This window comes from Micromonospora sp. FIMYZ51 (assembly GCF_038246755.1).
In the GTDB taxonomy this organism is placed as follows: domain Bacteria; phylum Actinomycetota; class Actinomycetes; order Mycobacteriales; family Micromonosporaceae; genus Micromonospora.
The window spans coordinates 6,048,253-6,104,662 of the sequence record NZ_CP134706.1; the positions used below are offsets into that span (position 1 = coordinate 6,048,253).

49 protein-coding genes and 6 pseudogenes (2 of these 55 running past the window's edge) are annotated in these 56,410 nt (G+C 71.3%); 26 read left to right on the forward strand and 29 right to left on the reverse strand.

Annotation, left to right across the window (positions count from 1 at the left end; translation table 11 throughout):
• From QQG74_RS27065 to QQG74_RS27075, 3 genes are all read right to left on the reverse strand, one after another.
• Window positions 1–1,347: the 5' portion of an ATP-dependent DNA helicase gene (locus QQG74_RS27065; RefSeq protein WP_341717504.1), read on the reverse strand. The gene continues 2,148 nt to the left of window position 1, outside the view; 1,347 of the gene's 3,495 nt are visible here — the first part of the coding sequence; it begins with the start codon at window positions 1,345–1,347; the stop codon falls past the left edge of the window.
• A 229-nt stretch (window positions 1,348–1,576) separates the two neighbouring features.
• Entirely contained in the window at window positions 1,577–2,122 is a 546-nt protein-coding gene (locus QQG74_RS27070) for a TIGR00730 family Rossman fold protein (protein ID WP_341717505.1), read from the reverse strand.
• A 2-nt stretch (window positions 2,123–2,124) separates the two neighbouring features.
• A complete protein-coding gene (locus QQG74_RS27075) occupies window positions 2,125–2,961 on the reverse strand; it encodes a TIGR00730 family Rossman fold protein (protein ID WP_341717506.1) in 837 nt (278 codons plus the stop codon).
• A gap of 138 nt (window positions 2,962–3,099) precedes the next feature.
• Here QQG74_RS27075 and QQG74_RS27080 point away from each other — a divergent pair, with 138 nt between their 5' ends.
• Window positions 3,100–3,255: a hypothetical protein gene (locus tag QQG74_RS27080; protein ID WP_341717507.1), complete on the forward strand. Its 156-nt coding sequence runs from the start codon at window positions 3,100–3,102 to the stop codon at window positions 3,253–3,255.
• A gap of 42 nt (window positions 3,256–3,297) precedes the next feature.
• Here the strand turns inward: QQG74_RS27080 and dapE are convergent, their stop codons facing one another.
• Window positions 3,298–4,371: a succinyl-diaminopimelate desuccinylase gene (gene dapE / locus QQG74_RS27085; protein ID WP_341717508.1), complete on the reverse strand. Its 1,074-nt coding sequence runs from the start codon at window positions 4,369–4,371 to the stop codon at window positions 3,298–3,300.
• Between the two features lie 137 nt (window positions 4,372–4,508).
• Here dapE and dapD point away from each other — a divergent pair, with 137 nt between their 5' ends.
• On the forward strand, window positions 4,509–5,468 hold the full coding sequence (gene dapD / locus QQG74_RS27090; RefSeq protein WP_341717509.1) for a 2,3,4,5-tetrahydropyridine-2,6-dicarboxylate N-succinyltransferase: 960 nt from the start codon (window positions 4,509–4,511) through the stop codon (window positions 5,466–5,468).
• 62 nt (window positions 5,469–5,530) lie between these two features.
• Here dapD and QQG74_RS27095 read toward each other — a convergent pair whose 3' ends face one another.
• Window positions 5,531–8,884, reverse strand: coding sequence for a S8 family serine peptidase (locus QQG74_RS27095; RefSeq protein ID WP_341717510.1), 3,354 nt, complete (start codon window positions 8,882–8,884; stop codon window positions 5,531–5,533).
• 141 nt (window positions 8,885–9,025) lie between these two features.
• Between QQG74_RS27095 and QQG74_RS27100 the strand changes: the two genes are divergently transcribed.
• Together QQG74_RS27100 and QQG74_RS27105 are read left to right on the forward strand one after the other, a co-directional pair.
• Window positions 9,026–9,583, forward strand: coding sequence for a sugar O-acetyltransferase (locus tag QQG74_RS27100; protein ID WP_341717511.1), 558 nt, complete (start codon window positions 9,026–9,028; stop codon window positions 9,581–9,583).
• Between the two features lie 102 nt (window positions 9,584–9,685).
• Complete coding sequence (locus QQG74_RS27105; protein ID WP_341717512.1) at window positions 9,686–12,346, forward strand: hypothetical protein; 2,661 nt, start codon at window positions 9,686–9,688, stop codon at window positions 12,344–12,346.
• Between the two features lie 64 nt (window positions 12,347–12,410).
• Here the strand turns inward: QQG74_RS27105 and QQG74_RS27110 are convergent, their stop codons facing one another.
• The 5 genes from QQG74_RS27110 to fdxA all read right to left on the reverse strand — a co-directional run bounded on the left by QQG74_RS27110 (window position 12,411) and on the right by fdxA (window position 16,281).
• Window positions 12,411–13,058 (reverse strand): nucleoside/nucleotide kinase family protein, encoded by a 648-nt coding sequence (locus QQG74_RS27110; RefSeq protein WP_341717513.1) that lies wholly within the window; start codon window positions 13,056–13,058, stop codon window positions 12,411–12,413.
• A complete protein-coding gene (locus QQG74_RS27115; protein ID WP_341717514.1) occupies window positions 13,058–13,705 on the reverse strand; it encodes an SIMPL domain-containing protein in 648 nt (215 codons plus the stop codon). Before QQG74_RS27115 ends, QQG74_RS27110 begins: the two co-directional genes overlap by 1 nt.
• Before the next feature lie 109 nt (window positions 13,706–13,814).
• A complete protein-coding gene (locus QQG74_RS27120) occupies window positions 13,815–14,834 on the reverse strand; it encodes a prephenate dehydrogenase/arogenate dehydrogenase family protein (protein ID WP_341717515.1) in 1,020 nt (339 codons plus the stop codon).
• A gap of 14 nt (window positions 14,835–14,848) precedes the next feature.
• Window positions 14,849–15,958, reverse strand: a complete 1,110-nt coding sequence (gene dapC, locus QQG74_RS27125; protein ID WP_341721403.1) for a succinyldiaminopimelate transaminase — start codon at window positions 15,956–15,958, stop codon at window positions 14,849–14,851.
• The gene (fdxA, locus tag QQG74_RS27130; protein ID WP_089005361.1) at window positions 15,955–16,281 is read right to left on the reverse strand and encodes a ferredoxin; all 327 of its coding nucleotides are present in this window, start codon (window positions 16,279–16,281) and stop codon (window positions 15,955–15,957) included. Before fdxA ends, dapC begins: the two co-directional genes overlap by 4 nt.
• 79 nt (window positions 16,282–16,360) lie before the next feature.
• On the opposite strand from fdxA, the pseudogene QQG74_RS27135 reads away from it, so the two are divergent.
• Window positions 16,361–17,433 (forward strand): annotated as a pseudogene (locus QQG74_RS27135) (GNAT family N-acetyltransferase).
• 45 nt (window positions 17,434–17,478) lie between these two features.
• On the opposite strand, the gene QQG74_RS27140 reads toward QQG74_RS27135, so the two are convergent.
• From QQG74_RS27140 to mshB, 3 genes are all read right to left on the reverse strand, one after another.
• Window positions 17,479–17,943, reverse strand: a complete 465-nt coding sequence (locus QQG74_RS27140) for a hypothetical protein (protein WP_341717516.1) — start codon at window positions 17,941–17,943, stop codon at window positions 17,479–17,481.
• 78 nt (window positions 17,944–18,021) lie between these two features.
• Complete coding sequence (locus QQG74_RS27145; protein WP_341721404.1) at window positions 18,022–18,462, reverse strand: hypothetical protein; 441 nt, start codon at window positions 18,460–18,462, stop codon at window positions 18,022–18,024.
• Window positions 18,463–18,476: 14 nt separating this feature from the next.
• Window positions 18,477–19,436, reverse strand: coding sequence for an N-acetyl-1-D-myo-inositol-2-amino-2-deoxy-alpha-D-glucopyranoside deacetylase (gene mshB / locus QQG74_RS27150; RefSeq protein WP_341717517.1), 960 nt, complete (start codon window positions 19,434–19,436; stop codon window positions 18,477–18,479).
• Between the two features lie 86 nt (window positions 19,437–19,522).
• Here mshB and QQG74_RS27155 point away from each other — a divergent pair, with 86 nt between their 5' ends.
• The 7 genes from QQG74_RS27155 (at window position 19,523) to QQG74_RS27185 (ending at window position 29,359) form a co-directional block, all read left to right on the forward strand.
• Window positions 19,523–21,667, forward strand: coding sequence for a prolyl oligopeptidase family serine peptidase (locus QQG74_RS27155; protein ID WP_341717518.1), 2,145 nt, complete (start codon window positions 19,523–19,525; stop codon window positions 21,665–21,667).
• Window positions 21,668–21,740: 73 nt separating this feature from the next.
• Window positions 21,741–22,289, forward strand: coding sequence for a Uma2 family endonuclease (locus QQG74_RS27160; protein ID WP_341717519.1), 549 nt, complete (start codon window positions 21,741–21,743; stop codon window positions 22,287–22,289).
• 32 nt (window positions 22,290–22,321) lie between these two features.
• Entirely contained in the window at window positions 22,322–23,758 is a 1,437-nt protein-coding gene (locus QQG74_RS27165) for a TldD/PmbA family protein (RefSeq protein ID WP_341717520.1), read from the forward strand.
• A gap of 20 nt (window positions 23,759–23,778) precedes the next feature.
• Window positions 23,779–25,191 carry a metallopeptidase TldD-related protein gene (locus tag QQG74_RS27170; RefSeq protein ID WP_341721405.1) on the forward strand — a complete coding sequence of 471 codons (1,413 nt, stop codon included), beginning with the start codon at window positions 23,779–23,781 and terminating at the stop codon, window positions 25,189–25,191.
• 283 nt (window positions 25,192–25,474) lie between these two features.
• Complete coding sequence (locus QQG74_RS27175) at window positions 25,475–26,281, forward strand: hypothetical protein (RefSeq protein WP_341717521.1); 807 nt, start codon at window positions 25,475–25,477, stop codon at window positions 26,279–26,281.
• A gap of 13 nt (window positions 26,282–26,294) precedes the next feature.
• On the forward strand, window positions 26,295–28,292 hold the full coding sequence (locus QQG74_RS27180) for a fumarate reductase/succinate dehydrogenase flavoprotein subunit (protein ID WP_341717522.1): 1,998 nt from the start codon (window positions 26,295–26,297) through the stop codon (window positions 28,290–28,292).
• On the forward strand, window positions 28,292–29,359 hold the full coding sequence (locus QQG74_RS27185) for a succinate dehydrogenase/fumarate reductase iron-sulfur subunit (protein WP_341717523.1): 1,068 nt from the start codon (window positions 28,292–28,294) through the stop codon (window positions 29,357–29,359). The genes QQG74_RS27180 and QQG74_RS27185 overlap by 1 nt, the downstream gene beginning before the upstream one ends.
• Before the next feature lie 1,279 nt (window positions 29,360–30,638).
• On the opposite strand, the pseudogene QQG74_RS27190 reads toward QQG74_RS27185, so the two are convergent.
• A pseudogene (locus tag QQG74_RS27190) lies at window positions 30,639–31,061 on the reverse strand ((deoxy)nucleoside triphosphate pyrophosphohydrolase); the annotation flags it as partial.
• A 182-nt stretch (window positions 31,062–31,243) separates the two neighbouring features.
• On the opposite strand from QQG74_RS27190, the gene QQG74_RS27195 reads away from it, so the two are divergent.
• A complete protein-coding gene (locus QQG74_RS27195) occupies window positions 31,244–31,549 on the forward strand; it encodes a 4a-hydroxytetrahydrobiopterin dehydratase (RefSeq protein ID WP_341717524.1) in 306 nt (101 codons plus the stop codon).
• On the opposite strand, the gene QQG74_RS27200 is transcribed toward QQG74_RS27195, so the two are convergent.
• Both QQG74_RS27200 and QQG74_RS27205 read right to left on the reverse strand, forming a co-directional pair.
• Window positions 31,525–32,115, reverse strand: a complete 591-nt coding sequence (locus QQG74_RS27200; RefSeq protein WP_341717525.1) for a VOC family protein — start codon at window positions 32,113–32,115, stop codon at window positions 31,525–31,527. The genes QQG74_RS27195 and QQG74_RS27200 overlap by 25 nt on opposite strands.
• The gene (locus QQG74_RS27205; protein ID WP_341717526.1) at window positions 32,112–32,465 is read right to left on the reverse strand and encodes a DUF1801 domain-containing protein; all 354 of its coding nucleotides are present in this window, start codon (window positions 32,463–32,465) and stop codon (window positions 32,112–32,114) included. The genes QQG74_RS27200 and QQG74_RS27205 overlap by 4 nt, the downstream gene beginning before the upstream one ends.
• 114 nt (window positions 32,466–32,579) lie before the next feature.
• On the opposite strand from QQG74_RS27205, the gene QQG74_RS27210 reads away from it, so the two are divergent.
• The 3 genes from QQG74_RS27210 to QQG74_RS27220 all read left to right on the forward strand — a co-directional run bounded on the left by QQG74_RS27210 (window position 32,580) and on the right by QQG74_RS27220 (window position 35,115).
• The gene (locus QQG74_RS27210) at window positions 32,580–33,473 is read left to right on the forward strand and encodes a LysR substrate-binding domain-containing protein (protein ID WP_341721406.1); all 894 of its coding nucleotides are present in this window, start codon (window positions 32,580–32,582) and stop codon (window positions 33,471–33,473) included.
• Window positions 33,474–33,509: 36 nt separating this feature from the next.
• A complete protein-coding gene (locus QQG74_RS27215) occupies window positions 33,510–33,872 on the forward strand; it encodes a PH domain-containing protein (protein WP_111219789.1) in 363 nt (120 codons plus the stop codon).
• A 103-nt stretch (window positions 33,873–33,975) separates the two neighbouring features.
• Complete coding sequence (locus QQG74_RS27220; protein ID WP_341717527.1) at window positions 33,976–35,115, forward strand: cellulose binding domain-containing protein; 1,140 nt, start codon at window positions 33,976–33,978, stop codon at window positions 35,113–35,115.
• On the opposite strand, the gene QQG74_RS27225 is transcribed toward QQG74_RS27220, so the two are convergent.
• Entirely contained in the window at window positions 35,108–35,290 is a 183-nt protein-coding gene (locus tag QQG74_RS27225; RefSeq protein WP_341717528.1) for a hypothetical protein, read from the reverse strand. The genes QQG74_RS27220 and QQG74_RS27225 overlap by 8 nt on opposite strands.
• A 42-nt stretch (window positions 35,291–35,332) precedes the next feature.
• The gene (locus QQG74_RS27230) at window positions 35,333–35,584 is read right to left on the reverse strand and encodes a hypothetical protein (RefSeq protein WP_341717529.1); all 252 of its coding nucleotides are present in this window, start codon (window positions 35,582–35,584) and stop codon (window positions 35,333–35,335) included.
• 435 nt (window positions 35,585–36,019) lie between these two features.
• Between QQG74_RS27230 and QQG74_RS27235 the strand changes: the two genes are divergently transcribed.
• Window positions 36,020–36,433, forward strand: coding sequence for a GntR family transcriptional regulator (locus tag QQG74_RS27235; protein ID WP_341717530.1), 414 nt, complete (start codon window positions 36,020–36,022; stop codon window positions 36,431–36,433).
• A 5-nt stretch (window positions 36,434–36,438) separates the two neighbouring features.
• Here the strand turns inward: QQG74_RS27235 and QQG74_RS27240 are convergent, their stop codons facing one another.
• The 3 genes from QQG74_RS27240 to QQG74_RS27250 form a co-directional block, all read right to left on the reverse strand.
• The gene (locus QQG74_RS27240; RefSeq protein WP_341717531.1) at window positions 36,439–36,837 is read right to left on the reverse strand and encodes a type II toxin-antitoxin system VapC family toxin; all 399 of its coding nucleotides are present in this window, start codon (window positions 36,835–36,837) and stop codon (window positions 36,439–36,441) included.
• Window positions 36,834–37,718 carry a hypothetical protein gene (locus QQG74_RS27245; RefSeq protein ID WP_341717532.1) on the reverse strand — a complete coding sequence of 295 codons (885 nt, stop codon included), beginning with the start codon at window positions 37,716–37,718 and terminating at the stop codon, window positions 36,834–36,836. The genes QQG74_RS27240 and QQG74_RS27245 overlap by 4 nt, the downstream gene beginning before the upstream one ends.
• Window positions 37,719–37,899: 181 nt before the next feature.
• Window positions 37,900–38,832, reverse strand: a complete 933-nt coding sequence (locus tag QQG74_RS27250; RefSeq protein WP_341717533.1) for an HNH endonuclease — start codon at window positions 38,830–38,832, stop codon at window positions 37,900–37,902.
• A 371-nt stretch (window positions 38,833–39,203) separates the two neighbouring features.
• On the opposite strand from QQG74_RS27250, the gene QQG74_RS27255 reads away from it, so the two are divergent.
• Complete coding sequence (locus QQG74_RS27255) at window positions 39,204–39,941, forward strand: class I SAM-dependent methyltransferase (protein ID WP_341717534.1); 738 nt, start codon at window positions 39,204–39,206, stop codon at window positions 39,939–39,941.
• A gap of 75 nt (window positions 39,942–40,016) precedes the next feature.
• Entirely contained in the window at window positions 40,017–40,745 is a 729-nt protein-coding gene (locus QQG74_RS27260; protein WP_341721407.1) for an ElyC/SanA/YdcF family protein, read from the forward strand.
• A gap of 118 nt (window positions 40,746–40,863) precedes the next feature.
• On the opposite strand, the gene QQG74_RS27265 is transcribed toward QQG74_RS27260, so the two are convergent.
• From QQG74_RS27265 to QQG74_RS27280, 4 genes are all read right to left on the reverse strand, one after another.
• Window positions 40,864–41,379: a hypothetical protein gene (locus QQG74_RS27265; RefSeq protein WP_341717535.1), complete on the reverse strand. Its 516-nt coding sequence runs from the start codon at window positions 41,377–41,379 to the stop codon at window positions 40,864–40,866.
• Window positions 41,380–41,729: 350 nt separating this feature from the next.
• Complete coding sequence (locus QQG74_RS27270; RefSeq protein WP_341721408.1) at window positions 41,730–42,236, reverse strand: GNAT family N-acetyltransferase; 507 nt, start codon at window positions 42,234–42,236, stop codon at window positions 41,730–41,732.
• Window positions 42,237–42,350: 114 nt separating this feature from the next.
• Window positions 42,351–43,436 (reverse strand): redox-regulated ATPase YchF, encoded by a 1,086-nt coding sequence (ychF, locus tag QQG74_RS27275; protein WP_341717536.1) that lies wholly within the window; start codon window positions 43,434–43,436, stop codon window positions 42,351–42,353.
• A gap of 234 nt (window positions 43,437–43,670) precedes the next feature.
• On the reverse strand, window positions 43,671–44,156 hold the full coding sequence (locus QQG74_RS27280; protein ID WP_341717537.1) for a hypothetical protein: 486 nt from the start codon (window positions 44,154–44,156) through the stop codon (window positions 43,671–43,673).
• A 233-nt stretch (window positions 44,157–44,389) separates the two neighbouring features.
• Here QQG74_RS27280 and QQG74_RS27285 point away from each other — a divergent pair.
• The 7 genes and pseudogenes from QQG74_RS27285 to valS all read left to right on the forward strand — a co-directional run.
• Window positions 44,390–45,406, forward strand: a pseudogene (locus tag QQG74_RS27285) (DNA-3-methyladenine glycosylase 2 family protein); the annotation flags it as partial.
• Window positions 45,407–45,539: 133 nt separating this feature from the next.
• A pseudogene (locus QQG74_RS27290) lies at window positions 45,540–45,908 on the forward strand (DNA-3-methyladenine glycosylase 2); the annotation flags it as partial.
• 31 nt (window positions 45,909–45,939) lie between these two features.
• Window positions 45,940–46,449, forward strand: a complete 510-nt coding sequence (locus tag QQG74_RS27295; protein WP_341717538.1) for a methylated-DNA--[protein]-cysteine S-methyltransferase — start codon at window positions 45,940–45,942, stop codon at window positions 46,447–46,449.
• 279 nt (window positions 46,450–46,728) lie between these two features.
• Window positions 46,729–48,573, forward strand: a complete 1,845-nt coding sequence (locus QQG74_RS27300; protein ID WP_341717539.1) for an ABC transporter ATP-binding protein — start codon at window positions 46,729–46,731, stop codon at window positions 48,571–48,573.
• Window positions 48,570–49,661 (forward strand): annotated as a pseudogene (locus QQG74_RS27305) (ABC transporter ATP-binding protein); the annotation flags it as partial. The gene QQG74_RS27300 and the pseudogene QQG74_RS27305, both read left to right, overlap by 4 nt.
• A gap of 178 nt (window positions 49,662–49,839) precedes the next feature.
• Window positions 49,840–50,607 (forward strand): annotated as a pseudogene (locus QQG74_RS27310) (ATP-binding cassette domain-containing protein); the annotation flags it as partial.
• Entirely contained in the window at window positions 50,604–53,219 is a 2,616-nt protein-coding gene (gene valS, locus QQG74_RS27315) for a valine--tRNA ligase (protein WP_341721409.1), read from the forward strand. The pseudogene QQG74_RS27310 and the gene valS, both read left to right, overlap by 4 nt.
• Before the next feature lie 38 nt (window positions 53,220–53,257).
• On the opposite strand, the gene QQG74_RS27320 is transcribed toward valS, so the two are convergent.
• The 4 genes in view from QQG74_RS27320 to QQG74_RS27335 are tightly spaced (each overlapping or abutting the next) and all read right to left on the reverse strand, a layout consistent with a single transcriptional unit that may run on beyond the window.
• Window positions 53,258–53,968, reverse strand: a complete 711-nt coding sequence (locus QQG74_RS27320) for an ABC transporter permease subunit (RefSeq protein WP_341717540.1) — start codon at window positions 53,966–53,968, stop codon at window positions 53,258–53,260.
• Window positions 53,968–54,918, reverse strand: coding sequence for an ABC transporter ATP-binding protein (locus tag QQG74_RS27325; RefSeq protein ID WP_341717541.1), 951 nt, complete (start codon window positions 54,916–54,918; stop codon window positions 53,968–53,970). Before QQG74_RS27325 ends, QQG74_RS27320 begins: the two co-directional genes overlap by 1 nt.
• Window positions 54,915–55,796, reverse strand: coding sequence for an ABC transporter permease (locus QQG74_RS27330; RefSeq protein WP_341717542.1), 882 nt, complete (start codon window positions 55,794–55,796; stop codon window positions 54,915–54,917). The genes QQG74_RS27325 and QQG74_RS27330 overlap by 4 nt, the downstream gene beginning before the upstream one ends.
• Window positions 55,789–56,410 carry the 3' portion of an ABC transporter ATP-binding protein gene (locus tag QQG74_RS27335; RefSeq protein ID WP_341717543.1) on the reverse strand. It continues 293 nt past the right edge of the window, so the window shows 622 of its 915 coding nt (coding positions 294–915); its start codon lies off the right edge, out of view; it ends in the stop codon at window positions 55,789–55,791. Before QQG74_RS27335 ends, QQG74_RS27330 begins: the two co-directional genes overlap by 8 nt.

Sequence of the window (56,410 nt, forward strand, 5' to 3'; positions counted from 1 at the left end):
GTGCAACGGCAGGTCCTCGCCGTGCACCACGGTCGGCACGCCGGCCGCGTGCAGCGCCCGACGCAGCGTGGGCAACTGGCGGCCGGTGGAGCGGACCAGCACCGCCATCCGTCCCCAGGGCATGCCGCCGAGCAGGTGCGCCTCACGTAGGGCGTGTGCCAGCCAGGCCGCCTCACTCGTGGCCGAACGGAACGTGCGTACCTCCACCTCGCCGGGCGGCGCGTCCGGTAGCGGGGAGAGCCGGCGATGCGCCGCCGGGCCGCGCAGCCGACGCGCCAGTCGGGCGGCGGCGGCCAACAGTCGCGGACCGGCGCGGTAACTGGTGGTCAGCAGCAGCTGCGCGGCCGGTGCACCGGAGGCGGTACGGAACCGGTGCGCAAACGTGGTGACCCCGGTCGGATCCGCACCCCGGAACGCGTACGTGGACGAGTCGGGATCGGCGAAGGCGACAAGTGGTGGACCACCACCGGCCACCGTCTCCAACAGCGCGAGCTGGGCGGGATCGGTGTCGGCCAACTCGTCGACGTAGACGTACGCCAGCCGGCGCCGCTCGGCGGCCAGCAGCTCCGGGTCGTCGCGCAGCATCCCGGTGGCGGCCCGGACCAGCTCGGCCGGGTCGTACGCGACCGAGCCCCGGTTGGCCACGTCACGCAACGCCAGCACCGAGACGTACTCCCGGAGGAACCGCGCGGCGGCCGGCCAGTCGGCGCGGCCGAGCTGCTCGCCGAGCCGGGAAAGCTCGACCGGGCCGATCCCGCGTTCGGCCGCGCGCATCAGCAGGTCGCGCAGCTGGGCCGCGAACGCCCGGGTGCGCAGTGCCGGGCGCAGGTCCTCGGGCCAGCCGACCGGGTCGTCACCCGGTTCCGCACCGACGACATCCAGCAGCTCGCGGATGATCAGATCCTGTTCGGGGCCGGTGAGCAGCCGCGGTGACGGCTCGCCCCGCTCGGCGGCGGCCCGCCGCAACAGCCCGAAGGCGTACGCGGGAAAGGTGCGTACCAACGGTTCGCGCAACACCCGCTGCCCACCGGCGGCGATCCGGGCCTCGATCCGCTGCCGCAGCTCGGCGGCACCCCGCCGGCTGAAGGTGAGCACCAGGATCCGCTCCGGATCGACCCCCTCGGCGACCCGGGCGGCGACCGCCTCGACAAGCGTCCGGGTCTTGCCGGTGCCCGGTCCACCGAGAACCAGCATCGGCCCGTCGGTGTGCGCGACCACCTCGGCCTGCCCGGGATCGTCCCGACCGGCCACAGTCTCCGGGCGACCCTGGTCCGTGACCGAGCCGCCGGACGGGCCACTCCCCTCGGTCGGCCCGCCGGGCCGACGCACCAGCCGGTACGCCTGCATCCCGCCATCCCATCACGGGCCTGCGACAGTCCCCCACCCGCCACACCACCCCTCGCCCCGCCCCACCCTCGCCCCCGCCCTCGCCCTCGCCCTCGCCCTCGCCCTCGCCCTCGCCCTCGCCCTCGCCCCGTCGATCATGCACATTGCGTCGGGATAAATCGCCGCGAAAGGGAGAAGCCGGCGACCAAAAGTGCAAGATCGGCGAGCTGGGGTGGCGAGGGGTGAGGGGTCAGGTCAGGTGGGATTCGAGGAGGTCGAGGGCGGCGGGGACGGTGTCGGTGGTCTGGAGCAGGCCGAAGCCGGCGGGCTTGAGGAAGGTCTGGTCGGCCAGATTTCGCAGCCAGTCCAGCAACGGGCGGTAGAAGCCGTCGGTGTCCACAAGCACCATCGGCTTGTCGTGCAGGGCCAGGGTGGCGGTGGTCCAGACCTCGAAGAGCTCGTCGAGGGTGCCCAGCCCGCCGGGCAGGGTGAGGAAGGCGTCCGACTTCTCGACCATGACGATCTTCCGGCTGGCCATCGAGTCGGTCACCAGCAGCTCGTCGGAGGCGAGATCGGCCACCTCAAGGTCCACAAGCGCCTGCGGGATCACCCCGATGGTCCGCCCGCCCGCCGACCGCGCACCCTCGGTGAGCGCGCCCATCATGCCGACGCTGCCACCGCCGCTGACCAGGGTGTGCCCGCGCCGGGCCAGCTCCGCGCCGGTGGCCGTGGCAAGGTCGAGCCAGCGCTGGTCCAGGGTTCGGGAGGAGGCGCAGAACACGCAGATCGCCGCCATCCTCAGCGCTCCGGCTCGTCGGCCGCGGCCTGCTGGTCGGCGGCGGTACGGGCGACCGCCTCCTCGCGTACCGCCTCCTGCTCCGAGCTGAGCGCGGCCTCGGCCTCCACGATGTGCCGCACCGCCGTGGCCACGTCGTCGGTGACGCAGATCAGCTCCAGGTCGACCGGCCCGATCTTGCCCTCCGCGGCCATGGTGTCGCGCAGCCAGTCGAGCAGCCCCTGCCAGTAGGCGGCACCCATCAGCACCACCGGGAACCGGGTGACCTTGCCGGTCTGCACCAGGGTGAGCGCCTCGAACAGCTCGTCCAGGGTGCCGAAGCCGCCGGGCAGCACGACGAAGGCCTGGGCGTACTTGACGAACATCGTCTTGCGCACGAAGAAGTAGCGGAAGTCGATCGCCAGGTCGACCCACTCGTTGATGCCCTGCTCGAAGGGGAGTTCGATGCCGAGCCCGACGGAGAGTCCGCCGGCCTCGCTGACGCCCCGGTTGGCCGCCTCCATCACCCCGGGGCCGCCGCCGGTGATCACCGCGTATCCGGCACGGGCCAGGGCCGCGCCCACCGCCTCGGCAAGCTGACACTCGGGGCTGTCCGGCTTGCTCCGGGCGGATCCGAAGACGCTCACCGCGGGCGGCAGGTCGGCGAGGGTGTCGAACCCCTCCACGAACTCGGAGAGGATGCGCAGCGCACGCCAGGCGTCCTTGGTCTTCCAGTCGGACCGCGTCCGCGAGTCGAGCAGCCCCTGGTCGGCAGTGCTGGTGGTGGCGGCCTGACGACGCAGCGTGACGGGGCCACGATGCCGCTCCCGCCCCGGTTCACGATGGTTGCTCTGGCTCATGAGAGCAACCGTAGTGGAGCCGCGACGAAGAACTCGACAAACACTTTGTGATCTTGTGCAACCAAATCGCTTTGCCGTACGTCTTACTATTCACATACCGGGTATGCCCCGGCACGCAGGCTTCGGGGGAGGGACAGCGTGATCACCAGCAACGAACGGATCCGGATCCGACGACAGATGCAGCAGCGAATCCGCGACGTGGTGGCCGAGCGTCGCCGCGCCCGCCTGCTCGACAACTCGCCGGAACCACCGACCGAGACCACCGCCGCCGACTCGCACCTGACCAGCGTCTGACCTCAGCACCCGCCCGGCCGGACGGGAACCGAGCCGCGCGGCTCAGTCGCGGGAGAGCCAGCGGTGCAGGGTGGCGGCGCCGTCCCGGATCTTGCCGATCTCCACGTGTTCGTCCGGGTGGTGGGCCAGGTTGGGGTCACCCGGGCCGAAGTTCAACGCCGGAACGCCCATCGCCGCGAACCGGGCCACATCGGTCCAGCCCAGCTTCCCGATCGGCGCGGCACCCACCGCCGCCAGGAACTCCCGCGCGGCCGGTGCCTCCAGCCCGGGCAGCGCTCCGGCGGCGCTGTCGGTGACCGTCAACTCGTAGCCCGCGAAGATCTCGCGCAGGTGCGCCTCGGCCTCAGCCGGCGTACGGTCCGGCGCGAAGCGGTAGTTGACCCCGATCTCGCACCGGTCCGGCACCACGTTCCCGGCCACCCCGCCGGAGATCCGCACCGCGTTCATCCCCTCGCGGTACTCGCAGCCGTCGATGGTGACCCGCCGCGCCTGGTATTCGGAGAGCCGCCGGAGCACCTCACCCGCCCCGTGCACCGCGTTGACCCCGTGCCACGAGCGGGCCGAGTGGGCCCGGACCCCGGTGGTGACCACGGTGGCCCGCATGGTGCCCTGGCAACCCGCCTCCACGACGCCGTACGTCGGTTCGAGCAGCAACGCGAAGTCCGCCGTCAGCCACTCGGGGTGCGTCTCGGCCACCAGGTGCAGCCCGTTGTACCTGGACTCGATCTCCTCCGCCTCGTAGAAGAAGTACGTGACGTCGTAGCGAGGGTCGGGCAGGGTCGCCGCCAGGTGCAGCGCGAAGGCCACCCCGGACTTCATGTCCGAGGTGCCGCAGCCGTACATCAGGTCGCCGCGCACGGTCGACGGGAAGTTGTTGTTGAGCGGGACGGTGTCCAGGTGCCCCGCCAGCACCACCCGGGACGACCGGCCAAGGTCGGTCCGGGCCATCACCGTGTTGCCGTGCCGGTAGGTGGTCAGGTGCGGCACCTTCCGCAGGACCTCCTCAACGCAGTCGGCGATGGCCTTCTCGTTGAGGGACACGGACTCGATGTCGACAAGCGCGCGGGTCAACGCCACCGGATCGGCGAGGACATCGGGGGTAAGCGGGTTCTCCATGGTCCGCACGGTACCGTCACAACCGGCGACCGTCAGACGCGAGCCCGCCGGCCCTTCGGCGAAGCGCGCGGAGTGAGCTTGCGAGCCCCGCAGTCGCGAGCAGCAGTCGGCACGAGATGAAAACGAGAGGTGAGTAAGTGACGTCCACACACTCCGCGTGGGGTATCGGCCTGGCCACCGTCACCGCCGATGACCAGGTGTTGGACACCTGGTACCCGACCGGCAAGCTGGGCCTGGGCGAGCTGCCGTTGGTGCCCGGCGAGGACGAGGCCGACGTGCTGGACCTGCCGCCGGGCGCGATCGGCGAGCGGTCGCTGCCGGGTCTGCGTACCGTCCAGGTGGTCGCCGTGATCAGCTCGCTGGACGGCCCGATCTCCGACGCCGCCGACGCGTACCTGCGGCTGCACCTGCTCTCCCACCGCCTGGTGCGACCCAACGAGCTCAACCTCGACGGCATCTTCGGCAAGCTGGCGAACGTGGCCTGGACCTCCGCCGGCCCGTGTCCCCCCGAGCGGGTGGACGAGTTGCGCGTGATCGAGCGGGCCGCCGGCCGCCACCTGGCCGTGTACGGGGTGGACAAGTTCCCCCGGATGACCGACTACGTGGTGCCCTCCGGGGTACGCATCGCCGACGCCGACCGGGTCCGCCTCGGTGCGCACCTCGCCGCCGGCACCACCGTGATGCACGAGGGCTTCGTCAACTTCAACGCCGGCACCCTCGGCACCTCGATGGTCGAGGGGCGGATCGTGCAGGGCGTGGTGGTCGGCGACGGCTCGGACATCGGCGGCGGCGCCTCCATCATGGGCACCCTCTCCGGCGGCGGCACCGACAAGATCCGCGTGGGTGAACGCAGCCTGATCGGGGCGAACGCGGGCGTGGGCATCTCGCTCGGCGACGACTGTGTGGTCGAGGCGGGCTGCTACATCACGGCCGCCTCGAAGATCACCCTGCCGGACGGTCGGGTGGTCAAGGCCCGCGAACTCTCCGGCGTCGACGGCCTGCTGTTCTGGCGCAACTCGGTAAGCGGCGCGCTGGAGGCCCGGCCGCGTACCGGCCGTGGCATCGAGCTGAACGCCGCCCTGCACGCCAACGACTGAGGTGTAAGGAGGGGCCCCTTCCTAACGCCTCGCGCATAGGAAGGGGCCCCGCTTAACACCGCTCAGCGCAGGCGGTACGCCTGGATGATCCGCTGGGTCACCGTGTTGCCGGCGGTGTCCCGGGCACTTGCCCGCAGCGACACGTGGCCGGTGCCGCGCGGATGCTGGACGGTGGCCTGCCAGCCGTCGCCACTCTTCTGCACCTTCGCCCGCTGCCAGTTCCGCCCGCCGTCGTAGGAGACCTCCACGGTCAGCGACGCGGTCCTCGCCGCCGGAGCACCGGGCTGGCGCTGCACCGCGACCGGGATCACGAAGGACCGGCCGGCCGGCGCGGAGTGCCGCGCGTCCAACGTGGGCGTGAACCTGATCACCGAGGCCGGCAGCGGCAGCCACTCGTCACCCTGGACGTGTCGGGAGCGGAACGTCCAGGCGGCGGCGACCTCCGTGCTGAGGTCGGTGAAGCTGCGCTTCGCCGACGTCTCCAACCGGTAGTTGGCCGCCCGGGCGGGCACCTCGAAGAACCCATCGCCCGGGTACGCCGTCTCGTCGACAAGCTTGCCGTCGCGGTACAGGGCGGTACGCGCCGCGTCGACGATCGACGCGCCGGCATGCTCCTGGGCGTCACCGTGCATCGGCAGGCTGAGCACGATCAGGTCACCCTGACGGGTGAGCCCCTGACCGGGCCACTGGCGAGCGGGGAAGGACGGCCCGTAGGGCGCGCCGTTCCAGGTGTCCTGGTACTGGCGACCGGCGCGGTACGCGGTCGGGTTCGACCACAGCAGGGTCACCGGGTCGAGCCACGGCTGCTCGGTCGGCGTACCGAACCACAGTTCGCTGGCGTAGCGCACCGTCCCGGTGTTGTAGTACTCGACCCGCTGCGCCGGTGCCGTGCCGAGCACCACCACCGCCCAGCCGCCCAGGTCGGGTTCGAAGACCGGAAAGACCAGCCGCTCGGTGAGCGTGCCCGGGGGCCCGCTCTGGAACGTCTGCCTGACGGTGGCCAGGTCGCGGCTGCGGTAGTGCTTGTTCAGGCCGTTCGGCATCCGCCCCTCGATGCGCTCGGCCAGCGCGTAGAAGTACGGACTGTGCGCCACGTCCCGATCGGCGAACTGGGTGTTCACCGTGACGAAGAAGTGTTCCGCCGCCGCCGGCCGACCGAGCTGCCCGGTGCGGACGCTGTCGGCATCGGGGCCCACCACCCCGAAGATCGAGGCGCCTGCGTCGATCATGAAGGCCGCGTCGACGGCCACCATCGCCCGCTGGGCCGACCGGTCCGGCACCGTCATCCGCACCGGCCCCGCATTGCGCGCGTCAGCCGTGACCGCGGTGTCCCGGGTCACCTCCAGCTCCGGCTGGACCACAAGCGTCTGAACCTCGCCATCCGCCTCGATCACGTAGCTGGCCAGGCCGTACCGCCCCTTGGGTACGCGCACCTCGGCGGTGCCGTCCGGGTCGTACGCCAGGTAGTCGCTCAGGTCCGTCAGCCCGACCAGGAAGGTGGTGTGGTCGGACGTCACGGCACCGGCACGGTCCAGATGGCGCACGCTCACCGTGTAACTCTCCACCTCCTTGTGCACGGCCAACGGGGTGTTCACCACGGCGTCGCCGGCACGGGCGACGATCCGGCCGGTGTAGTGACCGTCCGGGGCGTCGATCGTGGTGTCGGCGGTGACGGTGGCCGACGCGGTGCCACCGGCCGGGACCACCACCTGCGCGGTGCTCAGCGAGAACATCTCCGCCGGCGCCGCTACCCCATCGGGACCAGCGGCCTGCACCGAGAGGTCCAGGGTGAGCGGTGCCGACCCGCTGTTGTGCCAGGTCAACTCGCGGACGACCGGCTCGTCGTCATCGTGCGGCCAGAGGGTACGCCCGAAGGAGACGCTGGCCGGCTCGCTGAACAGCGACTGGGTGACGGCCCGGGCCAGGTCGACCCGACCGGCCCCCTGCTGGTACGCGGACAGTTCGGGATGGGGCCGGGCCGAGGCCATCAGGAGCGCCTTGAGTTGCGCTGCTGTGGCGTCGCCGCGCTGCTGGGCGAGCAACGCCGCCGAGCCGGCGACGTGTGGCGCGGACATCGAGGTGCCGGAGAGCGCGACGTACTGCTCTCCCACCGGCTCGCCGAGTTCGGTGCCCTGCCCTCGGGCGGCGACGATGTCCACGCCGGGCGCGGTGATGTCGGGCTTCAACCCGTCATCGCCGGTACGCGGGCCCTGGCTGGAGAAGTCGGCAAGCTCGTCGTCCCGGTCGACCGCGCCGACGGCGAGCGCCGCGTCCGCGCTGGCCGGCGAGCCGACCGTGCCGGCCCGGCCGCTGTTGCCGGCCGAGATCACGAAGAGTGCCCCGGTCTGCGCGGTGAGCGTGTTCACCGCCTCTTCCAGCGGGTCGAGCTGCGGAGTGTCGTATCCGCCGAGGCTCAGGTTGATCACGTCGGCCTGCTTGTCGACGGCGGCCCACTGCATCCCGGCCAGGATGGCCGACTCGGTGCAGCCGTACTCCTCGCAGACCTTGCCGGAGAGCAGTGTCGCGTCCGGCGCCACGCCGCGGTACCGGCCGCCGGAGGCGGCGCCGCTGCCGGCGATTATCGACGCCACGTGGGTGCCGTGCCCGACGAGGTCGCCCGGTGCCTCCTCCTCGGTGAAGTTCTGTGCCTCGGCGACGCGCCCGGTCAGGTCCGGATGCGCGGCGTCGACGCCGGTGTCCAGCACCGCGACCCGTACCCCCTGACCGGTGAAGCCGGCCTGGTGGGCGGCGGGGGCACCGATCTGCGGCACGCTGTGCTCCAACGTCAGTTCGCGCCTGCCGTCGAGCCAGATCCGCTCGACACCCCCCGCCGCGTCGACGCGGGCGCCGGTTGCGGCGACGGCGGCCCAGACCTGGCCGGCCTGCCGCTTGTCGGCGCTGGCCGCGACACCACCGACGGCCGCCAGGTCGCGGGTGACGGTAAGCCCCTCGGGTGCGGCGGTACGCCGGGCCGCATCGGCGCGGTACGTCATGATCAGGGGCAGGTCGGCGCGGCGGGCGTCGTCGTAACCGGCGGCGATCAGGCCGGTCACGTCGAAGAGTCGGCGGTCGACCCGTCCGTCACGAATGAGCGGCAGGGCGTCCTGCGGCACCACCCAGAGGTGGTCCCGCTCTCGCCGGGTGAGGAAGGTGACGTCGGCACGTCCGGGCGCGGGGCGGACGCTCGTCGCACCGGAGGCGCTCACGGTGACCCGGTCACCGGTGAGCAGCGTGACGGTGGTCGGCTTGTTGCTTCCGGCTGGGCGGTCGGCGTCCGTTCCCGCCGGGCCAGCCGCAGTGAGCTGGGCGGACGGTGGCGTGGTGGGTCGGTGCGGCGCGGCTGCGGCGACGGCCGGCGTGCCGAGCAGCAGTCCCACCACGAGTCCACCGGCGGTCAGTTTGCTCTTCCGTGGCAACTGATCCTCCTTCGTGGAGCGTCTCTGTCGACGAGGACTTCATCGACAGCTATCACTCATGCATACTGAGTATGCAATGGAGAGTCAAGAGAAAAGTGTGGAAAGTCCGGATGTCGACCCGCGTGCGGCATGATCGGACGGATGACATCCATGAAGGAACGCATGCTCGCCGGGGAGCCGTACCTGGCCGACGATCCGGAACTGGTCGCCGAGCACCTCCACGCGCTGCGACTGATGGAGCGGTTCAACACCAGCCGCGTCGACGACCCGGACGGCCGCCGGGCCGCACTTGTCGAGCTGCTCGGCGAGCTGGGCGAGGAGGCCGAAATCCGCCCACCGTTCTACTGCGACTACGGCTACCACATCCGGATCGGGCCGCGCAGCTTCGTGAACTACCACGCGGTCTTCCTCGACGTCGCGCCGATCACCATCGGCGCCGACGTCCAGGTCGGACCGAACGTCCAGCTGCTCACCCCGACCCATCCGGTGGAGCCGGCGGCGCGGCGGGCGAAGTGGGAGGCGGGCAAGCCGATCACCATCGGCGACAACGTCTGGCTGGGTGGTGGCGCGATCGTGCTCGCCGGAGTCACCGTCGGCGAGAACACCGTGGTCGGCGCGGGCGCCGTGGTGACCCGCGACCTGCCGGCCAACGTGGTAGCTGTCGGCAATCCGGCGCGACCGGTACGCGAGATCAACTAACCTCGACAACTCCTCCACCTGCGAAAATACCTCTTTTGGGGGTGGCACTCCGGGCCAAAAACGAGCACTCTGGGTAATGGAGTCGTCACCAGGAGGCTTGTCATGGGCGGCCGGATCCTCGAACTACGCGTACATGGAGTGTCCAACACGCCGCCCGCCGAAGCCCTCGGGCTGACCGCCGAGCCGGGCGGCGAGAGCCCTCAGCCACGGCTGGTCGCCGGCGGCCCGGTCACCGGCTTCTACCGCTCCCCGACCGCCTCGCCGCTCGACCCGATCGCCGTCGAGGCGTACAGCTGGGGGCAGTTGACCTCCGGAGCGCGGACCGCGCGGGACGTGGAGCGCGCCCTCTGGACGCTGCTGTTGCCCTTCACCCTGGCCAACGTGGCGCTGCACGCGCGCCCCGGGATACCACCGGACCCGGCCAGCGAACGACTGGCCAGCCGATCCGGGCTCACCGCCTGGTTGATCCGGCTGTTCTGCCTGAGCCTGACCGGCACGCTGGTGCTGGCGCTGACCGGTGTCGGGGTCGACCTGATCGGCTGGCAGTGCGTGGACGAGACCTGCCTGAGCCGCATCCCGGGGCCGTGGGAGTTCCTCGCCGGCACCTGGTGGCAGCAGGGCGGGCGGACCCTCGCCGTCGGCCTGGCCGTGCCACTCACCCTGATCGCGGTGCTCGGCCTGGTCGCCTGGCGGACCTACCAGTACGAGGCGGTGATGCCCGCCGACCCGGCGAACACCCCGGTACGCCGACCGCCGGCCCCCGTCGACGCCGACCTGCCCGCCGGCCAGCCGGCCCCCGTCGACGCCGACCTGCCCACCGACCAGCCGGCCCCGGAGCAGCCACCGGCACCGGAGCCGCCCGACCGGCCACTCGCCAATCCGCTCGAAGATCCCACGTTCTGGTGCGGTGAGGGGCAGCTGCGACGCGCCGCCGTGCTGCACCTCTGCACCGGCACGGCGGTGGCCGCGGCGGTGCCGCTCGGCACCGTACTGGTGCTGGACCCACCGCACGGGGCACGCGCGGCGGTCGCCTGGACCAGCTCCGCGATGTTCCTCGCGGTGCTGATGATCACGCTGGTCGCGCTCGGTCGCCCGTTCCTCACCCGTCGCGAGGGAGCCACCCCGCTCGGCCCGTGGAGCATCACGGTCATCGTGCTCACCGGGCTCGGGCTGGCCGGCACCATCGTGGTGCTGATGCTTCCCGACGGCCCCGCCGGCACCCCGCTCGCGGCACTGCGACCACCGGCGGGATGCAGCGGCCAACCGAACCTGCCCGAATGCCTTGCGGACCGGTCACTGCCGGGCTTCGACCGGATCCTCGCCTGGCTGGTCACCGGCCAGCTGCTGCTGCTGACCACCATCGGCGCGGCGGCCCGCTCGGGGCGGCGCGGCGGCGCGGTGCCCGGGGCCGCCGCCGTGCTTATCGTTCTCGGCACCGCCTGGTGCCACGGCTGGCTGCCCGGTCTCCCGCCCGCCCCGTTCCAGGTGTGGCAGCTCGTCCTGGTGCTGCTGGCCCTCGCCGGGATGGGTCTGCTGCTGCCCCGGACCCGGCCCGACGCCGGAGCCCAGTCGCTCGGGCCGCACACCGACCTGGCCTGGCGCGGCCAGGCCCCGGCCGTGATCGCCGGCTTCGGGTGGCTGCTCTGCCTCGCCTACTGCGCGGGGGCGCTCTACTGGATCACCGACCGGCTCAACGGGGGCGCCACGCCCGGCGGTCGCACGGTCGTCGTCCCGCCGACGCCGGTCACCTGGGCCGCGCTCTGCTTCGGCGGCGCGCTGCTGGTACTCGCCCTGGTCGCGCTCCGCGCTCTCGTGCTCTTCCAGCAACTGCGCCGCGAGGAGTACGCCGAACTGTGCGCCAGCGGACCGCTCACCGCGCACGACCTGCGCCGGGGGCGGGACGTCAGCAACCACCGGGCGCTGCACCGGCTGGTCGGCGAACATGCGATCCGCCTGATCGGCTGGTACGCCGCCGCGATGGCCGCGCTGGCCGCCCTCGCCTGCGTCGCCGTCCTCTCCCCCGCCCACCCGTACCCGGCGTCGGCGACCGGCACCGGCGCTCTGCTCAAGGCCGTGACCGACCTGGGCGACTCGCTGCTCGGCTGGCTGCCGGTGGCGATCGCCGCCCTCGGCCTGCTCGTCTTCCGCAACAACGCGGTGCGGCGCTCGGTCGGGGTGGTCTGGGACGTGGGCACGTTCTGGCCGCGCGCCGCGCACCCGCTCGCCCCGCCGAGCTACGCCGAACGGGCCGTGCCGGAACTGCTCACCCGCACCGCCGGCCTGCTCGCGCTGACCGAGCATGATCCGCGTCGGATGGACGGCATCATCCTCTCCGGGCACAGCCAGGGCACGGTGATCTGCACCGCGGTCATCATGCAACTGCCGGACCGCTGGCGGCAGCGGATCTGGTTCTTCTCCTACGGTTGCCAGCTGACCCGGCTGTACGGCCGGATCTTCCCCGCGTACTTCGGGCCGGACCGGTTGCCGGCGCTGAGCCGCGCGCTGACCCGGCCCTCCGGCGGCACCGGATGGACGAACTTCTGGCGCGACACCGACCCGCTCGGCTGGCCGGTCACCGCGGGCGAACGCAGTGTGGCCGTCACCGACCCCGAGGCGCTGCACCCCAGCGACGGCGAGGTCGCCGATCCACCGATCCGCAGCCACAGTGGCTACCCGGAGGCCGCCGAGTTCCAGCGGGAACGATCCCGGGTCGCCTGGCTGCTCCGGCGTACGGTGCCGGCACCCCGGCGTGGATCCGGCTAGCCGGTGTGCCGACCCTGCTCTGCAAGCTGCTCGCCGAGATCTCCCTGTCACTCCGGCGAGGGCGTCACGGCGGCGGTGGTTCGGCCAGGCGTACCACCAGGTCGGCGCGATCGGCGGTGTCGGAGACCAGCACCGCGTTCACCTCGTCGCTGCCCAACGCCCAGCGCTGTGCCTCGGCCGGTGACCGCCCGTAGGCCACGTGCCGGGCGACCAGCCGGCGGCGGCGCAGGTCCGCGTCGATGTCCAGGAACCACGCCTCGTGCAGCAGGGCCCGCACCTCCTCCCAGGGCCAGTGCCGGACCAGCAGGTAGTTGCCCTCGGTCACCACCAGCCGGACCTCCGGCGACACCTCGATCGCACCGGCGATCGGCTCCTCCAGGTCCCGGCGGAACTCCGGCGCCCAGACCGAGGTCGGCTCCTTACGCCGCAGGCGGCGCAGCAACGAGACGTACCCGTTGGCGTCGAAGGTGTCGATGGCGCCCTTACGCGCGGACCGGTCCAGCCGGCGCAGTTCGGCCTGGGCGAAGTGGAAGCCGTCCATCGGCACCAGCCGGGCGGCCGGGCCGACCGCCGCCACCACCTGCTCGGCCAGGGTCGACTTGCCCGCACCGGGGGCACCGGTGATGCCGAGCAACTGCCGGGGGCCGGCGTCGGCGAGCGCGCGGGCGCGAGCCACCAACTCCTCGACGGGCAGCACCCGGGCGGTGGACATCAGGACAGGTCCGGGCGGCTGATCGCGAACCGGGCCCGGACCGCCGCGTGCACGCCCTGGGGTTGCGGGTCGAGTTCCAGCTCCGGCGGGCCACCGGCTTCGGCGCCACCGGCGTCGAACGCCATCCGGGCCATCATCGGCTGCGCCGTACCGCCCTCGTCGGCCAGCTCGATCAGGTCGGTGACCTGCGCGCCGAGCGCCGCAGCGTACTCCCGGGCCCGGTGCAGTGCGTCGGTGATCGCGGCCTGCCGGGCCTCCCGGTAGGCCGGGCTGTCCGGGCGCAGCGACCACCACGGCCCGGCCACCTCGACCTGGTCCTGGTCGGCCAGGCGCAGCATCAGCTCGCCGAGCGCGGTGAAGTCGCTGACCGTGACCGTGGTGACCACCGAGCCGTGCCAGGCCACCACCCGCTCACCGGAGCGCCGCGTCTCGGGGCGCACCCGCAGGTCGCCGGTTTCCCGGCGGTCGATTGCCGGTTCGGCGGCGTCGAGCAGCACCCGGACCGCCGCGGCCCGCTCGGCCAGCCGGGTCAACGCGGCCTCCCGGTCGCGGTCCCGGGCGAGCGCGGTCACCGTGAACCGGGCGACCTCCGGCTCGACGTCCCGGTACGCCTCGCCGCGCACCGTCACCACCGGTCCGTCCACCATGCCCTCACCCTATCGGCGCTGCCCACCTCGCGCCCACCGACGCTGCGTCCCGACACCAGCGCTGTTGATCATGAGATTGGCGCCGCTCCCCAGCGCTTCCACTTCATGATCAACGCGGATCGGACCCGGGGTGGTGCACGGTGTAGGTGACGGTGCCGGAGGTGAGCTGGCAGCCGGTCAGCCGGGCACCTCCGGAACCGACCCCGTGCAGCCAGGTGATCTCGTCGGCAGGCGGGCCGTCGGTAGCGAAGGAGCGGACCTGCTCGTGGCACGGCCGGTCGGCGAGCGCGCGGCGCGTCCGGCCGGCCTCGGCGTACCGGGCGCGCAGGGTGGGCGCGTCGCCGGCCCGCAGCGCGGCGGCCAGTTCGTCGAGGAACGCGGTGACCTCGGCCAACGCGGCAAGCACCGGCTCGCGGTTGCCGGCCAGCATGTTCGCCGTACGCTCCGGCGGCGTGCCGGCCACCCGGGTGCCGTCGCGGAAGCTGCCGGCGGCCAGGGTACGGATCGCCTCGCGCAGCGGTGACCGCTCGACCGCGCCGGCAAGCGCCCCGGCGAGCAGGTGCGGCACGTGCGAGGCGAGGGCGACCACGGCGTCGTGCCGATCCGCCGCCATCGGCACCACCCGGGCGGCGAAGACCTCGGTGATCAGGACGGCGAGCCGGCGGAACGCGGCCAACCCCTCCGGCGCGGGGCAGAGCACCCACGCGGCACCGGCGAACAGCTCCGGCTGCGCCGCGACCAGGCCGGCCCGGTCGGTGCCGGCCATCGGATGACCGGGCACGAATCGGTCGGTCAGCCCGCGCGCTCCGGCGAACGCCGCCAGTTCGGCCTTGGTGCTGCCGACATCGGTGAGCACGCAGTCCGCACCGGTCGCCGCGGCCGCCTCGACGAGCGTCGCCGGCAGGGTGGGCAGCGGCCCGCCGAGGAAGACCACCTCCCGCCCGGCCACCGCGTCGAGAAGTCGCTGCGCCATCGGTACGCCGACCGACCGGGCCTGCCGGCGGGTCGCCTCGTCCGGGTCCCAGCCGACCACGTCCAACCCGGCGGCGTGCAGCCGGAGCAGTATCGACCCGCCGATCAGGCCGGTGCCGAGCACCGCCACCCGGGGTAGTGCGTCGGCCTCGGCCATCGTCACCGTCCCGGTCAGGGTTTGGCGAGGCGGGCGGCCACGGCGGCGACCCGCTCGTCGGACTCGGTGAGCGCCGCCCGGACATGCTGCCGGCCGCCCGGGCCGTAGAAGACCCCCGCCGCGACCAGGATGCCCCGCCGGGCCAGCCAGTCGACCGTCTCCCAACAGTCCTCGCCCCGGGTCAGCCAGAGGTAGAGCCCCGCCTCGGAGTGCTCCACGGTGAAGCCGGCCCCGGTGAAGGCGGCCCGCAGGGTCTCCCGCCGCGCCCGGTACCGTTCCCGCTGCTCGGCGGCGTGCTGCTCGTCGCGCAGGGCCGCCACCATGGCCGCCTGCACCGGCTTGGGCACGATCATCCCCGCGTGCTTGCGGATCTTGAGCAGCTCGGCGACAAGCGTCGGATCGCCGGCCACGAACCCGGCCCGGTAGCCGGCCAGGTTGGAGCGCTTGGAGAGCGAGTGCACGGCGAGCACCGAGTCGTACGAGCCGCCGCAGACCTCCGGCGCGAGCACCGACACCGGCTCGGCGTCCCAGCCCAGCGGCAGGTAACACTCGTCGCTGGCGACCACCGCACCGCGCTCCCGGGCCCAGTCCACCACCTTGCGCAGGTGGGTCGCAGGCAGCACCCGGCCGGTCGGGTTGCCCGGCGAGTTGATCCAGACCAGGCGTACCCGGGAGGTCGGGCCGACGGCGGTCAGCGAGTCGGCGCGTACGGTGGTGGCACCGGCCAGCCGGACCCCGTCCGCGTAGGTCGGGTAGGCGACCGACGGCACCACCACGACGTCGCCCGGCCCCAATCCGAGCAGGGTGGGTAGCCAGGCCACCAGTTCCTTGGAGCCGATCGTCGGCAGTACGCCGAGCCCGTCGAGGCCGGCACCGCAGGCCCGGGCCACCCAGGCCGCGATCGCGTCACGCAGCGCCGGGGTGCCGGCGGTCAGCGGGTAGCCCGGTGCGTCGGACGCCTCGGCCAGGGCCCGCCGGATCACCTCCGGCACCGGGTCGACCGGCGTACCCATGGAGAGGTTGATCAGACCGTCCGGGTGCGCCGCGGCCAGCGCAGCCGCGGCGTCCAGGGTGTCCCAGGTGAACTCGGGCAGCCGCGACGAGACCGGCGCGGGCCGGTTCAGTGGCCTTCGCCGCGCGGCGGCTGCGCGGCGACGAAGGAAGCGTCCTTCTCCACCTTGCCGATCTTCGAGGCACCGCCGGGCGAACCCAGGTCCTCGAAGAACTCGTAGTTGGCGCCGGTGTAGTCCTTCCACTGCTCGGGAACGTCGTCCTCGTAGAAGATCGCCTCCACCGGGCAGACAGGCTCACAGGCACCACAGTCGACGCACTCGTCGGGGTGGATGTAGAGCATCCGGTTGCCCTCGTAAATGCAGTCGACCGGGCACTCCTCGATGCATGCCTTGTCGAGCACATCCACGCACGGCTCGGCGATGATGTAGGTCACCGGTCTTCTCCTCCGCAAGACTCGCCGCGATCACCCGCGACGCTAAGAGCCTAGTATCTCGCCGGGGAGGAGGTCGATCGTGCTTCGAGAGCAGGACGTGGGACACCGAATCGTGGTCCGCCGGGTGGTGGGTCGCCGCGCTGGTCGCCCCGTCTACTCCGACTCCCTGGGCGAGTTGGTCGAGCTGACCGAGACTCATCTCACGTTGACCACCCGTCAGGGGCGGCTACGCGTACCGCTGCACGAGGTGCATCGGGCGAAGCGGGTCCCGGCCGACCGGCGGCCGACCGCCGCCGCCGTGACCGAGCTGGAACTGGCCGCCGACGAGGCGTGGCCGGCCCCGTCCGCGCCCGGCTCGGCGACTGGTTGCTGCGCGCCGCCGACGGCTGGACCGGCCGGGCCAACTCCGCCCTGCCCGTCGGCGACCCGGACCGGCCGCTGCCGGCCGCGCTGGACGCGGTCGAGCGCTGGTACGCCGATCTCGGTCAGCCGGCCCTGGTCAACACGCCGCTGCCGCTGGCCGCGCCGGTCGGCGCCGAACTCGACCGACGGGGCTGGGACAGCCGCCCGCCGGTGCTGGTGCAGACCGCGTCGCTGGCGGCCATCGCCGCATCGGCACCACCCGACCCGGCGGCAGCACCCGACCCGGCCGCGGCACCCGACCCGGCGGCAGCAGGCGGCGCGACGGCGGCCTCGCCCGGCCTGACGGTGGCGCGGCCGGCCGGGCCGGTGGTCGAGCTGGCCGCCGAGCCGTCGGACGACTGGCTCGCGGTGGCCGCCGGCCGCAAGGGCGACCTTCCGGACGCCGCCCGGCACGTACTCACCGCCGTCGACCAGGTCCGCTTCGCCCACGCGTACGCCGACGGCGCGCTCGTCGGGATCGCCCGCGGGACGGTCACCGGTTCCGGACGCTGGCTCGGGTTGTGCCTGATCGAGGTGCTGCCCGCCGCCCGTCGACAGGGACTCGCGACCCGGCTGATCCGGGCGCTCGTCGACTGGGCCGCCGAAGTCGGCGCGACCGACGCGTTCCTCCAGGTGGAGCAGCGCAACGCCGCGGCCGTCCGCCTCTACCGCAACCTGGGCTTTGGCACCCACCACACCTACCGAACCCGACTCTCCCACCCCGTCGATCGTGCGGTCAGCGGCTGCTGAGAGATCAGCATCACCGTCAACTTCATGATCAACGAGACGGAGGCCCTAGCGGCGGACGATCCGGCGAGGCTTGGCCACCGTGCTCTCGGCGTACCGCTTGAGGCTCTGGGAACGGTGGTCCCGGCCGAGCGTGGTGAGCAGCAGATAACCCAGGGCCGTGCCGGCGGTGGCCGCCACCAGGTAGAGCACCACCTGCCAGAAGAAGGTGGCACTGCCGACGGCGAACGGGCTCTGGCCGACCAGCAGCGGCCCAACCAGCATGGTCAGCGCGAGCGCGATGCCGATCGCGCCGGCCGCCTCGGCACCCCACTGGGCCAGCGGACGTCGCTGTCCCCAGCCGAAGGCCACCCCGGCCAGGATCAACGCGATCACCGCGAACATCCCGAGAGTCACCCGATCGGCGGCCATCTCGTCACCGTCGAAGCCGAACCGGATCACCAGCCGGGCGATCACGTTTACCGCGAACAGCGCGATCGCGAGCACCGCGAGCGGACGCCACCGCTGCCCCATCGCACACCTCCCGCCACATCCCCCGCCCGGATGGCGGGTTTCCTGGCAGGAATATCTACCACCTGGCCCCGGGCGTCGTCAGTACCGACCGGGACCCGGCGGCGCAGCCACGATGGACCGGAACGCCACCACCGCGAAGGTCATCGCGCCGGCCACCACCAGGGTGAGCCCGACCCAGTTGCCGACCAGCAGGACGTCCCCCTCGGCCGTCCGGTCGGCCGCCGCCACCATGATCACTACCCATGGCAGCGCCGGCAGCGCCACCGCCCAGCGACGGCCGACCGCCTCGATGGCGAACCAGCTCAGCGCGAGGTTCGCGAGCACGGCCACGAGCACCGCCACCCCGATCGGGTAGCCGCCGATCCGCAGCGGGGCGAGCAGCAACTCCAGGACCGCGGTGACCGCACCGGCGACGACCGCGATCAGGCCACCGGTCACCCGCAGCCCGAGGTCGACCGACCGTCGCAGCCGGGTCGGCCGGGGCGGCTGCTGGACCGGCTCCTGCGGGGCTACCGACATCGCGGTGGGCAGGGTCACCGCTGACCGGCCGAGCTGACCGGGGCGCGATCCGGACTGCCCCGGCCCGCGGCGGCGGCGAGCTCCGAGGTGCCGGCGAGTTCCAACCCGGCGAACAGGTCCGACTCCCAGCCGTACGGTCCGCTGCCCGGCCCCTTCGTCCCCACCGCGAGAGTGAAGTACTCCACCCCCATGAACTCCGCGCCGAAGTTGCCGGCGATCGAGTACAGCCAGGAGGTGGCGGGAATCTGGGTGGCGTGGGCACGCATCGCCGCCTCCTTGGCGGCGTGCTGCTCGGTGGCGTCGATCCGCGCCGCGATCTGCTCGTCGGGAGTGCAGAAGGGCAGCTCGGTAGCGTCGGAGATGCCGGCGAAGGGGTTGTCCGAGGACTCCTCGAAGTGCGACATGCCCGCCTCCAGGACGCTACGCGGCATCGCCGTCCAGTAGACCTTCGCCGGGGCGATCCCCTCCGCGCCGGCCAGTTCGACGGCGCGCATGGTCACCCGGTGCGCCTGGATGTGGTCGGGGTGGCCGTAGAAGCCGTTCTCGTCGTACGTGATCACCACCTGGGGACGTACCTCCCGGATGACCTCCAGCAGCTGCCCGGCGGCCTCGTCGAGGTCGGCCCGCCAGAACGCGCGGGGGTGTCCGTTGGTCGGCAGCCCCATCATGCCGGAGTCGCGGTACCGGCCGGCGCCGCCGAGGAAACGGTGATCGGTCACGCTTAGCTCGGCGCAGGCGTCGGCCAGCTCGGCGATCCGGTACCCCCCGAGCTGGTCCGCCTCGGCGGCGGCGAGCCCGGCCAGCTCCGGCACATGGATCTCACCCTCCTCGCCGAGCGTGCAGGTGACCAGGGTGACGTGTGCACCGGTGGCGGCGTAGTGAGCCATTGTCGAACCGGTGCCGATGGACTCGTCATCGGGGTGCGCGTGGACCAGCAGCAGGCGGCGGTCAGGCAGCGTCGTCACGACCGTCACTCTAACCGGCGGTTTGCACCGTCCGGCCCAGACGCGTCCGCGCAGGTCGCTCACATTGTGCCCGGCACCCGCCTACGATCTGGCCTGTGGACTTTCCCGAGCTGGCCGCCCGTACCCGTCGGTTCAGCCACGGGGCGCCGCGCGCCGTCTCCGTGGCCGACGACGGGGCCCGGGTGGTCTTCCTGCGTTCCGCCGGTCCGGAGGACCCGGCCGATGCTCTCTGGTTGCTGGACGTCGCCACCGGCGAGGAGCAGCTGGTCGCCTGCCCGGTCACCCTGCTCGGCGCGGACGCCGACCCCGGTGCGCTCAGCCCCGGGGAACGGGCCCGACGCGAGCGGCTGCGGCTGAGCGCCTCCGGCATCGGTTCGTACGCCCTCGACGGCGCCGGCCGGGTGGCGGTGTTCGCGCTGGCCGGCCGGCTGTTCCGGGCCGACCTGGTGCACCGGGACGTGATCGAGGTACCCGCCGCCGGGCCGGTGCTCGACCCCCGGCCCGACCCGACCGGTCAGCGGTTGGCGTACGTGACGGACGCCGCCGAGGGGGTACGGCGTGGGCAGCTGCGGGTGGTGGCGGCCGACGGCACCGACACCATCCTCGCCGGGGAGGACTCCGGGGTGCTCTGGGGGCTGGCCGAGCACATCGCGGCGGAGGAGTTCGGGCGGCACCGTGGGTACTGGTGGGCGCCGGACGGGCGGTCGGTGCTGGCCGCCCGGGTCGACGAGTCCCGGCTGACCCGCTGGCACCTGCACGATCCGACGCAGCCGGCCAGCGCGCCGGTAAGCGTCGCGTACCCGGTGTCCGGCGGCCCGAACGCCGAGGTCAGCCTGCACCTGCTCGACCTCGACGGCGGCTGGGTCGACGTGCACTGGGACCGGGAGACCTACCCGTACCTGACCGCCGTGCACTGGGCCGAGGGCGCGCCGCTGATCACCGTGCTGCGCCGCGCCCAACAGCACGGCCTGGTGCTGGCCATCGATCCGCGTACCGGCGAGACACAGGTGCACGCCGAACTGGCCGACCCGCGCTGGGTCGACCCGGTCCCGGGCACCCCCGCGCACCTGCCCGACGGGCGGGTGCTGGTCGGCGGTGAACTGGCCCACGACGGGTACGACGCCCGCTGCCTCTTCGCCGACGGCACCCTGCTCACCCCGCCCTCGCTCTACGTGCGCCGGGTGGTCGGCCGGCTCGCCGCCAGCAGCGGCCCGGCGGACCTGCTGGTCGAGGCGAGCGACGGCGAACCGAGCGAACAGCACCTGTTCCGGGTACGCACAAGCATCGGCGGCGGGGTGGACGCCCGACGCCTCACCACCGACGCGGGCTGGCACGTCGCCGCGGTCGGTGGGGACGTGCTGGTGATCGGCAGCGCCTCGCTCGACCACCCGGGCATCCGGTGGACGGTCTCGCAGGGCGACCGGAAGGTGGCCACCCTGCGGTCGTTGGCCGCTACTCCCGCGTACTCTCCGCTGCCGCTGCTGGAGCGGGTGACCGACCGGCGGCTGCCCTCGGCGGTGCTCTACCCGGACAACCACGTGACCGGCCGGCGGTTGCCGGTGCTGCTGGACGTCTACGGCGGGCCGGGGCACCAGGAGGTGGTCGCCGCGCGGGCGGCCTGGTTGGAACGGCAGTGGTGGGCCGACGCCGGCTTCGCGGTGGTGGTGATCGACAACCGGGGCACCCCGGGGATCGCACCGTCCTACGAGAAGGCCATCCATCGGCGGGTCGCCGACGTGATCCTGCTCGACCAGGTGGAGGCGCTCACCGCGCTCGCCGACAAGCACCCGGACCTGGACCTCGGCCGGGTCGCCGTACGGGGCTGGTCGTTCGGCGGCTGGCTGGCCGGGCTCGCCGTGCTGCGCCACCCCGAGCTGTTCCGCTGCGGGATCGTCGGGGCGCCGGTCACCGACTGGGCCCTCTACGACACCGCATACACCGAGCGCTATCTGGGGCTGCCCGCCGACGGCGAGGACATCTACGCCCACCATTCGCTTGTGGAACTGGCCGCCGAGCCGGTCACCGACCCGGCGCAGGCCCGGCCGTTGCTGCTGGTGCACGGCCTGCTCGACGACAACGTGGTGGCGGCGCACACGCTGCGGCTGTCGGCGGCGCTGCTGGCCACCGGCCGCCCGCACTCGGTGCTGCCGCTCACCGGCGCCACCCACCTGGCCGCCGGCGGCCTGGCCGAACGCCTCCTGCCGCTGGAACTCGCCTTCCTCCGCAGCCACCTCGGGTAACCGTGCGCACAATCGGTGCGACCATGGCTCAGACAAGGCAGGCAGGATCCCGGCGGTACGAGCGGAGGTAATCATGACCGTGGCGGTGTTCGACCACGAGGGCCCGTGGACCGAGGAGGAGTACCTCGCCCTGGGAGAGACCTCCCAGCGAGTTGAACTCTTCGACGGGAGCCTGCACGTGACCCCAGCCCCCACCCCACGCCACCAGAACATCTCGGGTGAGCTGCGCGCCCTGCTTCGGGGACCGGCCCGAGAGGCCGGCCTGCACGTACTGGAGGGAGTGAACGTGCGGCTGAGGCCCGGCCGCATTCCCATCCCCGACCTGGTCATCACCGGCCCCATCGACTTCGACGCCCTCAACGTCGAGGCACACGACGTCCAACTCGTATGCGAAATCACCTCGCCGAGTAACGCCGCCACGGACAAGGTGCTCAAGATGCACTACTACGCCGCTGCGGGCATCGAGTGGTACCTACTCATCGAGCAGGCGACTGGCGCACTGCACCTTTATCGGCAGTGCGGTGCACATTACATCGAGCAGAGCGTCACCGACCCTGGTCAAGCGCTGGTGCTCACCGAGCCAGTCAAGGCGACGATCCGGCCCGAGGATCTGCTTCCCTGACGAATGTCCACGCGCTCGCCTAGGGTCGGGCCATGGTTGAGTTCGACGCGGGCGAGGTGGCGGTGCAGGCGGCGCTGGACGCGGGTGCCCGATACGCCGACGCCCGGGTGATGCACCGGCGCTACGAATCGATGTCGGCCCGCAACGGCGACATCGAGGAACTCACCCAGGACGAGAGCCTCGGGCTGGGCGTACGGGCACTTGTCGGTTCGAGTTGGGGCTTCCACGCCGTACCGGACGTCACCGAACGGACCGCCCGCGACGCCGGCCGGCGCGCCGCCCGGACGGCTGCGGCGAGCGGTCTGGTCCCCGGCCCGGCGGTCGACCTGATCGGCGCCACGCCGGTCACGGCGAGTTGGTCCTCGGCCTGCGCGGTGGACCCGCTCGGTGTCTCGCTGGCCACCAAGGGTGACCTGCTGACGGCCGCCACCCGCACGATCGTGGAGCACGGCGCCGACCTCGGCGAGGGCCTCTACCAGATCTGGGACACCGCGAAGTGGTTCGTCTCCAGCGAGGGACACCGCATCGACCAGCGCATCCGCGAGTGCGGCGGCGGCATCTCGGCCACCTCCATCGGCGACGGCGAGACCCAGCGGCGGTCCTGGCCCAGTTACCGCGGCCAGTACGGCACCACCGGCTGGGAGCTGGTCGACTCGCTGGAGCTGACCGCCAACGCGGCGCGCATCGCGCAGGAGTCGCGGGCGTTGCTCACCGCCCCGCTCTGCCCGAGCGGCGAGACCGATCTGATCCTCGGCGGCGAACAGTTGGCGTTGCAGATCCACGAGTCGGTCGGGCACGCCATCGAGCTGGACCGCATCCTCGGCTGGGAGGCCGCCTTCGCCGGCACCTCGTGGCTGGATCTGGCCCAGCTCGGCTCGCTGCGTTACGGCTCCGAGCTGATGAACATCGCAATCGACCCGACCATCCCCGGCGCGTTGGGCAGCTTCGGCTACGACGACGAGGGCTCGCCGGCCGTCCGGCGGGACGCGGTACGCGCCGGGCGGTGGGTGGGCGTGCTGGCCGGGCGGGATTCGGCCGCCGTCGCGGGCCTGGACTACGGCGGCAGCGTACGCGCCGACGGCTGGGCGCGGCTGCCGATGGTGCGGATGACGAACGTCGGCCTGGAGCCCGGCCCACACACCTTGGAGGAGATCATCGCCGCCACCGACGAGGGGGTGCTGATGGACGTCAACCGCTCCTGGTCGATCGACGACAGACGGCTGAACTTCCAGTTCGGCTGCGAGATCGGGTGGGAGATCCGCAAGGGGCGGCGGGGGCGGATGCTGCGCAACCCGACGTACACCGGGATCGGTCCGCTCTTCTGGCGCTCGATGGACATGCTCTCCAGCGAGATCGTTCCGTGGGGCACGCCGAACTGCGGCAAGGGGCAGCCCGGCCAGGTCGGGCACACCGGGCATCCGGCGGCACCGGCCCGGTTCCGCAACGTCCGGGTGGGGGTACGGGCGTGACCGTCGACGACGGCGTCGAGATGCAGATCGCCGGTCAGGTGGTGGAGTTGGTCGCCCGGTTGGCCGGGGCGGATGCGCAGGCCGAGGTGCTGGTGACCCGGTCCGAGCTGGCGTTGACCCGGTTCGCCAACTCCGCGATTCACCAGAACGTCGCCGAGTCGGCAGTGGAGATCCGGCTCCGGGTGCACGCGGGCGGGCGTACCGCCGCCGGCAGCGCGAACGTGGCCAGCTCCGACGGCCTGCGCGCCCTGGCGGAGCGGGTGGTGGCGGCGGCCCGGTTCGGTCCGCTCGACCCGGCCTGGCCGGGACTCACCCCGCCCGCGCCGGTGACCGCCGCGCCGCAGTGGGACGCGGCCACCGGCTACGCCGGGCCGGACGAGCGGGCGGCGCTGGTCCGGGCCTTCGTCGACGCGGCCGGCGGGTTGGAGACCGCCGGCTACTGCCGCACGACCTTGCGCGGAACCGGGTTCGCGAACTCGGCCGGACACGCGGCGCAGGGGTACGCGGCGGAGGCGGCGATGGACGGAATAGCCCGGGTCGGTGGCGCGGACGGCACCGCCCGGCACTGGGTCGACCGGCTGGCCGACCTCGACGGTGCCGAGTTGGGGCGGCGGGCCGCGGCGAAGGCCCGGGCCGCGACCGACCCGGTGGAGTTGCCGCCCGGGCGGTACCCGGTGGTGCTGGAACCGGCCGCCGTGGCGGATCTGCTGCAAAATCTGGCCTGGTACGGCTTCAACGGCAAGCGGTACGCCGAACGGCAGTCGTTCGCCGAGCCAGGGGTGGCCCAGTTCGATCGGGCCCTGACCCTGGTCGACGATCCGGTGGCCGGTTCGGGGCTGCCGTTCGATCTGGAGGGCACCCCCGCCCGGCCGTTGACCCTGGTGGACACGGGCACCACCACTGGTGCGGCGCACGACCGGCGCAGTGCCGCCGAGTCGGGCACCGAGTCGACCGGTCACGCCTGGGTCGGCGGCGGCACCTTCGGCCCGATCCCGCGCAACCTGCGCCTCGTCGGATCCGGCACGGCCGGCGCGGCCAGCACCACGGGAGCCGGCCGCACGCCCGCCGCGCCGGATGCGACGGATCCGCTTGTCGGTGCGGTGGTCGACGCGGACACCGCCGCCCTGGTCTCCCGGGTGCAGCGCGGCCTGCTGGTCAGCGACCTCTGGTACACCCGGGTGCTCGAACCGAAGAGTCTGGTGATCACCGGCCTGACCCGTAACGGAGTGTGGCTGGTGGAGGAGGGTCGGGTCACCCGGGCGGTGCGCGATCTGCGGTTCACCGAGTCGTACCCGAGGGCGCTCGGGCCCGGCGCGGTGCTTGAGGTGGGTAGGCGTCCGGTCCGCCTGCCGGACCACCGGGAGGGTGCCTGGTGGGAGGCACCGCCACTGCGGCTGGCCTCCTGGAACTTCACCGGCGGCGCGTCCGGCTGACCCGTTTGTCAAGCTTCTGCCGACCGCTTGTCGATCTTTTTCGGACGCTCACATATTGATCATGGAAGGAGGGTTTCCAAAGGGCGGGACACACGGGACACTGCCTTGCGCGGACGGCCCGCCTAGATCGGCGTAACGTGTGTCACTTAGCTGCTCCGGTTACGCCCGGTGCGGCCGTTGGTGTGCGCACGACCCGGCAGGCGGGAGCGGCGGTTCGCCGGTCCGCGTGCCGACCGGAAGGGTTCCGCCGCCCGTGAAGGGCCCCGGTAGGGAGACGACAAGAATGACATCATCGGCAACGAAGCCGCGAGGAGCGCGGGCCCGCGCCGCGATCGCGGCGAAGACGTTGCGGACGGACCGTTGGTGGTTGGCGCCGCTGATCACCGTCATCGGGCTCAGCGCGTGGGTAGCGTATGCGACGGTCCGGGTCTTCATGCACAAGTGGTACTGGGTCGAGGACTACCACTACCTGACCCCGTTCTACTCCCCGTGTGTGACGGACCGGTGCCTGCCGGAGGCTTCCCACTTCGGGCAGTACCTGCCCGGCTGGTGGATCATCCCGGACGCCGCGTTCACCCTGCCGTTCCTGCTGCTGTTCCGGCTGACCTGCTACTACTACCGCAAGGCGTACTACCGGTCGTTCTGGCTGTCGCCGCCGGCCTGCGCGGTGCCGGACGGTCACGCCAGCTACGGCGGCGAGACCCGGTTCCCGCTGATCGTGCAGAACTCGCACCGGTACTTCTTCTACTTCGCCGCCATCATCTCGCTGATCAACACCTGGGACGCCATCGCGGCCTTCCGCAGCCCCGAGGGCTTCGGGTTCGGCCTGGGCAACCTGATCCTGGTCGGCAACGTGGTGATGCTCTGGGCGTACACCATCTCCTGCCATTCCTGCCGGCACATCATCGGTGGGCGACTGAAGCACTTCTCCAAGCATCCGGTGCGCTACCGGGCCTGGGGCTACATCTCCTGGCTGAACGTCCGGCACATGCAGCTCGCCTGGATCACTCTCGGCACGCTGGCGCTTACTGACTTCTACGTCATGTCCGTCGCCGCCGGGTGGATCTCCGACCTGCGGTTCATCAACTGAGGGCCTCGCTGACATGACTAGCACTACCACTCGCATCGAACGACACCACTACGACGTCGTCGTGATCGGGGCCGGCGGCGCCGGCCTGCGCGCGGCGATCGAGGCCCGGCTGGCCGGCAAGAAGACCGCCATCATCTCCAAGTCGCTGTTCGGCAAGGCGCACACGGTGATGGCCGAGGGTGGCGCCGCCGCGGCCATGGGGAACGTGAACAGCCGGGACAACTGGCAGGTGCACTTCCGCGACACCATGCGCGGCGGCAAGTTCCTCAACAACTTCCGGATGGCCGAGCTGCACGCCAAGGAGGCGCCGCAGCGGATCTGGGAGCTGGAGACGTACGGCGCGCTCTTCGACCGTACGAAGGACGGCAAGATCTCCCAGCGCAACTTCGGCGGTCACGAGTACCCCCGGTTGGCGCACGTGGGCGACCGGACCGGCCTGGAGCTGATCCGCACCCTCCAGCAAAAGATCGTCTCGCTCCAGCAGGAGGACAAGCGGACCCACGGCTCGTACGACGCCCGGATCCGGGTCTTCGACGAGACCACCATCACCGAGCTGCTGCTCGACGGTGACCGGATCGCCGGGGCGTTCGGCTACTACCGGGAATCCGGCGAGTTCATCCTCTTCGAGGCGCCGGCCGTGGTGCTGGCCACCGGCGGCGTCGGCCGCTCCTACAAGGTCACCTCGAACTCCTGGGAGTACACCGGCGACGGGCACGCGCTCGCGCTGCGGGCCGGGGCGACCCTGATCAACATGGAGTTCCTCCAGTTCCACCCCACCGGCATGGTCTGGCCGCCCTCGGTCAAGGGCATCCTGGTCACCGAGTCGGTACGCGGTGACGGCGGGATCCTGAAGAACTCCGAGGGCAAGCGGTTCATGTTCGACTACGTCCCGGACGTCTTCCGCAAGCAGTACGCGGAGACGCCCGAGGAGGCGGACCGCTGGTACAACGACCCGGACAACAACCGGCGCCCGCCGGAGCTGCTGCCCCGCGACGAGGTCGCCCGGGCGATCAACACCGAGGTCAAGGAGGGCCGGGGTACCCCGGCCGGCGGCGTCTACCTGGACATCGCCTCCCGGCTGCCGGCCGACGAGATCCGTCGCCGCCTGCCGTCGATGCACCACCAGTTCAAGGGGCTGGCCGACGTCGACATCACCAAGGAGCCGATGGAGGTCGGCCCGACCTGCCACTACGTGATGGGTGGCGTCGAGGTCGACCCGGACACCGGTGCCGCGTACGGCTCGGTGCGCGGCCTGTTCGCCGCCGGTGAGGTCTCCGGTGGCATGCACGGCTCCAACCGGCTCGGCGGCAACTCCCTCTCCGACCTGCTGGTCTTCGGCAAGCGGGCGGGCGGTCACGCGGCCACCTACGTCGACCAGCTGCCCGCCCGGCCCCGGGTCGCGGTGGCCACGGTGGAGACCGCGGTCGAGACCGCCCTGGCCCCGTTGCAGCGGGACACCGGCGAGAACCCGTACACCCTCCAGCAGGACCTTCAGGCGGTGATGGGGGATCTGGTCGGCATCATCCGGCGGGAGGCCGAGCTGGCCGACGCGCTGAGCCGGCTGGCCGAGCTGCGCGAGCGGGTGGCGAAGGTGTCCGCCTCCGGTGGCCGCCGCTACAACCCGGGCTGGCACCTCGCGCTCGACCTGCGCAACATGCTCGTGGTCTCGGAGTGCACCGCGAAGGCGGCGCTGGAACGGCGGGAGTCGCGCGGCGGCCACACCCGCGAGGACTTCCCCACCATGGATCCGCAGTGGCGACGGGTCAACCTGGTCTGCTCGCTCGAGGGTGACACCGTCCGGCTGGACCGCAAGCCGCTGCCGAAGATGCGCGCCGAGCTGATCAACCTCTTCGACCGCGCGGAGCTGGCCAAGTACCTCACCGACGAGGAGTTGGCCGAGTTCGACGCCCTCGTCACCGCCGACGCCGCCGCTGCCGAGGCCGCAGCGGCCACCGACGCCGCCGCTGCCGGGCCCACCGCTGCCGGGCCCGCCGAGAAGGAGAACCGCTGATGGGTACGAAGCGCCAGTTCCGGATCTGGCGGGGTGACGCCGACGGTGGCGACCTGCAGGACTACACGGTCGAGGTGAACGAGGGCGAGGTCGTCCTCGACGTGATCCACCGGTTGCAGGCCACCGACGCGCCCGACCTGGCCTGCCGGTGGAACTGCAAGGCGGGCAAGTGCGGCTCCTGCTCCATGGAGATCAACGGGATGCCCAAGCTCGGCTGCATGACCCGGATGTCGACGTTCGAGGAGAACGAGACGATCACGGTGACCCCGCTGCGTACCTTCCCGGTCATCCGGGACCTGGTCACCGACGTGTCGTTCAACTACGAGAAGGCGCGGGAGACGCCGGCCTTCGCGCCCCCGCCCGACCTGGCCCCCGGTGACTACCGGATGCAGCAGGTCGACGTGGAGCGCTCACAGGAGTTCCGCAAGTGCATCGAGTGCTTCCTGTGCCAGAACGTCTGCCACGTGATCCGTGACCACGACGAGAACAAGCCGGCGTTCTCCGGGCCGCGGTACTTCATCCGCGCCGCCGAACTGGACATGCACCCGCTCGACGACCGGACCGACCGCAAGGAGTACGCGCAGTCCGAGCAGGGCCTCGGCTTCTGCAACATCACCAAGTGCTGCACCGAGGTCTGCCCCGAGCACATCAAGATCACCGACAACGGGATCATCCCCATGAAGGAGCGGGTCGTCGACCGCAGGTACGATCCACTTGTGTGGCTCGGCAGCAAAATCTTCCGGAGGGGTCAGGTGCCTCAGACCAGCGTGACCAGCGAACACTCCCCGGGAGCCGTGCGCTCCAGCACCCCCAGCGGCGGCGTGCACTCGCACGCGGGCGGTTCACACGACCCGCACGCCGAGACCCAGGCTCAGCAGGGCGTCAACTGGCACCGTGAGGTTCCGCACCCGACCGCCCCGGCGGTCGACGCCAGCGGCAAGCTCCCCCTCACGGAGCTCACCTTCGACCGCGCCGCCGCCCCGTCCCCCTTCGGCGACGACGTAACCTTCCCCCTCCCCCCCGAGCACCTGAATTTCGCCCACCCCGACCAAGACACCCACCACTAACCCCCACCCCCACCCCCGTTTTCCCGCGTTGATCATGAGGTTGGCGGCACTAGTCGATCTTCAAAGTGCCGCTAACCTCATGATCGACAGGGTTATCCACAGGGGCTGCGGCGGGTATTGGCGCTGCGGCAGGGTCGGGGGGTGGATCGCGAGGGACGGATTCGTCGGGTTGCCGCGGGGCAGGACGGGCTTGTGTGCCGCCAGCAGGCGTTGGCGCACGGGTTCACCCGGCATGAGGTCGACAATCTGGTTACCTTCGGGCGGTGGCAGTCGCTGGCCCGGGCCGTCTATCTTCCGCAGCCCAGCTGGGCGGTAGCGCCAACGCGACGCCAGCAGGTCCGGGCCGCGCTGCTGTCGCTGGGGCCGACTGCGTACGCCGTTCTCGGGACCGCCGCCGAACTCCACGGCATTGCCGGCCTGTCACCCTCCGACGAGATCCACATCGGCATGCCCGGGACGGCCGCCAGGCAATCGCCCCTCAGGCAACCCCACGTCGTGCTGCACCAGCTGGTGCATGCCACGGAGTCACTGGTCAGCCTGAACGGGCTACCGGCCACCGACGCCGTCGCCACGGTAAGCGACCTCATCCTCCGGGTGGGGCGATATCCGGCCGTCTCGCTACTGGACTCGGCGTTGAACCGAGGGCTGCTGGCCGAACCGGACCTGACATCGGTCGCGCGCCGGATCCGGCGCAGACGAGGTGCGACGGCAGCGCGCGGCTACCTGACCGAGGCGGACGGCCGGGCCCAGTCTCCGCTGGAGACCCGCTCCAGGCTGCGCTGCGTCGACGGCCGGGTGCCGCCGGACACCTTGCAGTTGGAGGTCCGTGACCACGACGGATACCTGCTCGGCATCGGCGACCTGGGCTGGCGCGCCGGCAGGGTGATCGCCGAGGCCGACGGCCAAGGCCCACACGGAACTCCGGAAGCGATCTTCGCCGACCGCCGTCGCCAGAACCGCCTGGTGAACGCCGGCTGGACCGTCCTCCGCTTCACCTGGCAGGACACCCTGGACCCGGCCTACATCCCCTGGGTAGTCCGCCAAGCCCTATCCACCCCCACCCCCACTCCCCCACCCCCACTCCCCCACCCCGCACTCCCCGCACTCCCCGCACTCCCCGCACTCCCGCACTCCGCAGCGTTGATCATGAGGTTGACGGCAGTTGTTGATCTTCAAACTGCCGCCAACCTCATGATCAACGGGATGGGGGTGGGGGTGGGAGGGTGGGGGAGGGAGGCGGGGTGGGGGTGGGGTGGGAGGGTGGGGGTGGGGTGGAGGAGGGGCGGAGGGCGGCGACTATGGGGGCGTCGGCGGGAAGCCAGGGAACGGTGTCCAGTTCGGCTGCGGAGAGCCAGCGGAGGTCGGAGTGCTCCAGAGCCTGAGGGCGGTCGCCGTGCAGCAGGCGGGCGGCGTAGACCTTGAGCACCGAGCGGCCGTGCGCCATCTTGACGTTGCGGCCGACCCGCTCACCGATCTCCACCCGTACGGCGAGTTCCTCGGCGCACTCGCGCACCAGCGCTGCGGTCTCGCTCTCCCCCGGCTCCACCTTGCCGCCGGGAAACTCCCACCGGCCCGCCACCTCGGGCGGGGCGGACCGGGCGCAGGCCAGCACCCGCCCGTCCTCGATGATCGCCGCTCCGACGATCACCTTTGGCTCTCGCCGGTCGGCCTGCCCGCCACTATTGGCCCGTTCGGTCTGCACGGCCGTCCAGCGTGCCAGATCAATTGGCGGTTTGGGTAGCGTGGTCGACCGTCAGGCCAGGAATCCCAAGAAGTGTGGGCGTGGACACACCCTCCATGCGACGTAAAACTAGAGACACCGACAAGACACGGGGCGGCGACGATTTGGCCACAAGCCGGCAACGAAGCCTGGGAGGTGCGGTGATGCGTGCGCTGTTTGGCGGTCGCGCGAAGCACGACTACCTCAGCGACGCTCTCACCCTACTGAACGGGTGGACGCGCGAGGGCGAACAGATTCGCCGCACGTTGGTCATCGACGACACCCAGCACGCGGCGCTGACCGAGCGGGTCAAGGTGGTCGCCGACGCGCTCCATCTCCGGCCGGAGATCAGCCGGCGCGCCGACCACACCCAGATCCGGGTCGGACACGGCAACGCCCCGCTGTCCGAGGGCGAGGTGCTGTTGGCCGCCCGGATCGAGGACGCCTACCGCGCGGTAACCGAGGACTGATCCGGGGACGCGCCGGACTGGCGGCCCGCCCCATCCTGTGGGTACCAGCGCAACTCGACGCAGTTGCCGTCCGGATCCCGCACGTACACCGAGGTGGCACTGCCCCGGGCGCCGAAGCGCCCGACGGGCCCCGCCAGCACCTCGAAGCGGCCGCTTGCGAGCACCTCGGACCAGTCCAGCGGCTCCACCACCAGGCAGAAGTGATCGACGTTCACGCCGCGGCGCACTTGGCCGCCAGCCGCCGGACCGCTGGAACCCTGACCTCCAGCCGCCGGGCCGCTGGAACCCTGGCCGCCAGCCGCCGGGCCGCTGGAACCCTGGCCGCCAGCCGCCGATCCACGCCAGACCTGGCCGTCAGCTTGCCGGGCAGCCGGCTCGGCCTGCACCAGATCGATTATCGATTCGGCGCTCACCCGGACGGAGGGAAAGGGCACCTTTCCGGCCCGCCACTCGTCGACCCGGACCGGTGCCAAGCCGAGCCGCCCGCAGTAGAAGTCCAGTGCGCGTTCCACGTCGGTGACAGTCAGCACCAGGTGGTCGAAGCCGGTGACCCGCACGACGCTCACCTCGTCTCCAGCTCGTACGCCTGGCGCAGCCACCCGGCGAAGAGGACCTGGTCGACGTCGGCGGCGTCGCGCAGCCGAACCGAGGCCATCCGCCGCGCGCCGGGGATCAGCCGCCCGGACGGGTCGGTCAGCTCCTGCCCGCGCCACAGCCCGAAGGCGAGGTACGAGGCGTACGGCTTCAGCAGGCAGATCGGCTGTGCGCCGGGTCGCTCGCCGAGGCCCCAGACCGGGTGACCGTGCCACACCGCTCCGGTGGCCTCCGGCAGCGTCTCCTCGATGACGGTACGCAGTTGGTCGGCGGTTTCCCGGAGTGGGCTGTCGAGTACGGCGAGCTGTGCACTGAGGGTCATGGCCTGGTCTCCTTCAGGGTTCCGGTTGCCCTCTCACCCTGGGCCGACCGGGACGCTCGACCAAGACCCGATCGCGGCACTAGCGTTGAGCCAGACTCAACGATGGGACGTGACGTGCTGGAACGCCACGAGCTGGAGACCTTCCTGGCTCTCGCCGAGGAACTGCACTTCGGCCGGACGGCCGAGCGGCTGCGGGTCAGCACCGGGCGAGTCAGCCAGGTGATCCGCACACTCGAACGACGGATCGGCGCCCCGCTGTTCGCCCGGACCAGCCGGGTCGTCCGACTCACTCCCATCGGCCGGCGACTTGCCGAGGAGTTGGCGCCCCTCGTCGCCGGCATCGAGGCGGCCGTCGAGCGCGCCACCGAGGCGGGACGTGGCGTGACCGGCGCGCTGCGGGTCGCCTTCCTCGGCGAGTGGACCGCGCCGGTGCTGCTCCGGGCGGTGGCGCTCTTCGCCGAGCGGCATCCCGACTGCGCGGTGGAGGTACGTGAGGTGCAGCTTCTCAACTCCCGCCGCAGCCTGGAAGACGAGACGGTCGACATCCTGATGGCCGCGTTCCCCTTCGATGGGATGGCCTGCGGCCCGGCGTTGATCGAGGAGGCCCGACTGCTCGCGGTTCCCGTCGGCCACCCGCTGGCCCGCGAGGCGTCGGTCTCGTTGGAGGTGTTGGGCGACCAGCCGGTGGTGCAGTATCCGGCGGTCACCTCGGCCGCGTTCCGGCTCGACCGCACCCCGGCGCACACGCCGTCCGGTCGGCCGGTTCCGGCCGGGCCGGCCGGTGAGACGTTCTCCGAGATGCTGACCCTGGTGGCCCTCGGCCGGGGGGTGCTGCCGGTGGGCGAGCAGACCCGCAGGTACTACCCGCGCCCCGACCTGGCGTACGTGCCGATCCATGATGCGCCGCCGATCCTGCGCGGCCTGGTCTGGCGGGAGAGCAACACCACCGCCCGGGTACGCGCATTCGTCCGCGCCGCCAGCGACGCGAACCGGTCGCCGACGGGTTGATCTGTACGGTGGCACGGGCGGCCTACGGTGGGGCGCATGGCGAACGCGACGTACGACCGTAAGGAACAGTTCCAGCAGATCCAGAGCGGCCTGCTCGACGGGGAACAGATCATCGCCGTCTACGACGCCGTCGGCACTGGCACCGGGTTCATCGGGCTGACCGACCGGCGCGTGATCATCCAGGACCGCTCGTTCATCGGCAAGCGGTACGCGATCACCAGCATCCCGTACTCGAAGATCACCAGCGTCAGCGTGGTCAGCAACAAGTCCTGGGGCGGTTCGTTCTTCTCCACCGGCGCCATCGCCATCCACGTCGGTACGCACACCTACGAGGTGGAGTTCCGGGGTGACCAGAAAAGCCACCACGTACACAACGTGATCCTGCACTACATCAGCTGAGCAGCAGGCCGGCCCTATACATCGACATACTTGAGTGCGAAAATGCGAGGTGCGGAAGGTGAGGTGCGCGGGCGGGCCGCCCGCGAAATTGAAGGGACCGCCCATGCCGCTGTCGCCGCCCCAGTCGTCACACCGCACCGGATCACGTCGAAGCTGGCGGCGGAGAGCGGCGGGCACGGTTGCCGCCCTCCTCTTTGCCGCCGGCGGCACCGTCGCGGCCACCGGCCCGGCCCACGCCGCCAACAACGGCGCCGGTTCGGCCCACGCGGCACAAGGGGAGCACGCAATCCAGGCCGCAACGGCGGGCCGCGACGCCACCCAGGGCGACTGCCTGGCCGTGAAGACCTCCGCCACCTCCTGGCGCACCGGGCCGGACAGCGGCGGTCTCCATCGCAACATCACCATCACCAACACGTGCGCCACGGCGGTCACGGGCTGGACGCTGACCCTCACTCTCCCGCCGGGCCACACCCTCCAGCAGGGCTGGAACGCCTCCTGGAGCAGCGCGGGCAGCACCCTGACCGCACGTCCGGCGGCCTGGAACGACACTGTGCCTGCCGGCGGCTCCGTCTTCATCGGCTACCTCGGCACCTGGACCGGCAGCCCGCAGGAGCCGGGCTGCGCGATCAACGGTGCGCCGTGCGACGAGACGCCGCAGCCGGCTCCGAAGGTGGCACTCACCAGCCCGACCGAGGGCGCCGTCCTGGTGTCGGTCTGCGCGGTCCGGCTGACCGCCGAGGCGACAGTCCAGGTCGGCACCATCGACCGGGTCGAGTTCTACCTCAACGATCAGCTCGTCGGCAGCGACGCTCAGGCGCCGTACGAGATCAACATCCCGCCCAGCCACCCGGCGCTGACCAGCAGCGGACCGCACACCGCCTTCGCCCGGGTCGTCACCGCCTCGCCGGCCGCCAGCGCCGACTCACCCGTGGTCAGCTTCGCGTACGCGCCGCCGCCTCCGGCACTGATGGTGATCCCCTGCCCGTCACAGGTGGAGGTGGCCGAGGGCAGCTCGACGACCATAACCTTCGTGACGATCTGTAGCGGCACACCCGGTCTGAGGTTCACGGTCACCGGCCACGCCGGGGTCAGCGTCACGCCGACCTACTCGCCGCCGGGCGCCCGGGAACACCAGGTCACCGTGTCGGCGGCACACGGCAGCGGCGGTGCCCGCGCCCTGATCAACGCCACCACCGACACGCCCAACTGCTCGCCGGCCAGCGCCCTGGTCACCGTCAGCTGAGCAGCCCCAGCCCGCCCTGCTCCCCCAACGGCGCGTCGGAAACCGTGGTCGCGGCGACTGCGGTGGGCAGGTCCGGCCAGTACGCTGGAGGATGCGCCGGCACGTCCCCGCCCGGCACCTCGAAACGTACGTGCCAGATCGGGTCGCCACGACTGTGCCGGCGCGCCTCCACCACAGGTGTAGCCGGAGCAGGTCGGCCAGCCCGCCAGCGGGCCGCTCACCGCGACACCCGCCGGGCGCAGGGTCCGTCGTGGTCGGCCCGCAGCAGGCAACGCCGGTTGCCGGGCAACCGCAGGTCACAGAAAACTCGATGGCGTACGCCCTGCTCGTCCTCGTACGACACGGTGGTCTCGCCGGGGTCAGTCGCGGCGAGCGCACTCGACCAGCGGGCCACCACCCGGGCCAGACGTACGGCGACACTCAGGTCTCCGGCCACGACCGGAAGATGGATCACGAAGCGCTGCGGCATCGGTACCGCCCTCCGCCCGCGTTGGCCCGTCGCACCTGCTCGCCCTGCCACCACCGCAACGGCAGCCACGCCGCCGAGCGATAGCACCCGGGTCGCTGGTTGGGGCGGTTTGACCCCACTCCCCCACCGGCCGACTGCCGCCCGACCTGCTCAGGTCGACTGCCCCTCCTGCCCCAGCCTCTCCGCCCAAAGAAGCCCATGACCCGTCCCCTTCGCCACGCGGCAATCGTCGAAAGTGGGTACCCGCCAACCCGGGCAGGCGGGGTACCCACCGCCCTGAAACCGCAGCCCACCGGCAGTACGACTCCAGAGCAGCCCACCGGCGGCGGATCGCATTTGAGTTTCCACCCGAACACCGTTGGTGACTGCGACTATACGGACGGGGGCCCAGGGGCACAACCAGTCCTGGCCACGGGGGAACAAGGCTGATGCGGTATGTCGATCGATCCGCGTTTACACACGCCGGTCTATGTGCAGCTCGCCGACCTGCTCAGGACACGGATCGAAGCCGGCGAGCTGTCACCGGGCAGCGCACTGCCGAGCGAGGCGCGACTGACGCAGGAGCACGGCATCGGGCGGGAAGCCGTGCGGATGGCGATCTCGCTCCTACGTTCCGAGGGCCTTGTTCGCACCGTGCGCGGACACGGTAGCTACGTTCGAGAGCGCACCGAACGCCGAAGCATTGAACTTGCCGCTGGCAGCGCGGCGATCGCGCGGATGCCGACGGGCGTCGAGCGACGCGACCTCGGACTCGACGAAGGCGTGCCGGTGCTGGAAGTCCGCAACGCCCAGGGTGAAGTCGAGATTCTGCCTGGCGACGAAACCGAACTCATTCGCCCGCCGCGCTAATGCCCTCACGGAAGCAAGACCAAGCCCGGGAAGCTATCGAAATGCCGCCGGTTCAAGGTCAACAGCGGAGCGTCGTAGTAAATCGCGGTGGCGCAAACCCATAGGTCGTTCGTCTGCGTGGCATGGCCGAGTGGGTGCCCCGATTTCTGCGCCTGCGACTTCAGCCGCCCCCACAGCCGCGCCAGTTCAGGGTCGTAAGGCGCCACCAGATACCGGCAGATCGCCTCCTCAAGCGTCAGCACGCGGCGCTCGCCCCATCCCGCCTTCGCCGCGCCGAAGTGAAGTTCGGCGACGGTCGCGAAGCTTAGTATCGGAGCCGAACCGACCAAACACTCAATAAGATGATCAGACGGGCTTTGCCAGATCGCTGAGAACGCGTCGGTATCAACGACCGTGTACTTCACTCGTCCTCGCCTTCGCCACGCGCGGTTCGCAGGGCCGCCAAGAATTCTTCCATTCCCTCGGCAGGTGCTCCGCCCAGCTCGTCAACAGAGCTGATTGGCCTCACTCCCTGTTCGCGGGCAAGGTCGTCAAGACTCTTGGGCCGCGCCCCTTCGAGTCTTCGAAGCGCCGCAAGGTGGAGGATACGAATGGTTCTGCCGTTCGGTTCCAGCTCGGCCCTGCCCTCGGCCATAACCATCTGATCCATCGCGTCGAGCACAGCGTCCCGAAGATCCGATTCGAAGTCACACGAGATGCTACCCGCATATGTATCGATGCGACACCGGAGGGTAGCCGGCGAAAAATCCCCCATGTGAAGCCGACCGACGATCGTTGATTCTTGCGCGACCGGCTCGAACGTCACTCGCCGCACGGCCACTTGAAGCGCCTCGTCAACCACCAACCGCACCCGGTCACCCTGGCGCAACTCGACTCGGGTTACGTTCCGGTCACCGATGGCACCGGTCAAGGTGCGAAGGCTGTTCACGAGTCGCGGAGTGAAATACTGCGGACGTTCGTTAGGACTCTCCCGAAGCTTCTGGGTGCCTGCCTCCAAGGCGGCAAGCGACTGTTCCAGCAGACCGTCATCATGGTAGAGCTGGCCCGTACGTGCGATATCCAAGAGAGCTGACCCAGCACGGAAACCGACGAAGTCCAGTCGGACGGCCTCGACAATGTCCGCTGGCCGCCGGCCGGGACGCGGCGACCGCCCGGTGATGGCGAGCGCCAACTGCTCAAGGGTCGCCTGCAACCCACTTGCCAGACGTGCCAGTTCGGCGAGTGGCAGTCTGCCGCCCTCAGTGGCCGGACCGGTCGCGTACAGCGTCAAATCATCGATCCGCACTCCTTGACCATCCACAGCCTTCACCCCCACTCACCAAGATTCAGTAGACCGAGATCAGGGTACGCGCTCGAGCATGCCGCCGGGGATAGTGGTCGCCGGGGCCGCATAGCACACGACCTGCTCCAACCGGAAGGACGGCGGTTCTTGATTCGCCGCAAGATGAAGGACAGTCGACCGGACGCTATGCCGCTTTGAAGACCGTGTCCAGGTGCCACTCCAGGAACTCGGCCTTCGGCCGGTCACGGCGCTGCTCGGGCAGGGCAATCTGCGTGCCCGCCTTCGCATAGAACTGGTCACCGTTCCCGAACTCACTTCGCAGGCGAGGGCTTACCATCAGCCGATATTTCGGATCGACGCCGAGGTAACCGCGGTCGAAGAGGATGTGCACATCGGACTTGAGCAACAGACCGTTGTCCACGCGGTGTTCGCCGCCGAGCGGCAACGGGCGGATGTGCGCCGCCTGCAAGACCGGCTGCACCTTGTTGCCGGTGATGGCACACCGGCGCCCGTAAGCACCGAGCACGACAGCCTTGAACGACTGCTGGCCGAGTCGCTGCGGCACCAGCCTGGGGTCACCATAGACCGGCCCCGGTCGGTGCCAGGGCTCGGTCAGATCCACCTCGAACGTCGCCCCCAACAGGCGAGCGATCAGCGGGTTGAAGTATCCGCCAGTCTCCGGAGCAGCGAGGTCATAGGTCTTGCCCTGCACCAGGTTGGCGGCGAACCCGGGCGGAGGGCCAGCCATCGATCCGTCCGGGAAGAAGACTGTGTCCCTGACAAAGATGCAGCCGATAAAGGGGTCCTCGCCCGGCTCGATCGGCTGCCTGCGGTACCGGCCGACTCTGCGCCTCAGTTCATCGGGGCCGGCGGTGCCGTTCGCTTCGCCGAACAACTCCCAGGCTTCCGAGATCCGCAGCTTCTCGAAGCCGCTGAAGAAGCCGCCGCCGACGATTCGGTTGAGCGGGTAGTGCGACTTGAAGAGGAAGGGCTCCCCCGGCGTCAGCGCCCGGAACGATCCCCCACCCGGCCGCCAGAAGTTGACCTCGCCGAGATGCGGGCGATCCGCCAGGAAACGGAACCATGTCTCGTCGGTCACTCCCACGAAGGCCTTCACATTGGACAGTCTCCGCCGTCATTGATCTCCCCGGCTACCGCCCGAACGGCCCACGCCTCGACGGCAGGTGACCTTGGACGATTTCGGCCCTCATATGGGCCACCTCGGTCCAAGATCTGGCGGGGGTGAACGTTCACAGTGCGGCGGGTACGCGGAAAAGGTGTTGCCGGGGGCGCAACGATGAGGGTTGAGTGGGGGCGAGTCGGGGGCACCGGCTCGAAGCCAGTCGAGTGGAGGGAGTGGACGACATGAGGCACGCCGCGACGCACGTCCAGCGAGCATCCGTTTCCAACTTCATCGAATCGAGGCTTTGTGCGTACGTGGAAAGTAAAGGCGCCGCGCGGCGCTGGTAGTTACGACGGAGGCCGCTGATGTCGGTCTTCGATGATCCGGGGCATTTCGGCCGCTACTGGGCCGACACCTACGACCAGCCGGGTGGTCTGCCCGACCCGGGGCCGGCGGTGGATTTCCTCGCCGGTGTGGCCGGCGACGGGCCGGTGTTGGAGTTGGCCAGCGGCACCGGTCGGGTCACCGTTCCGCTCGCTGCCCGTGGCATCGCCGTGGAGGGCGTCGAGGGGTCGGCGGCCATGGTCGCGAAGATGCGTGCGAAGCCGGGTGGCGAGCACATTCCGGTGGCCGTGGGCGACATGGCGGACGTGCCGGCACCCGGCGGGCCGTACCGCATGGTGTTTCTGGTTTTCAACACGCTGTTCAATCTGGTCCGGGCCGAGCGGCAGGCGGATTGTTTCCGCAACGTCGCGCGGGTGCTGGCACCGGGTGGGGCGTTCGTCATCGAGACGTTCGTGCCGAATGAGGCGGACTTCGACCGGGACGAGCAGGTCCAGATGCGGGACCTGACCGAGGAGTCGGCCACCATCAGGTTGCACAAGTACGACCGCGCGGCGCAGACGTTCCTGCGCCAGACGATCACTTTCGACGGTACGGGTGTGCACCTGCACCCGTTCGCCATGCGCTACCTGTGGCCGGAGCAGATCGATGAGCTGGCCGCCAAGGCCGGACTGCACCTGGCCGAACGGTACGCCGACTGGGACCGTGGCCCGTTCGGCCCCGACAGCACCTCGCACGTCTCGGTGTACCGCCTCGGCTGATCCAATCTTGGTCCGGAAGCGCCCCCGGGAGGGCGCTTCCGGACCAAGATCTCTGCTTGGCAGTCGGCTGGGATACTGATCGTCATGTCGATCCGTACCGCTGTGCTGGCCAGGGTGCGCCGGGTCTGGAAAAACGGCCGTGGTCGCTGGTTGCGGCGGGCGGTGTTGGCGGGCGTGCTCGGTGCGCTGCTGCTGGTCGGCGCCAGTTGGGCCAGCGTGAGCTGGATCCGCTCCGGCGCCGAGGGCCGGATGTTCACCGCGCAGGGCGCGCCGGAGACGCCGGTCGCCCTGGTGCTGGGCACCAGGGTCCAGCCGGACGGCACCCCGGCCCCGTTCCTCAGCGCCCGGTTGGAGATCGCCCGCGAGCTGTACGCCGCCGGCAAGGTACAGGCGATCCTGGTCTCCGGCGACAACATGAACGCCGACTACAACGAGCCCGAGGCGATGCAGCGCTGGCTGGTCGAGCGGGGCGTGCCCGCCGACAAGGTGGTGTTGGACCACGCCGGCTTCGACACGTACGACTCGTGTGCCCGCGCCAAGCGGATCTTCGGCGTGGACCGGGCGACGGTGGTGACCCAGCAGTTCCACCTGGCCCGGGCCGTCACCGTGTGCCGGCACCTCGGCGTGGACGCCGTCGGCGTGGGCGACGAGACGGCCCGGGAGTATGGCCGGGCCTGGCAGGTCGCCGCCACCCGCGAGTACGGCGCCAGCGTGAAGGCCGCGCTTGACGTGTTCTCCGGCCGGGACCCGGTGCACCTCGGGCGCCGCGAGACCGGCGTCGATGAGGCGCTCCGCAACGGCTGACCGACGCCTGGATGTAGCCTCGACCGACGCAGATCTTGGTGCAAAAGCGCCCTCACGGGGGCACTTTCGCACCAAGATTCTCTCGGCGAAACGGGCAGGCGGGCGTACTGGTTTCAGGTCACCACCACTGGCGGACCGTGACGTACGGGCCGCCGCCGTTGTCGCCGATGTTCGGGTCGTTGATGCCGAACTGTAGCTTCGGCGTGCCGCTACCGGCGAAGATGACAATGCCCAGGCAGCCGCTGTTGGCACCCACCGGGAACCACTCCCCCGGCTCGTAGTAGCGGTGCCGCGTGTCATGCCACACATAGCCGGTGGTGAGCCGGCCCATCAGCATGTACTGCCGCTCACCGGGCAGCGGCCACCCAGCGGGAGCCAGACTGGAATCGCCCTCGACGTTCTTGTTGGCGCCCCAGTAGTCGACGCGGGTGCTGCCCGTCGCGCTGACCTGGAGCGCATCCGAGCTCTCGATGCCGTACGGTGCCTGCCACGCGTCGATGTAGTTGCCCCGGGCCTGCCACGAGCTGACGTCCACGTAGCTTGGCCGGCTGTTGGCGCGGCAGTCGTTCAGGTTCGCCGGATCGGCCGAGGCCGGCGAGGCGGGCAGAATCGCCAGGGCCGATGCGGTCAGCACGGCGGTGACAGCGGCGAGGGCGGATCTCGCGAGTCGCCCGCTCCGTGCCGAAGTATTTGTCGTCAACCAGGGCCTCCTTGGAAGATGCGATGCCGATCGGAGAGCGGCCGGCGTTCACGTCGCCCGCGTCCGTTCCTATGTGGACGTTAGGCGCTGGTGTCGATGCATCAGGACCGCGCCTACGACAATCACCCGCACTGAAACCTGATTGACAAACCGGGCTTTCGACACCGAGATCGGCCGCAAGGGCGGGCCCGCGCCGGTCCAAACCGCAAACTGAGCGCGCTACCCAGATATCGCTGGGTACTCCACGATCTCGATCCAGACGTTGAACCGGGTTCCGTCGCCGATCAACGTGACAGCTGGTTGGAAGCGCTCAGATTCAAGAACATCACGTGCAGCCCCACCAGGCCGTGCTCGGGGTGGTCGAACGCCTCGGGGACGGTGGCGAGCACCTCGAAACCCAACGAACGCCACAGCCGGACCGCGACCTCGTTCGACTCGACGACCGCGTTGAACTGGATGCTTCGGTAGCCGGCGGTGCGCGCCCAGCCGACGACGTGCTCGCCGAGAGCGCGACCGACGCCGCGGCCAGAATGCCGTGGATCAACCATGAAACTGGCCGTTGCCACATGTGCGCCGCGACCGGGCCGGTTCGGGCCCATCTTCGCGCTTCCGAGAACGGTCGATCCATCCACCGCAACGACGGTGCGCCCCGGAGGGGACTCCATCCACCACCCGCGAGCCTGCTCCAGAGACAGATTCTCGGGGAACGCGTATGAGCGGCCCTGCGCCACGATCTCCCTGAAGAATGGGTAGATCGCGGGCCAGTCGCCGTCCTCGGCGTCTCGGATCATCACCGGATCACCGTAGGGCCGGTCGACAGGCCCGGCAACACGATTCAGCCGGGCAGCACGGCCCGTACCACAACGCCCCCGGGCGAGAGCTATCCGCGAGACGTTGGACCGGAACTACACATTGAACCTGAACTCGACCACGTCGCCGTCCTGCATGACGTACTCCTTGCCCTCGATGCGGACCTTGCCCGCCGCCTTCGCCGCCGCCATCGAACCGGCCTCGACCAGGTCGGCGTAGGAGACCACCTCGGCCTTGATGAAACCGCGCTGGAAGTCGGAGTGGATCACCCCGGCGGCCTCCGGCGCGGTCGCGCCGATCGGGACGGTCCAGGCCCGCGCCTCCTTGGGCCCGGCGGTGAGGTACGTCTGGAGCCCCAGCGTGCGGAAGCCGACCCGGACCAACTGGTCCAGTCCCGGCTCGGACTGCCCGATCGACTCCAGCAGCTCGCGGGCCTCCTCCTCGGGCAGGTCCACCAGCTCAGACTCGATCTTGGCGTCCATGAAGACCGCCTCGGCCGGGGCGACCAGCGCCCGCAACTCGTCGAGGAACTCGGCGTTGTTGAGTTCCGCCTCGTCGACGTTGAAGACGTAGAGGAACGGCTTGGTGGTGAGCAGGTGCAGTTCGCGCAGATGGTCCAGCTCGATCTTGGCAGCGGCGGCGCCCGCGTACAGGGTGGTGCCGTTGTCCAGTACCTCGACGGCGGCCTTCGCGGCGGCGACGGCGGCGGCCCGGTCCTTGCGGAGCTTGGCCTCCTTCTCCAGCCGGGGCAGCGCCTTCTCCAGCGTCTGGAGGTCGGCGAGGATCAACTCGGTGTTGATCGTCTCGATGTCGTCGGCCGGCGAGACCTTGCCGTCGACGTGCACCACGTTCGGGTCGGAGAAGGCGCGGACGACCTGGCAGATCGCCGAGGCATCGCGGATGTTGGCCAGGAAAGCGTTGCCCCGCCCCTGGCCCTTGGACGCGCCGCGCACCAGCCCGGCGATGTCAACGAACGACACCGGCGCGGGAATCACCTTCTGCGAGCTGAAGATCTCAGCCAGCTTCTCCAGCCGCTCGTCCGGCAGCCCGACCACCCCGACGTTGGGCTCGATCGTCGCGAACGGGTAGTTCGCGGCGAGCACGTCGTTCTTGGTGAGCGCGTTGAACAGGGTGCTCTTGCCGACGTTTGGCAGGCCGACGATGCCGATGGTGAGACTCACGACGAGCCAGCTTACGCCGCTACCCGGCGGTCCCGGGCAGCGGTGGGCGTTCCGGGGATCGGCCCGGCGTCGCGCGCCACGGGATCGGTGGCAGCAGAGCTGCCCGGTCCGGACGAGAATCTGGACCGGACCGCTTCGACGCGCCGGCGTGTCGGGCAGTCGGGCAGTCGGGCAGTCGGGCAGTCGAGCAGTCGAGCCGTCACCGATCAGGGCACGGGCCGGGTAGTCGAGCCGTCACCGATCAGGGCACGGGCCGGGTAGTCGGGGTGCCAGCATGTCGATGCGGAGCGTGTCGGGGGCCAGCTCGGCGGCGGCGGCCAGCGGCAGCGTGAAGCGGGCTTCTGCGGCGGGGCCTACGGTGTGCGACTCGCGGAGCATCCAGCGAACCTCGTCGGGCGTCCAGCCCAGCTGCGGCCGGCGGGCGATCTCCCGGAGCAGCCGCAGCCCGGCGCGGGTGTCGTCGTCGTAGAAGCGCATGCACCAGTGGTGCACCCACATGCCCAGCGCCCGTACGCCATCCGGTGCCAGGGAGCGCAGCAGCCGGCCGCAGGCGGTGTCGCTGAAGGCCCGCCCCGGGTCGTCGGCACGGTCCCGCTCGATGGCACCGACGGCGGCGGGCGCCACCGCCCGCATCCGGTCGTAGAAGCCCTGGAGCACGGCTGTGTCCAGCGGTGGGTGCCCGTCCATCGACGCCGCCACCCGACCCGCCACGCTCGCCATCGCCGTACCCCTTCTTCAGTTGGTGGCCGCACGCTACCGACCACAACCGACACTTTCCCGCGCGCGGCACCCCCGCCTGCCGGCCGATGAAACCGCCGGGCCCGCGGTGCTGGGGATCGGATTGTTAATAAGGGGCCCGTGCTCTACCGCAGGCGTTAACAGGGGGCCCTTCCTTACACCCAGGTCCGAAAACCGCCAGCTGGGGGGTGGGGGGTGGGCGCATCATCGGTGGTGTGGAGCTGGACTTTGAGCGGTGTTACCGGGCCGTCGACAGCCGTGACCAGCGGTTCGACGGGTGGTTCTACACCGGCGTGACCTCGACCGGGATCTACTGCCGGCCGTCCTGTCCGGCGATGACCCCGAAGCGACAGAACGTCCGGTTCTTTCCGTCCGCGGCGGCGGCGCAGGGCGCGGGGCTCCGGGCCTGCCGGCGGTGCCGGCCGGACGCCTCTCCCGGCTCGCCGCAGTGGGATGTCCGGGCCGATGTGGTGGGGCGGGCCATGCGGCTGATCGCCGACGGGGTGGTCGACCGGGACGGGGTGCCGGGGTTGGCGGCTCGACTCGGGTACACCGAACGGCACCTGCATCGGATGCTGCGCGCGGAACTCGGCGCCGGGCCGCTGGCGCTGGCTCGGGCCCAACGCGCGCAGACCGCCCGGACGCTTATCGAGACCACCGGGCTGGGCCTGGCCGAGATCGCCTTCGCCGCCGGGTTCGGCAGTGTCCGGCAGTTCAACGACACGGTCCGCGAGGTCTACGGGGTGGCCCCGTCACAGTTGCGCGCCGGCCGGCGGGGCACGATCGGTGGCGCGGGCACGGTCAGCCTGCGGTTGGCGTACCGCCCGCCGCTGCACGCCGCTGCGCTGCTCGACTTCCTCGCCCGGCGCACGCTGCCCGGGGTGGACGAGGTACGCGACGGGACGTACCGGCGGGGGTTGCGGTTGCCGAACGGCACCGGCGCGGTCGCCCTGACCCCGACGGACAGGTACGTGGCGGCGACGCTGCGCCTGACCGACCTGCGGGACCTGGCCCCCGCCGTGGCCCGTTGCCGACGTCTGTTCGACCTCGACGCGGATCCGGTGGCCGTCGACCAGACCCTCGGTGCCGATCCGGCCCTGGCCCCGGCGGTGGCGGCGGAGCCCGGCGTACGTGTCCCCCGTGCGGTCGACGGTTTCGAGATGGCCGTCCGCGCCATCGCCACCCAGCAGGTCTCCCTGGCCTCCGCCCGCACCACCCTCACCCACCTCCTCACCCACCTCCCCCACCCCACCCACCCCACCCCCACCTCCCCACCCCAACCCCCACCCGGTTGACCATGAAGTTAGCGGCGAATTTGGAGATCAAAGTTGCCGCCAACCTCATGATCAACGGGAGGTGCGGGGGTTTCCGAGTGCGGAAGAGGTGTTGGGGGTGCCGGACTCGGGGTTTCGGATGGACAGCCGGCGGCGGGAGGCGATTCGGGGGGTGGCTCGGGCGGTGGTGGACGGCGGGCTGGAGTTGGCGCCGGGTGGCGATCGGGCGGAGACCGTGCAGCGGTTGCTTGCGGTGCCGGGGGTCGGGCCGTGGACGGCCGGTTACGTGGCGATGCGCGCCCTCGGTGACCCCGACGTGTTCCTCGCCACCGACCTCGCGGTGCGCCGGGGTGCCGCTGCCCTCGGCCTGCCCGACGCCCCGAAGACCCTTGACGAGTACGCCGGCCGCTGGCGTCCCTGGCGTTCGTACGCGGTGTTGCGGCTGTGGCGAGCAGCCTGAATTCGAGCTGAGATCGACCTTGGAGGAAATCGTGCAGAGCACGAACCTGGACAGCGTCACCATCGATACGCCCACCGGCCCGTTCACCGTCGTCGCCGGGCCGCACGGCGCGGTACGGGCCGCCGGCTTCACTCCCGAGCCGGCGAACCTGCTGTCGTTGATCCACCCGAGCCTGCGCGGTGAACTCCGGCAGCGGGCCGAACTCGGCCCGGTCACCAGGGCGGTCGCCGACTACCTGGCGGGTGACCTGGCCGCAATCGACACGGTCGCGGTCGAGCAGCACAGCGGCGGGGCGTTCATGTCCCACGCCTGGGAGGTGCTGCGCGAGGTGAAGCCGGGCGAGCCGGTCACCTACACCGGGTACGCGGCGCTGGCCGGCCGACCGGCCGCGATCCGCGCCGCCGCGGCGGCCTGCGCCCGTAACGCCGCCGCCCTCTTCGTCCCCTGTCACCGGGTGCTGCGTACCGATGGGACGCTTGGCGGCTACCGCTGGGGCCTGCCGGTCAAGCAATGGCTACTCGGACACGAGCGCCGCGGCTAGCCCGGCCGGCGGGCGGCCCACCCGGACCACCCGGATGGCGGGCTGACCCGGACGGCGAGGGCCCACCCGCACGGCGGGCCCACCCGCACGGCGGGCCCACCCGCACGGCGGGCCCACCCGCACGGCGGGCCCACCCGCACGGCGGGCCCACCCGGACGGCGGGGCCCAGGCCAGCGGTCACGGGTCAGCCATCCGGATGAGGCCGGTCACCGGAAAAGGCAAGTCTGCTGACAACAAGCCGACAGCGGCGCGGCTCCGATTTGCCGATACCGTCAGATAGTGGCTGCGCAGAACGACGGCGGCCCGGCCGACCCTCGCGAGGTCGGGCGACATCCACTGGGCAATCTCTGGCGGTTGCGGCACTACCTGCGCCCGCACGCCGTGCAGTTCGGCTGGCTGATGCTGGCTGGGCTCGCCGCCACCGCAGCGGGCATCGCCGTACCACTGGTAGCGCAGCAGGTGGTCGACGGACCGGTGGCCCGGCGCGACCCGGCCGGTCTGTTCCAGTTGGCCGGGCTCGCGTTGCTGGTCGGCCTGGTCGAAGCCGTACTGATCTTCATCCGCCGGTGGGCACAGTCGTCCTCCTCGGTGGCCATGGAGGCGGCCATCCGCGACGACGTCTACGCCCACCTCCAGCGGCTGCCGGCCAGCTTCCACGACCGGTGGCCCTCCGGTCAGCTGCTCTCCCGGATCACCAGCGACCTGTCGGTGCTGCGCCGGTTCCTCTCCTTCGGGCTCCTCTTCCTCGTCCTGAACCTGATCACCTACCTGGTCGTGGTGGTGCTGCTGATCCGGCTGCACCCGGCGCTGGGCCTGCTGGTGGCGGCCAGCGCGGTGCCGCTGTTCCTGATCGCCCGCCGCTTCGGTCGGCACTACCACACCGCGTCCCGGCTGATGCAGGACCAGCAGGGCGACGTGGCCACCCTGGTCGAGGAGACCGCGCAGGGGCTACGCACCATGCGGGCGTACGGGCGCGGACCGCAGCTGACCGAGCGGTTCGTCGCCGGCACCCGCAAGCTGCACGACATCGGGATCGGCAAGGGGCGGCTGCTCGCCCGCACCTCCGCCCGGCTCGACCTGGTACCCAATCTGACCCTGGGCATCGTGCTGGTGGCGGGCACCGCAGCGGTCGCCGAGGGGCAGCTCACCATCGGTCAACTGGTCGCCTTCGTCAGCCTCCAGCTGATGCTGATCTGGCCGGTGCAGTCGCTGGGCTGGATCATCGCCAACGGGCAGGAGGCGGCCACTGCCGCCGACCGGATCCAGGAGGTGCTGGACACCCCACCGGCCATCGTGGACGCACCACACGCCGTCGCCCTGCCCCGCTCGGCGGTATGCGGCCGGCTCCGCTTCGAGTCGGTCAGCTTCCGCTACCCGGGCACCAGCACGCCGGTGCTGCGCGGCATCGACCTGACCGTCGAACCCGGCGAGACCCTCGCTGTGGTCGGTGCCACCGGCAGCGGCAAGAGCACCCTGCTGTCGCTGGTACCCCGGCTGCACGACGTGGACACGGGCCGGCTCACCCTCGACGGGCACGACGTGCGCGACCTCCGGTTGGCCTCGCTGCGCCAACTGGTCGCGGTGGCCTTCGAGGAGCCCACCCTGTTCTCCATGTCGGTGTGGGAGAACCTCACCCTGGGCCGCCCCGAGGCCGGCGAGGACGAGGTGCGGGCGGCGCTCGCGCTGGCCCAGGCCGAGTTCGCGTACGACCTGCCGTGGGGGCTGCGGACCCGGCTGGGTGAGCAGGGTCTGTCGCTCTCCGGCGGCCAGCGGCAGCGGCTGGCGCTGGCCCGGGCGGTGCTGGTACGGCCCGCGGTGCTGGTGCTCGACGACCCGCTCTCCGCGCTCGACGTGCACACCGAGGCGGCGGTGGAGTCGGCGTTGAAGCGGGTGCTGCGGAACATGACCGCGCTGCTTGTGGTGCACCGGCCGTCCACAATCAATCTCGCCGACCGGGTCGCGCTGCTGGAACACGGCCGGATCACCGCTGTCGGCCCGCACACCGAACTGCTGGCCACCGTGCCGGCGTACCGCGCCCTGCTCACCGCCGATCCGCCTGCCGCGCCGGCCCCCCGGAGGCCGGTCGAGCCGGCACCGGACGGTTGCCCGCTGGTTCGCTCATGACCGCCGCCCAGTGGCGGGGGATCGCGCCCGATCCGCACGCCGACCGCAGCCTGGCCGAGGAGACCTCCCCCGAGGCGGTGGCCCGGCTGCGCGCCCGCAGCTGGACGCTGCTGGCCGACGTGCTGCGACCGCACCGCCGTCGGCTGGGCGGTGCGGTGGCGCTGCTGCTGGCCCAGAACGCCGCCGCGATGTCCGGGCCGTACCTGGTGATGCTCGGCATCGACCGGGCGATCGAACCGCTGCGGGCCGGCCGACCCGGCCCGCTGGTCACCGTCGCCGTGGCGTTCGCCGCCGCGACCGCTGTCGAGTACGTGGCCCGCCGGGGCTTCCTCACCCTCTCCGCGCGCATCGGCCAGGCCGTCCTGCTCGACCTCCGCCAGCGGGTGTACGCGCACTTTCTGCGCCTGCCGGTGGCCTTTCACGAGCGCTACACCTCGGGCCGGATGATCTCCCGCCTGACCAGCGACATCGACTCGATCTCGGAGCTGGCCGGCGGCGGCGTCGAGGGCCTGGTGATGGCGGTCCTGACGATCGTGTCGGTGGCCGGCATCCTGCTCTGGCTGGACCTGCCGCTGGCCGCGGTCACCCTGCTCGCCTTCCCGCTGCTGTTCTGGCTGTCCCGCTGGTTCGCCCGGGCGTCGGCCTGCGCCTACCGGCGCACCCGCGAGTCGATGGCCCTGGTCATCGTGCACTTCGTCGAGTCGATGCGGGGCATCCGGGCGGTGCAGACGTACCGCCGGGAGCCTCGTAACCAGGAAATCTTCTCCTCGGTCAACGACGACTACCGCCTCGCCAGCCGGCACGCGTTCCGCCTGATCGCGACGTACTCGCCGGGGATCAAGCTGATCGGCAACGTCACGGTGGCGGCGGTGCTCTGTTACGGCGGCGCCCGGGTGCTCGACGGCCACATCGCGGTCGGCGTACTCGCCGCCTTCCTGCTCTACCTGCGCCGGTTCTTCGAACCGATGCAGGAGCTGAGCCAGTTCTACAACTCGCTGCAATCGGCCACCGCCGCGTTGGAGAAGCTCGCCGGGGTGCTCGACGAACGCCCCGAGGTCGCCGAGCCGACGAATCCCGTCCCGTTGCCCCGCCGCCCGACAAACGGCGCAGGTAGCGTCGCCGACGGGGCGGCCACCGGCGGTCCGGACGGCGGCAGCGCGACCGGGGCGGCGCAGCCGGGGGCGGCGCGACCGGGGGCGGCGCGACCGGGGCGGCGCAGCCGGCAGCAGTGCAGGCGGCAGCGGTGCGACCGGCGGTCCGGGCTGCGGCGCGGTCACCTTCCGGTCGGTCTCGTTCGGGTACCGGCCCCAGGCGCCGATCCTGACCGGGCTGGACCTCAGCATCCCGGCCGGGCAGACGGTGGCGCTGATCGGGCCGACCGGCGCCGGCAAGTCCACCGTCGCCAAGCTGCTCGCCCGGTTCTACGACCCGGTCGCCGGCACCGTCCTGCTCGACGGGGTGGACCTGCGCCAGGTGGCCGATGCCGAGCTGCGCCGGGCGGTGGTGCTGGTCACCCAGGAGACGCACCTGTTCGGCGGCACCGTGGCGGAAAACATCCGGTTCGGCCGCCCGGACGCCGACGACGACGCAGTGGTCGCCGCCGCCCGGGCGATCGGCGCGCACGACTTCATCGCGGCGCTGCCCGACGGGTACGCCACCGAGGTACGCCGACGCGGCGGCCGGCTCTCCGCCGGGCAACGGCAGCTGGTCGCCTTCGCCCGCGCGTTCCTGGCCGATCCGGCGGTGCTGATCCTGGACGAGGCCACCTCGTCGCTGGACGTGCCGACCGAACGCGCGGTGCAGCAGGCGCTCGGCACCATCCTGCGGGACCGGACGGCGGTGGTGATCGCGCACCGGCTGTCCACCGTGGAAATTGCCGACCGGGTCCTCGTCCTCGACGACGGCCGGATCGTCGAGGACGGGCCGCCCGCCGAGCTGATCGCCGGCGGTGGCCGGTACGCCGCCCTGCACCACCAGTGGCGGCTGGGTATTTCGGTGCCCGACACCGGGCCGCTGCCTACCATCGACGAATGACTGATACGGCGAGGACGGCGCGTACCGGCGTTCCCGAGCGTCCGACCCTGGACGGGCTCGAGGAAACCTGGTCGCACCGCTGGCAGGAGGAGGGCACGTACGCGTTCGACCGGAGCAAGGCGGCTGTCCGGGGTCGCGGCGAGGCGTCAGACTCGCCGAGCCCGGATGGCCGTAGGTCGGACGTGTACGCGATCGACACCCCGCCGCCGACCGTATCCGGCGAGCTGCACATGGGGCACGTCTTCTCGTACACCCACACCGACCTGGTCGCCCGGTTCCAGCGGATGCGCGGTCGGATGGTCTTCTACCCGATGGGCTGGGACGACAACGGGCTGCCCACCGAGCGGCGGGTGCAGAACGTCTACGGCGTGCGCTGCGACCCGTCCCTGCCGTACGACCCGGACTGGCGGGCGCCGGAGGCTCCGGTGGACGACGCCGCCCGCAAGGATCCGACCCCGATCTCCCGGCGCAACTTCATCGAGCTGTGCGAGCGCCTGACCCTCGCCGACGAGCAGGTCTTCGAGGCGCTCTGGCGGCGGCTCGGGCTGTCGGTGGACTGGTCGCTGATGTACACCACGATCGGACCGGCCGCCCGGACCGCCTCGCAGCGGGCGTTCCTGCGCAACCTGGCCCGGGGCGAGGCGTACCAGGCCGAGGCACCGACGCTCTGGGACGTGGGCTTCGCCACCGCCGTGGCCCAGGCCGAGTTGGAGGAGCGGGAACGGCCCGGCGCGTACCACCGGCTGCGGTTCCACGGACCCGGTGGGCGGGAGGTGCTGATCGACACCACCCGGCCGGAGCTGCTGCCGGCCTGCGTCGCGCTGGTCTGCCACCCCGACGACGAGCGGTACGCGGACCTGGTCGGCGCGGTGGTGCGTACCCCCCTCTTCGGGGTCGAGGTGCCGGTGCGTGCGCATCCGCTGGCGGACCCGGCCAAGGGCACCGGCATCGCGATGGTCTGCACCTTCGGTGACCTGACCGACGTGACCTGGTGGCGGGAGCTTTCGCTGGCCACCCGGGTGGTGGTCGGTCGGGACGGCCGGCTGCTGCCGGAGCCGCCGGCCGGGGTGCCCGCCGGACCATACGCGGCGCTGGCCGGGCAGACCGTCAACGGCGCCCGGCGGAGCGTGGTGCAGCTGCTGACCGACGCCGGTGACCTGGTCGGCGAGCCGCGCCCGATCACCCACCCGGTGAAGTTCTACGAGCGGGGTGACCGGCCGCTGGAGATCGTCTCGACCCGGCAGTGGTACCTGCGCAACGGTGGCCGCGACACCGAACTGCGGGCGGCGATGCTGGCCCGGGGACGGGAGCTGCGCTGGGTGCCGGAACACATGCGGCACCGCTACGAGCACTGGGTGGGCGGCCTGACCGGCGACTGGCTGGTCAGCCGGCAGCGCTTCTTCGGGGTGCCGGTGCCGGTGTGGTACCGACTCGACGACGCTGGCGAGCCGGACTGGTCCCAGCCTCTCACGCCGGACGAGTCTTCGCTGCCGATCGACCCCGCCGAGGACGCCCCACCCGGGTACGACGAGTCACAACGCGGCGTGCCGGGTGGGTTCATCGGCGATCCGGACGTGCTGGACACCTGGGCCACCTCGTCGCTGACCCCGCAGATCGCCGGCGGTTGGGAACGCGATCCGGAGCTGTTCCGCCGGGTCTTCCCGATGGACCTGCGTCCGCAGGGCCAGGAGATCATCCGGACCTGGCTGTTCGCCACGGTGGTGCGGGCGCACCTGGAACACGGCACGCTGCCCTGGCGGACCACCGAGCTGTCCGGCTGGATCCTCGACCCGGACCGCAAGAAGATGTCCAAGTCCAAGGGGAACGTGGTCACCCCGATGGCGCTGCTGGAGCAGCACGGCTCCGACGCGGTGCGCTACTGGTCGGCAACTGGCCGGCCCGGCACCGACCTGGCCTTCGACCCGGCACAGATCAAGGTCGGCCGGCGGCTCGCCACCAAGCTGCTCAACGCGTCGAAGTTCGCCCTCGGCCTGGGCGCCGCCGACGCCTTGCGCGCCCCGGCGACCGAGCCGCTGGACCGGGCCATGCTCGCCGAACTGTCCACCGTGGTCGGTTCGGCCACCGCCGCCTTCGAGGCGTACGACCACACGGCGGCGTTGCAGGCCACCGAGTCGTTCTTCTGGCGGTTCTGCGACGACTACATCGAGTTGGTCAAGGAACGCGCCTATGGCAGCGGCACCGGGGCCGACTCGGCCCGGGCGGCCCTGGCCAACGCGCTCTCGGTGCAGCTGCGGCTGTTCGCTCCGGTGCTGCCGTACGCCACCGAGGAGGTCTGGTCCTGGTGGCGGTACGGCTCGGTGCACCGGGCGCCGTGGCCCACCACGTACGAGGTGGGCCGGGCGATCCAGGGCGCGGGCGACCCGCAGCTGCTGCGGTTGGCGTCCGACGCGTTGGGGCAGGTCCGGCGGGCCAAGTCGGAACGGAAGCTGTCCATGAAGGCGGTGGTGCCGCTGGCCGAGGCGCTCGGCCCGGCCGCACTGCTGGACCAGCTCACGGTGGTCGCCGACGACGTGCGGGCGGCCGGCCGGATCGACAAGCTCGACCTGCTTCCCGACCGCACCCCCGAACTGGTGATCGCCTGCGCGTTCTAGCCTGTCCGGAAGGGCCCCGAGGGGCCCTTCCGGACAGCTCAGCTGGTTTCGCCGGTGACCGAGAAGGAGCGCAGCCGGCTGACGGCGAGCCCGGTGAAGCCGATGCTGACCAGCACCGTCATCACCACCGCCAGCGGCACGGAGACCGTCGTGCTGAGCAGGTCCGTCGCGGCGAGCCGGTCGGCCAGGGCGATCACGTAGTGCTGGATGGAGAGCACCCGGGTGCCGGTGACCATGCTGCCGAGCAGCCCCTCCCAGATCAGCACGTAGACCAGGCCGAGCAGCACCGGTCGCCGGGTGAGCAGGCTGGCCGCCAGGAACAGCGCCGAGTACGCCACCGCACCGACCGCCGCGGCGACGGCGAGTGCCAGACCGAGGCGGACCGACTCGGCCAGCAGGCCGGCGACGAAGAGCGGCACCGCGACGGTGGTCGCGGTGACCCCGACCGCCACCGCCAGCTTCGGCAGCACGATCTGCCAGCGCGGCAGCGGGGTGGTGAGCACGTGCACCACAGTTCCGTCGTCGATCTCGGCACCGAGCACGCCGGTGCCGACGATCAGCGCGACCACCGGCAGCACCACGGCCAGCCCGAGGCCGACCAGCACCGGCGGCCCCCACGCGCTGGCCGCCACGTCCAGCCCTCGGGCCAGCGCGGCCAGCGCCACCACAAGTGCGGGCAGCGGCAGCAGCAACAGGAATCGGCGACGGCCGAACAGCCCGCGCGCGGTGATCCAGGCGACAGTGGACATCAGGCCTCCACCAGGTAGGAGAAGACGCTCTCCAGGGATTCGTCCTCGGGAATCAGCTGCCGCACCCGTATCCCTTGGGCCAGGGCGACCTTCGGCAGCACCCGGGTGAAGCCGCCGTAGTCGCCGGCCCGGACGGTCAGACCGTCGCGGCCCAACTCGACACCGGTCACCGAGGGCTCGGCCATCAGGGCCACGGCCAGCGCGCGGTCGTCGGTGGAGCGGATGGCGAAGACGTGCGGCCGGTTGGTCATCAGCCGGCGGATGGTCCGGAAGTCGCCGGAGGCGGCGAGCCGGCCGGCGACCATCACCTGCACGGTGCCCGAGACCTGCTCGACCTCTTCCAGGATGTGCGAGCTGAACAGGATGGTGCGCCCGGCGTCGCCGAGCGAGTGCAGCAGCTCCATCATGTGCAGGCGTTGGCGCGGGTCCATGCCGTTGAACGGCTCGTCCAGCAGCAGCACCTGCGGGTCGTGCACAAGCGCCGCCGCCACCCGGGCCCGCTGCCGCATGCCCTTGGAGTAGGTGCCGATCCGGCGGTCCTGCGCGCCCTCCAACTCGACCATGGCCACCGCCCGGCGGGCCGCCTCGGCCGGGTCCGGCAGCTTGTGCAACTTCGCGGTGGCCAGCACGAACTCGTACGCGGTGAGGAAGCCGTGCACCGCCTCCCGCTCGCTGACCAGCCCGAGCCGTCGGTAGACGGCGGGGTTGCGCCAGGTGGGCGCCGCGTCCAGGGTGACCGTGCCCCGGGAGGGGGCGAGGAACCCGGCCATCATGTGCAGCAGGGTGGTCTTGCCCGCGCCGTTCGGGCCGAGCAGCCCGGTCACTCCGGGGCCGAGGCTCATGCTCACGTCGTTCACCGCCACCACGTTGCCGTACCAGCGGGAGACCCCGACCAGGTCGAGGGTGCTGGTGGCGGTGGCCGGCGGGGCGGGATTGCTGATCGTGGTCATCGTGCGGCCACCTTCTCGTAGCGGGCCAGCAGCAGGGCGATGCAGCCGGTCACCAGCGCGACGGCGACAAGTGCGTACACCGGACCGTAGGCACCGAGGTCGGTGCCGAGATCGTTGGGATCGGTGATCAGTTGGTCGCGCATGGTCCAGATGCCGATGCCCTGCACCAGCGTGGAGGGTGAGGCCAGGCCGGCCAGCTGGTTGGCGACCTGCGACGGCATGATCATCAGCGTGCCGACGATCGGCGTGGTCATCAGGAAGACCGCGACGATCCCACCGGCGGCGAAGGCCCGCTTGCCGGTCAGCGCGGCGATCAGCAGGCCGACCGAGGCGAAGACCACCGCCCACAGCCCGGCGTAGAGCAGCCCGGGCAGCAGATCGAGCAGCTCGTCCCAGACCGCACGCATCCCGTCGGAGGTGAACGCGGCACCGATGAACATCACCAGCTGCGGCGCGCCGAGCAGCAGCCAGAGCCCGGTGACCAGCGCGAGCAGTTTGGCGAGCGGGTAGTCGGCGCGCGGCAGCGGCCGGGAGAAGTACAACGGGAGCACCCCGCTGCGCAGGTCGCGGGAGACCAGCTCGGGCGCGGCCACCGCGACGAAGAAGATGACCAGCCAGCTCATCGCGTCGGCGAACTGGGCGTACGTCATTACCGTCTCGCCGATCTGGCTGCTGATCGCGGTCACCGCGGCGGCCACCATCAGCACAATGCCGACCACCAGCCAGGGGAAGATCTTCGCCTTGGCGCTGCGACCCAGCCCGAAGACGGTCCGTACGCCGTGCAGGTAGAGCGCGCCGAAGACCTGCCGGCGGCCGAGCCGCGGACCGGTGTAGCGCTGGTAGCCGATGTCGTGGATGACGCCGGTCGGCTCAGGCATGGCTGCTCTCCCTGCGGGCGAAGAGTTCGGCGACCCGGTGCCGACGCTGGTCGAGCCGGTGCAGCGGCAGGTCCAGCTCGGCCACCGCGCCGATGATCAGGTCGTACGTGCCCTGGTCGGCCAGCGGGACGAGAAGCAGCCGCCCCTCCCGGCTCACCGGCAGGTCCAGCGCGGCCAACCGGGCGGCAAGCGACTCGGTGCCCTCGCTCACCTCGACGGCGAGCACGTCGGTGGCGGAGGTCATCGCGGCGATGTGGTCGGCGCGCAGCAGCCGGCCACCGTCGATCGCGACAAGCGTGTCGCAGATCCGCTCGACCTCGCCGAGCAGGTGCGAGCAGACCAGCACGGAGATGCCGAACTCGGTGCCGATCCGGTGCACCAGGGCGAGCATGGCGTCCCGGCCGGCCGGGTCGAGACCGTTCGTGGGCTCGTCGAGCAGCAGCAGGTCGGGGTCGTGCACCAGCGCCTGGGCGAGCTTGACCCGCTGCTTCATGCCGGTGGAGTAGCCGCCGACCGGGCGGTGGCGCTCCTCGTGCAGGCCCACGTGGCGCAGCGCCTCGGAGGCCCGTTCCCGGGCGACCGTACGCGGCAGGCCGCTCATTCGGCCGAGGTGG

What these genes read in the sequence shown, in the direction of transcription:
- QQG74_RS27070 (WP_341717505.1), bottom strand. Translation starts at nt 2,122, where the DNA reads ATGGCGGCGATCTGCGTGTTCTGCGCCTCCTCCCGAACCCTGGACCAG.
- QQG74_RS27075 (WP_341717506.1), bottom strand. Translation starts at nt 2,961, where the DNA reads ATGAGCCAGAGCAACCATCGTGAACCGGGGCGGGAGCGGCATCGTGGC.
- dapE (WP_341717508.1), bottom strand. Translation starts at nt 4,371, where the DNA reads ATGGAGAACCCGCTTACCCCCGATGTCCTCGCCGATCCGGTGGCGTTG.
- QQG74_RS27100 (WP_341717511.1), top strand. Translation starts at nt 9,026, where the DNA reads ATGACATCCATGAAGGAACGCATGCTCGCCGGGGAGCCGTACCTGGCC.
- QQG74_RS27105 (WP_341717512.1), top strand. Translation starts at nt 9,686, where the DNA reads ATGGGCGGCCGGATCCTCGAACTACGCGTACATGGAGTGTCCAACACG.
- QQG74_RS27110 (WP_341717513.1), bottom strand. Translation starts at nt 13,058, where the DNA reads ATGTCCACCGCCCGGGTGCTGCCCGTCGAGGAGTTGGTGGCTCGCGCC.
- QQG74_RS27115 (WP_341717514.1), bottom strand. Translation starts at nt 13,705, where the DNA reads ATGGTGGACGGACCGGTGGTGACGGTGCGCGGCGAGGCGTACCGGGAC.
- QQG74_RS27120 (WP_341717515.1), bottom strand. Translation starts at nt 14,834, where the DNA reads ATGGCCGAGGCCGACGCACTACCCCGGGTGGCGGTGCTCGGCACCGGC.
- QQG74_RS27140 (WP_341717516.1), bottom strand. Translation starts at nt 17,943, where the DNA reads ATGGGGCAGCGGTGGCGTCCGCTCGCGGTGCTCGCGATCGCGCTGTTC.
- QQG74_RS27145 (WP_341721404.1), bottom strand. Translation starts at nt 18,462, where the DNA reads ATGTCGGTAGCCCCGCAGGAGCCGGTCCAGCAGCCGCCCCGGCCGACC.
- QQG74_RS27160 (WP_341717519.1), top strand. Translation starts at nt 21,741, where the DNA reads ATGACCGTGGCGGTGTTCGACCACGAGGGCCCGTGGACCGAGGAGGAG.
- QQG74_RS27165 (WP_341717520.1), top strand. Translation starts at nt 22,322, where the DNA reads ATGGTTGAGTTCGACGCGGGCGAGGTGGCGGTGCAGGCGGCGCTGGAC.
- QQG74_RS27170 (WP_341721405.1), top strand. Translation starts at nt 23,779, where the DNA reads ATGCAGATCGCCGGTCAGGTGGTGGAGTTGGTCGCCCGGTTGGCCGGG.
- QQG74_RS27175 (WP_341717521.1), top strand. Translation starts at nt 25,475, where the DNA reads ATGACATCATCGGCAACGAAGCCGCGAGGAGCGCGGGCCCGCGCCGCG.
- QQG74_RS27180 (WP_341717522.1), top strand. Translation starts at nt 26,295, where the DNA reads ATGACTAGCACTACCACTCGCATCGAACGACACCACTACGACGTCGTC.
- QQG74_RS27185 (WP_341717523.1), top strand. Translation starts at nt 28,292, where the DNA reads ATGGGTACGAAGCGCCAGTTCCGGATCTGGCGGGGTGACGCCGACGGT.
- QQG74_RS27195 (WP_341717524.1), top strand. Translation starts at nt 31,244, where the DNA reads ATGCGTGCGCTGTTTGGCGGTCGCGCGAAGCACGACTACCTCAGCGAC.
- QQG74_RS27205 (WP_341717526.1), bottom strand. Translation starts at nt 32,465, where the DNA reads ATGACCCTCAGTGCACAGCTCGCCGTACTCGACAGCCCACTCCGGGAA.
- QQG74_RS27215 (WP_111219789.1), top strand. Translation starts at nt 33,510, where the DNA reads ATGGCGAACGCGACGTACGACCGTAAGGAACAGTTCCAGCAGATCCAG.
- QQG74_RS27220 (WP_341717527.1), top strand. Translation starts at nt 33,976, where the DNA reads ATGCCGCTGTCGCCGCCCCAGTCGTCACACCGCACCGGATCACGTCGA.
- QQG74_RS27230 (WP_341717529.1), bottom strand. Translation starts at nt 35,584, where the DNA reads ATGCCGCAGCGCTTCGTGATCCATCTTCCGGTCGTGGCCGGAGACCTG.
- QQG74_RS27235 (WP_341717530.1), top strand. Translation starts at nt 36,020, where the DNA reads ATGTCGATCGATCCGCGTTTACACACGCCGGTCTATGTGCAGCTCGCC.
- QQG74_RS27255 (WP_341717534.1), top strand. Translation starts at nt 39,204, where the DNA reads ATGTCGGTCTTCGATGATCCGGGGCATTTCGGCCGCTACTGGGCCGAC.
- QQG74_RS27270 (WP_341721408.1), bottom strand. Translation starts at nt 42,236, where the DNA reads ATGATCCGAGACGCCGAGGACGGCGACTGGCCCGCGATCTACCCATTC.
- QQG74_RS27280 (WP_341717537.1), bottom strand. Translation starts at nt 44,156, where the DNA reads ATGGCGAGCGTGGCGGGTCGGGTGGCGGCGTCGATGGACGGGCACCCA.
- valS (WP_341721409.1), top strand. Translation starts at nt 50,604, where the DNA reads ATGACTGATACGGCGAGGACGGCGCGTACCGGCGTTCCCGAGCGTCCG.
- QQG74_RS27320 (WP_341717540.1), bottom strand. Translation starts at nt 53,968, where the DNA reads ATGTCCACTGTCGCCTGGATCACCGCGCGCGGGCTGTTCGGCCGTCGC.
- QQG74_RS27325 (WP_341717541.1), bottom strand. Translation starts at nt 54,918, where the DNA reads ATGACCACGATCAGCAATCCCGCCCCGCCGGCCACCGCCACCAGCACC.
- QQG74_RS27330 (WP_341717542.1), bottom strand. Translation starts at nt 55,796, where the DNA reads ATGCCTGAGCCGACCGGCGTCATCCACGACATCGGCTACCAGCGCTAC.